This window comes from Enterobacter hormaechei subsp. hoffmannii (assembly GCF_001729745.1).
GTDB lineage: Bacteria > Pseudomonadota > Gammaproteobacteria > Enterobacterales > Enterobacteriaceae > Enterobacter > Enterobacter intestinihominis.
In genome coordinates, this window is record NZ_CP017186.1 from 3,670,146 (window position 1) to 3,727,816 (window position 57,671).

At 56.5% G+C, this 57,671-nt stretch carries 54 protein-coding genes, 1 tRNA gene, 1 other RNA gene and 2 pseudogenes (1 of these 58 only partly in view); 17 read left to right on the top strand and 41 right to left on the bottom strand.

The genetic code is table 11. The features are described from left to right. Positions 1–15: 15 nt before the first annotated feature. From BFV65_RS17225 to BFV65_RS17250, 4 genes and pseudogenes are all read right to left on the bottom strand, one after another. Positions 16–1,191 (bottom strand): OmpP1/FadL family transporter, encoded by a 1,176-nt coding sequence (locus BFV65_RS17225; RefSeq protein ID WP_048965625.1) that lies wholly within the window; start codon positions 1,189–1,191, stop codon positions 16–18. Positions 1,192–1,700: 509 nt separating this feature from the next. After that, a pseudogene (locus tag BFV65_RS17235) lies at positions 1,701–2,857 on the bottom strand (IS3 family transposase). A 77-nt stretch (positions 2,858–2,934) separates the two neighbouring features. Further along, positions 2,935–3,360, bottom strand: a complete 426-nt coding sequence (locus tag BFV65_RS17245) for a hypothetical protein (RefSeq protein ID WP_069596929.1) — start codon at positions 3,358–3,360, stop codon at positions 2,935–2,937. Between the two features lie 2 nt (positions 3,361–3,362). Next, positions 3,363–4,061, bottom strand: coding sequence for a hypothetical protein (locus tag BFV65_RS17250; RefSeq protein ID WP_046618721.1), 699 nt, complete (start codon positions 4,059–4,061; stop codon positions 3,363–3,365). Positions 4,062–4,181: 120 nt separating this feature from the next. Here BFV65_RS17250 and BFV65_RS23460 point away from each other — a divergent pair. Next, a pseudogene (locus BFV65_RS23460) lies at positions 4,182–4,420 on the top strand (integrase); the annotation flags it as partial. Positions 4,421–4,501: 81 nt separating this feature from the next. Beyond that, positions 4,502–4,660 (top strand): hypothetical protein, encoded by a 159-nt coding sequence (locus tag BFV65_RS23215; protein WP_154818291.1) that lies wholly within the window; start codon positions 4,502–4,504, stop codon positions 4,658–4,660. Positions 4,661–4,810: 150 nt separating this feature from the next. On the opposite strand, the gene BFV65_RS17255 is transcribed toward BFV65_RS23215, so the two are convergent. Beyond that, a complete protein-coding gene (locus BFV65_RS17255) occupies positions 4,811–5,227 on the bottom strand; it encodes a recombinase family protein (RefSeq protein WP_225303262.1) in 417 nt (138 codons plus the stop codon). Positions 5,228–5,467: 240 nt separating this feature from the next. Between BFV65_RS17255 and BFV65_RS17260 the strand changes: the two genes are divergently transcribed. Then, entirely contained in the window at positions 5,468–6,274 is an 807-nt protein-coding gene (locus tag BFV65_RS17260; protein ID WP_048965624.1) for a DUF4225 domain-containing protein, read from the top strand. Here BFV65_RS17260 and BFV65_RS17265 read toward each other — a convergent pair. The 3 genes from BFV65_RS17265 to actS all read right to left on the bottom strand — a co-directional run bounded on the left by BFV65_RS17265 (position 6,271) and on the right by actS (position 7,754). Then, the gene (locus BFV65_RS17265; protein WP_069596930.1) at positions 6,271–6,585 is read right to left on the bottom strand and encodes a hypothetical protein; all 315 of its coding nucleotides are present in this window, start codon (positions 6,583–6,585) and stop codon (positions 6,271–6,273) included. The two genes, BFV65_RS17260 and BFV65_RS17265, sit on opposite strands and share 4 nt — an antisense overlap. Positions 6,586–6,859: 274 nt before the next feature. After that, positions 6,860–6,933, bottom strand: a tRNA-Gly gene (locus BFV65_RS17270). A gap of 80 nt (positions 6,934–7,013) precedes the next feature. Next, on the bottom strand, positions 7,014–7,754 hold the full coding sequence (actS, locus tag BFV65_RS17275) for an amidase activator ActS (protein ID WP_063137624.1): 741 nt from the start codon (positions 7,752–7,754) through the stop codon (positions 7,014–7,016). Positions 7,755–7,917: 163 nt separating this feature from the next. On the opposite strand from actS, the gene idi reads away from it, so the two are divergent. Then, positions 7,918–8,460, top strand: coding sequence for an isopentenyl-diphosphate Delta-isomerase (gene idi, locus BFV65_RS17280; RefSeq protein ID WP_022649301.1), 543 nt, complete (start codon positions 7,918–7,920; stop codon positions 8,458–8,460). 48 nt (positions 8,461–8,508) lie between these two features. Here idi and lysS read toward each other — a convergent pair whose 3' ends face one another. From lysS to xerD, 5 genes are all read right to left on the bottom strand, one after another. After that, complete coding sequence (gene lysS, locus BFV65_RS17285) at positions 8,509–10,026, bottom strand: lysine--tRNA ligase (RefSeq protein ID WP_022649302.1); 1,518 nt, start codon at positions 10,024–10,026, stop codon at positions 8,509–8,511. Between the two features lie 9 nt (positions 10,027–10,035). Then, positions 10,036–11,134, bottom strand: a protein-coding gene (prfB, locus tag BFV65_RS17290; RefSeq protein WP_096147815.1) for a peptide chain release factor 2 whose coding sequence is annotated in 2 segments (ribosomal slippage) — positions 10,036–11,058 and positions 11,060–11,134 — 1,098 coding nt in all. Because the reading frame shifts where the segments join, the coding sequence is not laid out codon by codon here. 90 nt (positions 11,135–11,224) lie between these two features. Next, a complete protein-coding gene (recJ, locus tag BFV65_RS17295; RefSeq protein ID WP_022649303.1) occupies positions 11,225–12,958 on the bottom strand; it encodes a single-stranded-DNA-specific exonuclease RecJ in 1,734 nt (577 codons plus the stop codon). A gap of 5 nt (positions 12,959–12,963) precedes the next feature. Further along, complete coding sequence (gene dsbC / locus BFV65_RS17300; protein ID WP_022649304.1) at positions 12,964–13,677, bottom strand: bifunctional protein-disulfide isomerase/oxidoreductase DsbC; 714 nt, start codon at positions 13,675–13,677, stop codon at positions 12,964–12,966. 28 nt (positions 13,678–13,705) lie between these two features. After that, positions 13,706–14,602 (bottom strand): site-specific tyrosine recombinase XerD, encoded by an 897-nt coding sequence (xerD, locus tag BFV65_RS17305; RefSeq protein ID WP_048965619.1) that lies wholly within the window; start codon positions 14,600–14,602, stop codon positions 13,706–13,708. Positions 14,603–14,703: 101 nt separating this feature from the next. Here xerD and fldB point away from each other — a divergent pair, with 101 nt between their 5' ends. After that, positions 14,704–15,225: a flavodoxin FldB gene (fldB, locus tag BFV65_RS17310; RefSeq protein WP_015571793.1), complete on the top strand. Its 522-nt coding sequence runs from the start codon at positions 14,704–14,706 to the stop codon at positions 15,223–15,225. A 1-nt stretch (position 15,226) separates the two neighbouring features. Here the strand turns inward: fldB and BFV65_RS17315 are convergent, their stop codons facing one another. Beyond that, positions 15,227–15,637, bottom strand: a complete 411-nt coding sequence (locus tag BFV65_RS17315; RefSeq protein ID WP_022649305.1) for a protein YgfX — start codon at positions 15,635–15,637, stop codon at positions 15,227–15,229. Then, entirely contained in the window at positions 15,618–15,884 is a 267-nt protein-coding gene (gene sdhE / locus BFV65_RS17320) for an FAD assembly factor SdhE (protein ID WP_069596931.1), read from the bottom strand. Before sdhE ends, BFV65_RS17315 begins: the two co-directional genes overlap by 20 nt. Positions 15,885–16,178: 294 nt before the next feature. On the opposite strand from sdhE, the gene ygfZ reads away from it, so the two are divergent. After that, the gene (gene ygfZ / locus BFV65_RS17325) at positions 16,179–17,159 is read left to right on the top strand and encodes a tRNA-modifying protein YgfZ (RefSeq protein WP_032626101.1); all 981 of its coding nucleotides are present in this window, start codon (positions 16,179–16,181) and stop codon (positions 17,157–17,159) included. Between the two features lie 521 nt (positions 17,160–17,680). Here the strand turns inward: ygfZ and trhA are convergent. After that, positions 17,681–18,340, bottom strand: coding sequence for a PAQR family membrane homeostasis protein TrhA (trhA, locus tag BFV65_RS17330; protein WP_022649307.1), 660 nt, complete (start codon positions 18,338–18,340; stop codon positions 17,681–17,683). A gap of 266 nt (positions 18,341–18,606) precedes the next feature. On the opposite strand from trhA, the gene BFV65_RS17340 reads away from it, so the two are divergent. The 6 genes from BFV65_RS17340 (at position 18,607) to BFV65_RS17365 (ending at position 24,524) form a co-directional block, all read left to right on the top strand. Then, complete coding sequence (locus tag BFV65_RS17340; protein ID WP_022649308.1) at positions 18,607–19,338, top strand: MurR/RpiR family transcriptional regulator; 732 nt, start codon at positions 18,607–18,609, stop codon at positions 19,336–19,338. Positions 19,339–19,454: 116 nt separating this feature from the next. After that, on the top strand, positions 19,455–20,888 hold the full coding sequence (gene bglA / locus BFV65_RS17345; RefSeq protein ID WP_022649309.1) for a 6-phospho-beta-glucosidase BglA: 1,434 nt from the start codon (positions 19,455–19,457) through the stop codon (positions 20,886–20,888). A 124-nt stretch (positions 20,889–21,012) separates the two neighbouring features. Further along, entirely contained in the window at positions 21,013–21,372 is a 360-nt protein-coding gene (locus BFV65_RS17350; protein ID WP_022649310.1) for a hypothetical protein, read from the top strand. Positions 21,373–21,420: 48 nt separating this feature from the next. Continuing rightward, positions 21,421–23,430 carry a protein-disulfide reductase DsbD family protein gene (locus BFV65_RS17355; RefSeq protein ID WP_069596932.1) on the top strand — a complete coding sequence of 670 codons (2,010 nt, stop codon included), beginning with the start codon at positions 21,421–21,423 and terminating at the stop codon, positions 23,428–23,430. A gap of 1 nt (position 23,431) precedes the next feature. Further along, on the top strand, positions 23,432–24,034 hold the full coding sequence (locus tag BFV65_RS17360) for a DsbA family protein (protein ID WP_069596933.1): 603 nt from the start codon (positions 23,432–23,434) through the stop codon (positions 24,032–24,034). Then, positions 24,024–24,524: a protein disulfide oxidoreductase gene (locus tag BFV65_RS17365; RefSeq protein ID WP_032626112.1), complete on the top strand. Its 501-nt coding sequence runs from the start codon at positions 24,024–24,026 to the stop codon at positions 24,522–24,524. The genes BFV65_RS17360 and BFV65_RS17365 overlap by 11 nt, the downstream gene beginning before the upstream one ends. 2 nt (positions 24,525–24,526) lie before the next feature. On the opposite strand, the gene BFV65_RS17370 is transcribed toward BFV65_RS17365, so the two are convergent. The 8 genes from BFV65_RS17370 to BFV65_RS17405 form a co-directional block, all read right to left on the bottom strand. Further along, positions 24,527–25,270, bottom strand: a complete 744-nt coding sequence (locus tag BFV65_RS17370; protein ID WP_063146839.1) for an SDR family oxidoreductase — start codon at positions 25,268–25,270, stop codon at positions 24,527–24,529. 70 nt (positions 25,271–25,340) lie between these two features. Further along, on the bottom strand, positions 25,341–28,214 hold the full coding sequence (gene gcvP / locus BFV65_RS17375; RefSeq protein ID WP_045308801.1) for an aminomethyl-transferring glycine dehydrogenase: 2,874 nt from the start codon (positions 28,212–28,214) through the stop codon (positions 25,341–25,343). Positions 28,215–28,341: 127 nt separating this feature from the next. After that, positions 28,342–28,731, bottom strand: a complete 390-nt coding sequence (gcvH, locus tag BFV65_RS17380) for a glycine cleavage system protein GcvH (protein ID WP_058646291.1) — start codon at positions 28,729–28,731, stop codon at positions 28,342–28,344. Between the two features lie 23 nt (positions 28,732–28,754). Continuing rightward, entirely contained in the window at positions 28,755–29,849 is a 1,095-nt protein-coding gene (gene gcvT, locus BFV65_RS17385; RefSeq protein ID WP_023298548.1) for a glycine cleavage system aminomethyltransferase GcvT, read from the bottom strand. Positions 29,850–30,246: 397 nt separating this feature from the next. Further along, positions 30,247–31,449 (bottom strand): FAD-dependent 2-octaprenylphenol hydroxylase, encoded by a 1,203-nt coding sequence (gene ubiI, locus BFV65_RS17390; protein WP_022649317.1) that lies wholly within the window; start codon positions 31,447–31,449, stop codon positions 30,247–30,249. Positions 31,450–31,461: 12 nt separating this feature from the next. Continuing rightward, the gene (gene ubiH, locus BFV65_RS17395; RefSeq protein ID WP_022649318.1) at positions 31,462–32,640 is read right to left on the bottom strand and encodes a 2-octaprenyl-6-methoxyphenyl hydroxylase; all 1,179 of its coding nucleotides are present in this window, start codon (positions 32,638–32,640) and stop codon (positions 31,462–31,464) included. Then, on the bottom strand, positions 32,637–33,950 hold the full coding sequence (gene pepP, locus BFV65_RS17400) for a Xaa-Pro aminopeptidase (protein ID WP_157886703.1): 1,314 nt from the start codon (positions 33,948–33,950) through the stop codon (positions 32,637–32,639). The genes ubiH and pepP overlap by 4 nt, the downstream gene beginning before the upstream one ends. A gap of 31 nt (positions 33,951–33,981) precedes the next feature. Next, positions 33,982–34,560, bottom strand: a complete 579-nt coding sequence (locus tag BFV65_RS17405; protein ID WP_003860099.1) for a YecA/YgfB family protein — start codon at positions 34,558–34,560, stop codon at positions 33,982–33,984. A gap of 167 nt (positions 34,561–34,727) precedes the next feature. On the opposite strand from BFV65_RS17405, the gene zapA reads away from it, so the two are divergent. From zapA to BFV65_RS17420, 3 genes are all read left to right on the top strand, one after another. Continuing rightward, positions 34,728–35,057, top strand: coding sequence for a cell division protein ZapA (zapA, locus tag BFV65_RS17410; protein ID WP_003860096.1), 330 nt, complete (start codon positions 34,728–34,730; stop codon positions 35,055–35,057). Between the two features lie 41 nt (positions 35,058–35,098). After that, a non-coding RNA gene (gene ssrS, locus BFV65_RS17415) (6S RNA) lies at positions 35,099–35,282 on the top strand. Positions 35,283–35,306: 24 nt separating this feature from the next. After that, on the top strand, positions 35,307–35,903 hold the full coding sequence (locus BFV65_RS17420; protein WP_069596935.1) for a 5-formyltetrahydrofolate cyclo-ligase: 597 nt from the start codon (positions 35,307–35,309) through the stop codon (positions 35,901–35,903). Positions 35,904–36,517: 614 nt separating this feature from the next. On the opposite strand, the gene serA is transcribed toward BFV65_RS17420, so the two are convergent. Both serA and rpiA read right to left on the bottom strand, forming a co-directional pair. Beyond that, positions 36,518–37,750 carry a phosphoglycerate dehydrogenase gene (gene serA / locus BFV65_RS17425; protein ID WP_022649321.1) on the bottom strand — a complete coding sequence of 411 codons (1,233 nt, stop codon included), beginning with the start codon at positions 37,748–37,750 and terminating at the stop codon, positions 36,518–36,520. 265 nt (positions 37,751–38,015) lie between these two features. After that, a complete protein-coding gene (gene rpiA / locus BFV65_RS17430; protein WP_022649322.1) occupies positions 38,016–38,675 on the bottom strand; it encodes a ribose-5-phosphate isomerase RpiA in 660 nt (219 codons plus the stop codon). A gap of 127 nt (positions 38,676–38,802) precedes the next feature. Between rpiA and argP the strand changes: the two genes are divergently transcribed. Then, positions 38,803–39,696: a DNA-binding transcriptional regulator ArgP gene (argP, locus tag BFV65_RS17435; protein WP_003860089.1), complete on the top strand. Its 894-nt coding sequence runs from the start codon at positions 38,803–38,805 to the stop codon at positions 39,694–39,696. Between the two features lie 42 nt (positions 39,697–39,738). Here the strand turns inward: argP and BFV65_RS17440 are convergent, their stop codons facing one another. The 7 genes from BFV65_RS17440 to tkt form a co-directional block, all read right to left on the bottom strand. Next, positions 39,739–40,461, bottom strand: a complete 723-nt coding sequence (locus BFV65_RS17440) for an oxidative stress defense protein (protein ID WP_022649323.1) — start codon at positions 40,459–40,461, stop codon at positions 39,739–39,741. Positions 40,462–40,553: 92 nt separating this feature from the next. Further along, positions 40,554–41,189, bottom strand: a complete 636-nt coding sequence (gene argO / locus BFV65_RS17445; protein WP_003860085.1) for an arginine exporter ArgO — start codon at positions 41,187–41,189, stop codon at positions 40,554–40,556. A gap of 143 nt (positions 41,190–41,332) precedes the next feature. Further along, on the bottom strand, positions 41,333–42,187 hold the full coding sequence (locus BFV65_RS17450; protein ID WP_022649325.1) for a small-conductance mechanosensitive channel MscS: 855 nt from the start codon (positions 42,185–42,187) through the stop codon (positions 41,333–41,335). Positions 42,188–42,375: 188 nt separating this feature from the next. Then, complete coding sequence (fbaA, locus tag BFV65_RS17455; RefSeq protein WP_017692704.1) at positions 42,376–43,455, bottom strand: class II fructose-bisphosphate aldolase; 1,080 nt, start codon at positions 43,453–43,455, stop codon at positions 42,376–42,378. A 92-nt stretch (positions 43,456–43,547) separates the two neighbouring features. Further along, positions 43,548–44,711: a phosphoglycerate kinase gene (pgk, locus tag BFV65_RS17460; RefSeq protein ID WP_003860077.1), complete on the bottom strand. Its 1,164-nt coding sequence runs from the start codon at positions 44,709–44,711 to the stop codon at positions 43,548–43,550. A gap of 49 nt (positions 44,712–44,760) precedes the next feature. Beyond that, entirely contained in the window at positions 44,761–45,780 is a 1,020-nt protein-coding gene (gene epd / locus BFV65_RS17465) for an erythrose-4-phosphate dehydrogenase (protein WP_022649326.1), read from the bottom strand. Positions 45,781–46,136: 356 nt separating this feature from the next. Continuing rightward, on the bottom strand, positions 46,137–48,128 hold the full coding sequence (gene tkt / locus BFV65_RS17470; RefSeq protein ID WP_041908344.1) for a transketolase: 1,992 nt from the start codon (positions 48,126–48,128) through the stop codon (positions 46,137–46,139). A gap of 272 nt (positions 48,129–48,400) precedes the next feature. Here tkt and loiP point away from each other — a divergent pair, with 272 nt between their 5' ends. Beyond that, positions 48,401–49,159: a metalloprotease LoiP gene (gene loiP / locus BFV65_RS17475; protein ID WP_003860073.1), complete on the top strand. Its 759-nt coding sequence runs from the start codon at positions 48,401–48,403 to the stop codon at positions 49,157–49,159. Positions 49,160–49,204: 45 nt separating this feature from the next. On the opposite strand, the gene BFV65_RS17480 is transcribed toward loiP, so the two are convergent. The 8 genes in view from BFV65_RS17480 to BFV65_RS17515 are tightly spaced (at most 25 nt apart) and all read right to left on the bottom strand, a layout consistent with a single transcriptional unit that may run on beyond the window. After that, a complete protein-coding gene (locus BFV65_RS17480) occupies positions 49,205–50,845 on the bottom strand; it encodes a thiamine pyrophosphate-binding protein (RefSeq protein WP_069596936.1) in 1,641 nt (546 codons plus the stop codon). Between the two features lie 13 nt (positions 50,846–50,858). Next, positions 50,859–52,328 (bottom strand): aldehyde dehydrogenase, encoded by a 1,470-nt coding sequence (locus BFV65_RS17485; RefSeq protein WP_058646125.1) that lies wholly within the window; start codon positions 52,326–52,328, stop codon positions 50,859–50,861. 9 nt (positions 52,329–52,337) lie between these two features. Then, positions 52,338–53,108 (bottom strand): aspartate dehydrogenase, encoded by a 771-nt coding sequence (locus BFV65_RS17490; protein ID WP_069596937.1) that lies wholly within the window; start codon positions 53,106–53,108, stop codon positions 52,338–52,340. 9 nt (positions 53,109–53,117) lie between these two features. Beyond that, a complete protein-coding gene (locus tag BFV65_RS17495; RefSeq protein ID WP_063148693.1) occupies positions 53,118–53,912 on the bottom strand; it encodes an SDR family oxidoreductase in 795 nt (264 codons plus the stop codon). Continuing rightward, positions 53,896–54,666, bottom strand: coding sequence for an alpha/beta fold hydrolase (locus tag BFV65_RS17500; protein ID WP_069596938.1), 771 nt, complete (start codon positions 54,664–54,666; stop codon positions 53,896–53,898). The genes BFV65_RS17495 and BFV65_RS17500 overlap by 17 nt, the downstream gene beginning before the upstream one ends. A 9-nt stretch (positions 54,667–54,675) precedes the next feature. After that, positions 54,676–55,206, bottom strand: a complete 531-nt coding sequence (locus BFV65_RS17505) for a cupin domain-containing protein (RefSeq protein WP_022649339.1) — start codon at positions 55,204–55,206, stop codon at positions 54,676–54,678. Positions 55,207–55,216: 10 nt separating this feature from the next. Then, a complete protein-coding gene (locus BFV65_RS17510; protein WP_022649340.1) occupies positions 55,217–56,473 on the bottom strand; it encodes an MFS transporter in 1,257 nt (418 codons plus the stop codon). Positions 56,474–56,498: 25 nt separating this feature from the next. Beyond that, on the bottom strand, positions 56,499–57,671 hold the 3' portion of the coding sequence (locus BFV65_RS17515; protein ID WP_069596939.1) for an NAD(P)/FAD-dependent oxidoreductase. 15 nt of this gene lie beyond the right edge of the window; the window shows 1,173 of its 1,188 coding nt (coding positions 16–1,188); its start codon lies off the right edge, out of view; its stop codon occupies positions 56,499–56,501.

Consider the following 57,671-nt stretch of genomic DNA (forward strand, 5'->3'; position numbering starts at 1 on the left):
TAAGCGGTTAGCCGATCAAAACTGATAGCTGTAGTTGACGCTGGCAAACCAAAGATAAGGATGGTCGTAACTTCCGGCAAACGCCACCGGCGATTTCACATGCGACGACTGCATATGAAGATACGACACGGCAATACCAATATTGCTGGCCGGGGTGATCTGATACTGGGCTCCCGTACCAAATCGCCACTCATCGCCGGTAGGTAAGGTTAAGGCCACATCGCTCTGGCTTTCATACGGCGAGCTGTCGAACGCCACACCGGCATTCAGTCGCCATTGAGGCGTTGGACGATACTGCACGCCCACCGCACCGTGCCACGTGTCCTTCAGGCGGCTGACGTTGTTCAGCTGCTGGTCCCCGACGACGATTTGCGGCGCGCCGAACTGGCTCCAGTCCTGCCAGCCGAGATCGCCCATAACCGACCACTGCGGGTTAATGTCATGCACAAGGCTGAGCATAATTTGCTGCGGCGCGCTGATTTGTGCTGACACCGGCAGGTCGTAGGTGCCGTTCTGTAGACGCGCGTTGCCGTCAATATTGAAGCTGTAGTCCGTTTCGCTGTTCCAGGTAATACCGGCTCGGGTCTGGTCAGTTAGCTGCATCAGCAGCCCAAGCCGATAGCTCATGGCCAGGTCTTCATCGCGTCGCCGGTAGTCATCATCGTTAACGCTGCGAGTCAGCGAGAAGTAACCGTAGTTAACGTTGGCGGACGCGCCAATCGAAAGACGGTCGTTAAGCTTATAGGCCAGCGAGGGGCTGAGCGTCATGGCTACCATGGTACTCTTTTTAATCAGCCTGTCGCCCGCCCAGCTGCCGTAGTCGATCCCCAGGCCGTAATTACCGTAAAGCCCGACCCCGGCATAAAGATTATCGGTCACCTTCTGGCTATAAAAGGCGCTGGCATTCGGGATGGTTTTCATCACATCGCCGGGGCTTTGATGGGCATCGTTATCCAGCTGGTTGTCGATGGAGCCATCCATAACCTGTAACCCACCGGTGACCATATGATCCGGTAAGGACGTCATGCCAGCCGGGTTGGTCATAATTGTAGAGGCATCCTGCGCACGAGCCGCCTGCCCTGCTCCGGCAAGCGCGGTATCTTCGGTGCCAGCTTCATAAAAATAGAGGGCGCTGGCATGGGCACTGGAGGCAGCTAATAAGCCAGCGCACAGGAGGAGTCGTGTTTTCATCTGCGATCCGGGAAATAAAAAATTTGCCGACAGATATAACAGGGGCGATTGATTACGTAAAAAGAAAGAGGGTTTAATTTTAAATTATGCGCGCGCGTAATTATATTTATGACACTCCAGCGACAGCCGGAACAAAGGCACCGTGATTCTGCATGCACCGGGTGAGGAATTTCTTACAATGCCGTTTGGCTTAAGACAAGCGTTACTCACTACTGGGATCGCTCTTATCCTCTCGCATGGATTCGATAAACTCCCGTTGCTCCGGTGTGAGTTCAAGCTCATCCAGCAGGCGATCTAACTCTTCTTCAGGCGATTCCTTTTGATTCTTTCTCTTCCCGCTAGCCATACTCACCCTTGAGTTATTAGGATTAATCTCAGGGTATCCAGGGTACAGGAAATGTGCAACTTAACGTGTTACGTTGAAAACCAGAAGCAGCAGATAGCCGATGCTGGTTATAGCGTTATTCGCTGGTTCAGCGATGAAGCAGTGAGCGGTGCAGTTGTAGTGGTCAACAAAAACTGGCCACAGTGTTAGAGTTTTTCCAGTATCGGTTTTCCGATTCGTTTGGTGGTAACCCACCATTATATTCGTGCGGTCTGAGCACGAATATCCAACGATATAGTCCGTTATTGCGTGAGCTGTATCGCTGAAGCTTACGTAACCCGTCACCGACACCCATTCGTTCTTCAGACTCCTGAAGAAGCGCTCCATTGGACTGTTATCCCAGCAGTTTCCACACCGGCTCATACTCTGCTTAATCTGATATCGCCACAGTAACTGCCGGAACTGCCTGCTCGTATAATGACTACCCAGGTCACTGTGGAACCTCACCCCGACGGGCTTACCGCGCGTTTCCCATGCCATTTCCAGCGCTTTCATGGTGAGTCTGCTGTCCGGTGAGAACGACATTGCCCAGCCCATTGGTTTTCTTGCAAACATGTCGAGTACAACGGCGAGGTACGCCCAGCGTTTACCTGTCCAGATATAGGCCACATCACCGCACCACACCTGGTTGGGCTCCGTTACGGCGAACTGTCGCTCAAGATGATTCGGGATAGCAACGTGCTCATGACCGCCACGCTTATACTGGTGAGTCGGTTGCTGGCAACTGACCAGCCCCAGCTCTTTCATTAGCCTGCCAGCGCCCCATCTGGTAGCCTCTCTGGGTTGCCATTGTGGCGATGCTTCTTGTTCCGGCCGAACCACGGCTAATGCCATGCAGCTCAAGTACCTGACTTCGTAATACAGCTCGTCTGCCGTCAGGGCTTTTCAGGACGGTTTTTCCAGTATTTATAGCTGCTGCGATGAACCCCGAACACCTGGCAGAGAGTGACCACAGGATAACGCGTCCTGAGTATCCCGATTATCGAGAACTGTTCAGGGAGTTTGACATCAAGAGCGCGGTAGCCTTTTTAGAATTTCGTTTTCCATTTCAATACGTTGTAGCTTTTTCTCAAGCTCACGTATTTCGATTTATTCCGGCGTTATCGGGGAGGCTTTTGGCGTTTTGCCCTGATGCTCATCACGCAGTTGTTTGAACCATTTTGTCATCGTGGAAAGACCAACATCCATTGCCCTGGCAGCGTCAGAGATGGTGTAATTTTGGTCGACAACCAGCTGAGCGGATTCGCGTTTGAATTCAGGACTAAAATTTCTTCTTTTCATTAAAGCACCTGTGTTGTTCTGAGGTGAGCATATCACCTCAGTTCAGGTGGCCAAATTCAGTGTGCCACTACGGACATTCATTTATTCAGTTCCTTAGTTAGTTCTGCTTCGCCAGTAGCAGCATCAAAGTGCAGGTAAAAGAGAGCACTATTCATCTGCTCTGGCTTCGTCCATATTTCCGCCTCCCTCGAACCGCCTTTCTGTTTGGTATAGCCCAGCTTAGACAAATAAGCCCTCATCGGCTCGACGTTAGATACTCCCCTAAAAATGATTGTGTTTGAGGGGGCGTATCCATCTCCGGGATGTGATTCAAAGTAATAATTATTCGATATACGCGGAGCCTTCTCAATATCTTTATCAGTCAGGGAGTGATAATTGAAAAAATCATTTTCAGTGTATGTGGTAGCTTCATTGATACCGGATGCAACAAGATAGACAAATAGCCAGCATAGGATAACACCCGTAATTAATATCAGGATGCTCCATTTAAAGAATTTACGCATTATCACTTCACCCCTGTGTACCCAAGTGACGTCCCATTGTCTGTAATAACTTTGACATTACCAGAGCTGAAATCGTCCCACGGCTTCAGCCATGTCATAAAATGCGGGAGGTTCACCGTGTACGGCTGGTGACGCACACACGGATCTTCCGGGTCAGGGAACAGAATCGGACGGAAACCACGGTTTTTATGGGAACCAATAGCACCGTAATGATCCCAGCGACGAACGGCGGCATCATAACTGACAGGTTTAAGGCGGTATCCGTACCGTCCTGGCATGATAGCTCGATGGAATCCGAACAGATCAGAAACCAAGTCTTCACCACTAAAGCCACTATCAGTGTACCAAGAGAAAGCCCGCAGGCTTTGCAAGCCTTCAAATCGAGCTGCTGTGTTCATCATCATCGCCAGCATGATTCTGTTAATATCTTCGGTACTCCGGCCACGTTTAATCTCCCAGCGAGAGAACTTGCCTACACCGAATTGTGAGTTGAATTTCACAAAGTGCATGTCCTGCCGATACATCACCATGTAGGAAGGTTTGCCGCTAAGCTCCCCCGCGATAAACTGGCTTTTAAGCTCCATGATATCACTACCCCGAGCGTGCCCCATGTCAACCCAGCCAAGCACCTCAGTATAAACGACACCCCTTCGCAAAACGTCAAACTGCGCACCATCCTTTATCTCCGCTCTGGTGCTCATCCTTTCATCTCCTTGAAAGATTTATGTTGCCAATGTTATAGCCTATTTTTAAGCCAGTCCAGACTGGCAGACAATAGCGAACCTAATGCCCGATTGGTGATACAGCACCAATCGGAGCGGAGCGACATCATCAGGGTTATGTCAGACAAGCGAGGTCCGTGGTACAGCCAAAAGTTCACCCGGCTTCGTGGCGGCACATTGCCCACAGCTTACGGGGAATGTTCATCACCTGCTTAGACCGTGCAGGGGTGCCAGAACAACGTATCGGAGCCATTACCGGACACACCGAACAGAAAGCGAAAACTGAAGCATTCAGAACCTATAGCAAAGGCCCAGGGATGAAGGAGCTATCGGAGTAAGTGGAGTTAGTAAGTTACGGTAATTTAGAATGAAAACAAGGGACAAGCCCTGCCCCTTTCACTACAGGAGAGTGCAGGAACATGGATTTACAAGCATGGGATAACGTTATTTCTATCGCTTCCAATGCAGTCACAACGGTTAGTGTGGTTGGGGGCGTTCTTTTTGGTAGGAGAAAGGTTAATGAGTGGTTGTCTCAAAAAATAGGGACAGAGCACATGATGCAACAATGCAATATATAAATGCTCTTGATTGTTTCTTATCATCAGTAATACAACTTGCATATTATACTTTGAACTACCAAGAATTAAGCAGCGGAAATACAGCACCAGATCGAATTCAAAAAACCATCAAAGTACATGAAGAAGTCAATAACAAATTCTCAGAATTGTTCAGGCTTCGGCCTTAATGTTCATGACTGTTCTGGTGCTGACGTTGTGGCTTTCTGCGATTGCACGAATGGTTTTACCTGCTGCGAGTTCTGCTTTAATGGCTTCACGATCAATAGAGCGACCTTTGCCCCGTCCGGTGATCCTGCCTGCGGCTTTTGCTGCTTCGTAACCTTCACGCTGGCGCTCCAGCATCGTTTCACGTTCCATCTGTGCGACTGCTGCCAGTACGGTCAGCATCATATTACCTGCTGGAGAGTTCTTCCCGGTCTTAAAATCCTCTTTGTGGATCTGAACAACTACACCCCGTTCTGTTAACCGCTCAACCATTGCCAGCAAGTCAGCAGTGTTACGGCAAAGGCACAGGAAGACAGCGTTTCGCCTGTTGTAATAAAGCGAGGCAAATTGCAACGCAAGCAAAGTAGTGTAACGCAGTGATAACACCAGGATGTTTCATGCAGATCCAGTGAAATTATTAGGCGGCTAATCGATCCACTCAGCGGATCTATAATAGAGCCGGGGATATTTTAAGCAGGAGGATGTAAACTGGGAGGATAAAGAGACGGGACACCTACGGGGGCGGGTTGTGTAAGTATTTCCTGTTGTCTTCGACCTTATTGCACGTAAAATGACCAGACACATTTTGGAAAGGAGTCTTTAATGGATATTGCGTTGCTTAACAGGGGCTGGAACAGAACATGGTCAGATACCATGGTGAATCTGGAGGCCCGGAAACTCGTCGAAACAGCAAACCGGCTGTCAGCATTCTATTTGCAAGATGGTCTTACACGTATCAAGTTTGTCGAAGAGATAAAACAGGTTGTAGATAAAGAATTTGAAACTGCACGACGGGCCAAAACCGATGAAGAATGCATTGCATGCATCAAAAATCTGCGTGCTGAAACAGATAATCTACAAGAACAAGAACGCCTGTTAAGAACCAGAGCCGCACAGCTTTACGCGAAGGTCGAATTTGTTAAGGAAAATAATAAAATCGTCGGCTACATAATTTCAGCTATTCACATTGTGGTTTCTGGAATGGCAATTGCTGGCGGTGCGTTGATGGTCGCTACGATGACACCTTTAGGTATGCTGGCAGGGGCTATCCTTGTAACAGATGGCATTAACGGTTTGTCAAAAGAAATTATTCCTGGTATATATGGAAAACAATATAAAACAGAGGGGCTTGTGGCTGATGGCACTTTGGAAGCGGCCCAGTTTATGGGTTTCAAGCCTGAAACAGGACTTGCGATTTATAACGCTATTACGTTAACTGCAAGTGTATATAGCATCTTTGGATTAGCCAGAAGACCCGAGGCATGGAGGCTATTTAAATGGATGCCCCGTGATTTCTATCGCAGGGTCGATACGATGAGCCGTCCAAAATTAACAATGAAAATAGTAGGTTATGGACTTAAGGCCAAAGTAATATTTGACCTGCTTGCTACTGACACATCGAACCATTAGTCTCTGAATTTTCTCCAGAACCGCCAGGATTTATAAGAAAGGACTGGCGGCTGAATAAATGCAACGATGACTATTGCGATCAGAATTGATATCCCACCACCCACGACGGTTTCTTTCGCAGAAAACAATATTAAAATGATAAAAACCATCAGACATGCCGATGTTATCCATAAAACAACCCTGAATCGATTAGCCAGATCCTGAATCGCTTCCCCCAAGGTTCCGCCATAGCTTTCAACGTTGTTTTTTATCTTCTGCAAATCCGATGGTGTAAACCCTGAACGTAACAAAGCCTCGTCAGTCACTTTCATATCGTCTCGTCCCTAATCTTCCAGAAGTGTTTTCCCAATCGTTGATTGTGCAAGCAATCATACTGATGAACTTTACAGCAATCCACATGATGTTTAAGCAATGTATCAGATTTCAGACAATAGAAGCCATAAAGCCCCGTTGGTGATACAGCAACAAGTGGAGCCGTTAGGCGACAGGTACGGGTATAGAACAGTGGGTAGTTTTAGTTGTACCTGCTAAAGCAGAGCAACGTAACTAACTGATGAAATATAACTTCTTGATTTATGAGGAGACTGGAGCGGGCGAAGGGAATCGAACCCTCGTATAGAGCTTGGGAAGCTCTCGTTCTACCATTGAACTACGCCCGCTTTGAGGTGCGTAAGGCATTATAGACCTTACGCCTCTTCATACAAGCCTTTACCCCACTAAGTGGCGATTAAATAATCACTTAGCACTTCGGTTTACTGCCCTGCGCCGGAAGATAACGCTGCGGATCGATGGCCGTGGCCTTATAGCGAATCTGGAAATGCAGCTTCACCGTATCCGTCCCGGTACTGCCCATGGTCGCAATCTTCTGCCCCGCCTTCACGTTCTGGCCATTATTCACCAACATCGTGTCGTTATGCGCATATGCCGTAATGTAGTCCTCACCATGCTTAATCATGATCAGGTTACCGTATCCACGAAGCTGGTTACCGACATAGACCACCTTCCCGGCCCCTGAAGCGTAAACCGGCGTGCCGCGTGCGGCAGCGATATCAATACCTTTATTGCCCCCTTCCGAGAGCGAGTACGGCGCAACCACTTTTCCGCTTGCAGGCCAGATCCAGCAGCGCTGACCGACCGGCGGCCAGGATGATTTAGGCACCTGATAGGATGGCGTCACTTTGGCTGTTTTACGCGTTGAGGACTTATTCCCTGAGGAGGAACCGCCGTTAACCTTGAGCTTTTGCCCTATCTCAATGGTATAGGGTGGAGAAATATTATTCAGGCGCGCCAGCTCCTTCACGCTGGTCCCCGTGGCACGTGAGATGCGGTAGAGCGTGTCCCCGCGCTTAACGGTATAGACGGCACCGGAATAACTGCCCATATCCGAAGATTTACTCCCCGAGCATCCTGCTACAAGTAGCGTCAGCGTCAGGCAGAAAACGGCAATGATCGGGTTTCTCGTCAGGCTTCCTGCAAACAAAACAGCTCCTCGGTCAGCGTGAATGGCGCACTATGATAGCAGCCCAAACTGATGCGGGTCATGCCCTTTTCCGCTCTGTGGGCCAAACCGTTTGCTTAAGAATGCAGTATAATAATTCCGCTGATGGTGCTGAACCATTAAGCATTATGGCACTGGAGCATCAATGAGTATTCAAGAACACGTTATTTTGGTAAATGACCAGGGAAAGGTGATTGGCACTCAGGAGAAGTACGCCGCGCACACGTCACACACCCCGCTACACCTGGCCTTCTCTTCATGGCTGTTTAACGCTAACGGAGAATGTCTGATTACCCGGCGCGCCTTAAGTAAAAAAGCCTGGCCCGGTGTGTGGACCAACTCTGTTTGCGGACATCCACAGGCCGACGAAGCGACAGAGCAGGCGATTATCCGCCGCTGCCGCTTTGAAGTCGGGGCCGAAATCACCGACATCACCCCCGTTGCCCCGGCGTTCCGCTACCGTGAAGCCGACCCTTCAGGGATCGTTGAAAACGAAATCTGCCCGGTCTATGCCGCCCGCGTAACGAATACCCTCGCAATCAATAGCGACGAAGTGATGGAGTATCAATGGGTGGAGCTGGACGCGCTCTTCCGCGCGCTGGACGCCACACCGTGGGCATTTAGTCCGTGGATGGTGCAGGAAGCGAACACTGCGCGCGAAAAACTCAGCGCTTTTGCGGCGCAATAAAAAAGCCCCGGCGATAAACGCACGGGGCTTTTTTTACGTCTTAACGGCTTATTTCACCGGACGCATCGCCGGGAACAGGATCACGTCGCGGATGGTGTGGCTGTTGGTGAACAGCATCACCATACGGTCGATACCAATACCCAGGCCAGCCGTCGGCGGCAGGCCGTGTTCCAGCGCGGTTACGTAGTCTTCGTCGAAGAACATCGCTTCATCGTCGCCTGCCGCTTTCGCGTTAACCTGATCCTGGAAACGCTGCGCCTGATCTTCTGCATCGTTCAGCTCGCTAAAGCCGTTACCGATTTCGCGGCCACCGATGAAGAATTCGAAGCGGTCAGTGATTTCCGGGTTCTCGTCATTACGACGCGCCAGCGGAGACACTTCCGCCGGGTATTCGGTGATGAAGGTCGGCTGAATCAGGTGCGCTTCGGCCACTTCTTCGAAGATCTCGGTCACGATACGGCCCAGACCCCAGCTCTTCTCAACCTTAATACCGATGCTTTCAGCGATCGCTTTCGCAGAGTCGAAGTTATCCAGATCCGCCATATTGGTTTCCGGACGGTATTTCTTGATCGCTTCGCGCATGGTCAGTTTTTCGAACGGCTTGCCGAAGTCGAACACTTCTTCACCGTAAGGGACCTGCGTGGTGCCCAGAATATCCTGCGCCAGGGTACGGAACAGGGATTCGGTCAGCTCGATCAGATCTTTGTAATCCGCATACGCCATATAAAGTTCCATCATGGTGAACTCTGGGTTATGACGTACGGAGATGCCTTCGTTACGGAAGTTACGGTTGATCTCGAACACGCGGTCGAAACCACCTACCACCAGACGCTTCAGATACAGTTCCGGCGCGATACGCAGGTACATGTCCAGGTCCAGGGCGTTGTGATGGGTGATGAACGGACGGGCAGAGGCACCGCCTGGGATCACCTGCATCATCGGGGTTTCTACTTCCATAAAGTCGCGGTTAACCATGAACTGGCGAATACCGGCCATGATCTGGGAGCGAATTTTGAAGGTCTTACGGGATTCATCATTAGAGATGAGATCCAGGTAGCGCTGACGATAGCGCGCTTCCTGATCCTGCAAACCGTGGAACTTGTCCGGCAGCGGGCGCAGGGCTTTGGTCAGCAGACGCAGCTCGGTGCAGTGGATAGACAGTTCACCGGTCTTGGTTTTGAACAGTTTACCTTTAGCGCCCAGGATGTCGCCCAGGTCCCACTTCTTGAACTGCTCGTTATAGATGCCTTCCGGCAGGTCGTCACGAGAGACATACAGCTGAATGCGGCCGCCAACGTCCTGTAAGGTCACGAAGGAGGCTTTACCCATGATACGACGGGTCATCATGCGGCCCGCCACGGACACTTCAACGTTCAGCGCTTCAAGCTCTTCGTTCTCTTTACCGTCGAAGTCTGCGTGCAGTTGGTCTGAGGTGTGGTCACGACGAAAATCGTTCGGGAACGGCACGCCCTGCTCGCGCAGCGCTGCCAGCTTCTCGCGGCGGGTTTTCAGTTCGTTATTAAGATCGACTACCGCGTCAGCGCCCTGTGATTGTTGTTCAGACATGTTGGTTCCTCATAACCCTGCTTTCAAACTTGCTTCGATAAATTGATCCAGGCTGCCGTCCAGCACCGCCTGCGTGTTACGGGTTTCAACCCCAGTACGCAGGTCTTTGATGCGGGAGTCATCAAGGACGTAAGAACGGATCTGGCTGCCCCAGCCGATGTCGGACTTGTTGTCTTCCATCGCCTGCTTCTCAGCATTTTTCTTCTGCATCTCCAGCTCATAAAGCTTCGCTTTCATCTGCTTCATGGCCTGGTCTTTGTTCTTATGCTGGGAACGGTCGTTCTGGCACTGTGTTACCAGCCCGGTTGGAATGTGGGTAATACGCACCGCAGATTCCGTACGGTTAACGTGCTGACCGCCCGCGCCGGATGCGCGGTAAACGTCGATACGCAGGTCCGCCGGGTTGATGTCGATATCGATATCTTCATCCACTTCCGGGTAGACAAACGCGGAGCTGAAGGAGGTGTGGCGACGGCCACCGGAATCGAACGGGCTCTTACGCACCAGGCGGTGAACGCCGGTTTCAGTACGCAGCCAGCCGTAGGCGTAATCGCCAATAATCTTAATGGTGACGGACTTGATACCCGCCACTTCACCTTCGGACTCTTCGATAATCTCGGTTTTGAAACCGCGCGCTTCTGCCCAGCGCAGATACATACGCATCAGCATGCTGGCCCAGTCCTGCGCTTCGGTACCGCCAGAGCCTGCCTGAATATCGAGATAGCAGTCAGCGCTATCGTATTCGCCGGAGAACATGCGACGGAATTCCAGCTGCGCCAGCTTCTCTTCCAGCACGTCGAGCTCTGCCACGGCTTCGTTAAAGGTTTCTTCGTCGTCGGCTTCGACAGCCAGCTCCAGCAGCCCAGAAACATCTTCCAGACCCTGCGCCATTTGATCCAGCGTATCTACGATGGCTTCGAGGGAGGAACGTTCTTTACCCAGCGCCTGCGCGCGTTCAGGTTCGTTCCAGACGTCCGGCTGTTCCAGCTCGGCGTTTACTTCTTCGAGACGCTCTTTCTTGGCATCGTAGTCAAAGATACCCCCTAAGAACGTCAGAGCGCTCCGTGAGGTCCTGAATGCGGTTTTTTACCGGATTAATTTCAAACATGGTCTGTTTTCTTTTATGAGCTTGTCAAAATGCGGTGATAAGAGCGGGATTGTACCGAATCCACGCCCTTTTTTATAGAGATTACTGACGCTAAATTGGCCAGATATTGTCGATGATGATCTGAAGGGTGCGGTTACCGCGGAACTCGTTAATATCCAGCTTATAGGCCAGCTCAACCTCGCGCACGCCGTTGTCCGGCCAGATGGAGGTATCAACGTTAAAGGCGATGCCGTCGAGCAGCGGCCCGCCGCCGACCGGTTCCACCATCACTTTGAGATGGCGTTCGCCCACGATGCGCTGTTGCAGCAAACGAAAACGTCCGTCGAAAAGCGGCTCCGGGAACATCTGCCCCCATGGGCCAGCATCGCGCAGCATCTGCGCCACCTCCATGGTCATTTCAGCCGGAGAAAGCTCGCCGTCAGAAACCACTTCACCCTGCAACAGAGACGGATCGATCCACTCGGTGACCAGTTCGCCAAACAGACGCTGGAACTCGTCGAACTTCGCCTCTTCCAGCGACAGGCCTGCCGCCATCGCGTGGCCGCCGAACTTAATCATCAGGTTCGGATGAAGCGTGTCGAGACGCTCCAGCGCATCGCGCATATGCAGCCCCTGAATGGAACGACCGGAGCCTTTCAGCGTGCCGTCCCCGGCGGGGGCGAACGCGATCACCGGGCGGTGGAAACGCTCTTTAATGCGCGACGCCAGAATGCCCACCACGCCCTGGTGCCATTCGGGGTGATACATCGCCAGCCCACCCGGCAGGTTATCGCCGCTGCGCTCCAGTTTTTCGCACAGGGTCAGCGCTTCGGCCTGCATCCCCTGCTCAATCTCTTTACGGGTCTGGTTGAGTGCGTCCAGCTCACTGGCCAGCACGCGCGCTTCGCCGATGTTGTCGCACAGGAGCAGCGCAACGCCAACCGACATATCGTCCAGCCGCCCCGCCGCGTTCAGGCGCGGGCCGAGGGCAAAACCCAAATCGCTTGCCGCGAGCTTCAGCGGATCGCGGTTGGCAATTTCCAGCAGCGCCTTGATCCCCGGACGGCATTTGCCCGCCCGAATGCGGCTCAAGCCCTGCCAGGTGAGAATACGGTTATTGGTATCGAGCGGCACCACGTCCGCCACGGTTCCCAGCGCCACCAGATCGAGATACTCCGCGAGGTTCGGCACGGCAATCCCGCGCGATTCGAACCAGCCCTTATCACGCAGCAACGTGCGTAACGCCAGCATCAGATAAAACGCCACCCCTACTCCGGCCAGCGATTTCGACGGGAAATCGCAGTCGCGCAGGTTCGGGTTAATGATGGCTTCAGCGTCTGGCAGGGTTTCTCCTGGCAGGTGGTGATCGGTGACCAGTACCGGGATCCCCAGCGCATGGGCATGATCGACCCCCGCATGAGAAGAGATCCCGTTATCCACGGTCATGATCATCTGTGCACCACGGGCATGGGCCTGATCGACCACTTCCGGGCTGAGGCCGTAGCCGTCTTCAAACCGGTTCGGCACCAGGTAAGCCACGTTATCGCAGCCCAGCGCACGCAGGCTGAGTACGCTCAGCGCGGTACTGGTGGCGCCGTCGGCATCGAAATCGCCCACCACGACAATCCGCGTCCCGTCACGGAACGCGTCGTAGAGCATTTCAGTCGCTTTTTCGATGCCACTCAGCGCTTGCCAGGGCAGCATGCCTTTGACGCTGCGCTCAAGATCGCTTGCCGTACGCACGCCACGGCTGGCGTACAACCGCTTTAACAGCAGCGGAAGCGTATCTGGTAAATCCGCGGTTTCAACCGCATCGCGGCGGCGCAGTTTTATCGGGGCTTTCACGCGAATTATTTACCACCCGTCTGTTTCTGGTGTTCGTCGAGGAACGCTTTCATCTCTTTTGGCCCCTGGTAGCCCGGCACCACATAGCCGTTGCTCAGCACAATGGCTGGCGTACCGCTCACGCCAAACTGTACGCCCAGCGCGTAGTGGTTAGCGATGTCGATATCGCAGGAGGCGGGCTTCACGCCTTTACCGTTCATCGCATCATCAAAGGCCTTGTTGCGGTCTTTCGCACACCAGATCGCTTTCATATCCTGCTCAGGCTGACTCTGCACGCCAGCGCGTGGGAAGGCCAGGTAACGCACGGTAATGCCCAGCGCGTTGTAGTCTTTCATCTCTTCATGCAGCTTGTGGCAGTAGCCGCAGGTGATGTCGGTGAAGACGGTAATGACGTGCTTTTCCTGCGCCGCTTTGTAGACAATCATCTCTTTTTCGAGCGCATTCAGGTTTTTCATCAGTAGCTGGTTGGTGACGTTCACCGGCTGCGCACCGCTCACGTCGTACATTGGCCCCTGAATGATGTGCTTTCCGTCTTCGGTCACGTACAGCACGCCGCTGTTGGTCAGCACCGTTTTCATGCCAGCCACCGGCGCTGGCTGGATCTCGCTGCTGGCGACGCCGAGTTTCGTCAGAGACTGTTTAATGGCGGCATCATCCGCATGGGCAAAACCGGAAACCGAAGCTGCCAGCAGGGTGAACAGCGCTAAAGACTTTTTCATATATGATCCTGTAACAATTCGTCGGCACTCACGCGCGAGGGTGGTGCTGTTGGTGTAGCTGCCGCAGGCGTTCCGTCGCGACATGGGTGTATATTTGCGTCGTTGAAAGATCGCTGTGTCCAAGCAACATCTGCACCACGCGTAAATCCGCGCCGTGGTTTAACAGATGCGTCGCGAAGGCGTGACGCAAAACGTGCGGCGACAGCTTCTCACTGTCAATACCCGCCAGTGTGGCGTAATGTTTAATGCGATGCCAGAACGTTTGTCGCGTCATCTGCTGCGCGCGCTGGCTCGGGAATAATACATCTATGGAGACGCCGTTCAGCAGCCACGGACGCCCGTGTTCCAGATACGTCTCCAGCCAGTAGACCGCCTCTTCACCCAGCGGCACCAGCCGTTCTTTGTTCCCTTTACCGATAACGCGCACCACGCCCTGACGCAGGCTGATATCGCTCATCGTCAGGCCCACCAGCTCGGAAACGCGCAAGCCCGTGGCATACAATAGTTCAAGCATGGCTTTATCGCGTAACTCCAGCGGAAGGTCAACTGCGGGCGACTGTAATAATCTCTCAACTTGCGCTTCGCTGAGATCTTTTGGCAGCCGCTGAGGTAGTTTAGGCGATGCCAGCAGTGCGCTGGGATCATCCGCGCGGATCTTCTCGCGGTAAAGGTGCTGGAACAGGCGGCGCATGGCGCTCAGCAGACGTGCGGAGCTGGTGGCTTTGTACCCCCCTTCCATCCGCTCAGCCAGTAACCCTTGCAGGTCATCGCTTTGTGCGCTTTCAAGCGTCAGCCCCCGGTGCGCCAGCCACTCGACCAGCAGAGTGAGATCCCGACGATAGGCGCTGAGCGTATTGTCAGCGAGGTTTTTCTCCAGCCACAGCGCGTCGAGAAACTGTTCGATGAGTGCGAGATCCTTTTCCACATCAACCCCTATGGTTCTGCAATCTGGCCATTATGCCTGATTGCCATCGGTTTCTGGTACACTACGCGCAAAGTCATAGCAAGAATTGAGATAGTTACGCGATGAATATTGGTCTGTTCTATGGTTCCAGCACCTGCTACACCGAAATGGCGGCGGAGAAAATTCGCGACATTATTGGCCCGGAACTGGTGACGTTGCATAACCTGAAAGATGACGCGGTTGCCTTGATGGAGCAGTACGATGTGCTGATTCTGGGTATCCCTACCTGGGACTTTGGTGAGATTCAGGAAGACTGGGAAGCCATCTGGGATCAGCTCGATTCAGTCAATTTTGAAGGCAAAATCATTGCGATGTACGGCATGGGCGACCAGTTGGGCTACGGGGAGTGGTTCCTTGACGCACTCGGCATGCTGCACGACAAACTGGCGCCAAAGGGCGCGACCTTTATCGGCTACTGGCCTACGGAAGGCTATGAGTTCACCAGTCAAAAACCGATAATTGCCGACGGCCAGCTGTTTGTCGGGCTCGCGCTGGATGAAACCAACCAGTACGATCTTAGCGACGAGCGCCTCCAGAGTTGGTGCGAGCAGATTCTGGGTGAGATGGCCGAGCAGTTCAGCTGATTTACTCCTGCGTCGGCTGTTGCACGATCAACCGGCGCAGATCTCGCCACTCCGCAGGATCCATACTGTCTGCTGCCAGCCACAGGTGCTGGCGACGATTGTCCTCGACCCGACGCAGCCGTAGCATCATCCCGGTGTTGAGCATCCACGGCGTCCCTATCATTTCCCACTCTTTTCCCTGCCAGCGCAGGCGAGAATCCATCAGCAGCTTAATTTCCCCCTGACGGGCGTTGATTCGACGCTGGCTGCGCACGCTGTCAAACACTACAAACGACAGCAAAAGCAGCCACAGAGGGGTATAGCTTAGCGGCCACGGCACCAATAACACCATTGCCGCGACCAGACCGTGGAGCAGTAAGGACATCCACTGTGAGCGCCACGAGACGCGAAGATCAGATTGCCACAGGACCACGTTCCTGATTCCGTGTTTGAATTAATTGCACTATCCGTTGCAACTCGGTGTCGGCGGGCTTGCCGTGATTCATCAGCCAGTTGAATAAATCCGGATCGTCGGACTCAAGCAGACGGACAAACAGGCGCTTATCGTCATCGCTTAAGCTGTCGTACTCATACTCGAAGAAAGGCATGATGGAGATATCAAGTTCACGCATGCCGCGACGGCACGCCCAGTGAATACGGGCCTTGTTGTTAATGTCCATGTTCTGTTTCCTGCATTACGTTTGGCACAGTCGGTATCCCGTTCGGTATTCATTATTGCTCTTCGGGAACACCTGCTAGTGTAACGTGTTTTTGACCGTTTCTTTACTGGAATATTGCGAACCTCGAGCAGGCCTCCTGAATAATCCTTATAAAGACAGCGGATTACACTATTTTGCGTTGCGCCACGCATAACCGCGTAATGGCACGAATGGCCTGCTGAAAGCGCTTGCATTGAATACAGTCTCTTTTACCATTAGGTATTATCAAAGCGTTAAGCAATTCAGGACATCACTATGGCATTTACACCATTTTCTCCTCGCCAGCCCGCCGCCTCTGCGCGTCTGCCGCTGACGCTGATTACTCTTGATGACTGGGCACTGGCGACACTGACCGGTGCAGACAGCGAAAAATACCTGCAAGGCCAGGTCACGGCGGACGTGGCGCAGTTGACTGAGCACCAGCATCTGCTGGCCGCGCATTGCGATCCAAAAGGCAAAATGTGGAGCAACCTGCGTCTGTTCCGCCGTCAGGACGGATTCGCCTTCATTGAGCGTCGCAGCCTGCGTGACGCCCAGCTTAAAGAGCTGAAAAAATACGCGGTCTTTTCTAAAGTCACCATCGCCCCGGACGATGAACACGTTCTGCTGGGGGTAGCGGGTTTCCAGGCGCGTGCAGCGCTGAAAAACCTGTTTGCCGAGCTACCGGATGCCGGAAAACAGCTGATCAGCGAGGGAGAAACCTCCATTCTGTGGTTCGAACACCCTGCGGAGCGCTTCTTGCTGGTAACCGACGAAGCAACGGCGGAACGCGTCACTGACGCCCTGCGCGGTGAAGCACAGCTCAACAACAGCCAGCAGTGGCTGGCGCTGAACATCGAAGCGGGCCTGCCGGTTATTGACGCGGCAAACAGCGCGCAGTTTATCCCGCAGGCGACAAACATCCAGGCGCTGGGTGGTATCAGCTTTAAGAAGGGCTGCTACACCGGACAGGAAATGGTGGCGCGTGCGAAATTCCGCGGCGCGAACAAACGTGCCCTGTGGACGCTGGCTGGTCACGCCAGCCGTGTGCCGGAAGCGGGTGAAGATCTCGAGATGAAGATGGGCGAAAACTGGCGCCGTACCGGCACCGTGTTAGCCGCCGTCCAGCTCGATGATGGCCGCCTGCTGGTGCAGGTTGTCATGAATAATGATATGGAGCCCGACAGCGTGTTCCGCGTGCGGGACGATGCAAACACGCTCAGCATTGAGCCGCTGCCGTATTCACTGGAAGATTGATGCTGTATCGCCCGGTGTTGATATTCTCCCTCCCCCTGTGGGCTGAGGGTTCCCCACAAATTAATGCGAGCACTGAGCAATCCCCTCGCCCCTCCGGGGAGAGGGTTAGGGTGAGGGGAACATACGGCTGTGGTGGTCATTCCGTTCACTTTATGTTCCTTGCTACTCTGTAACGACATGACCGGTGAACGTGCCAGGGTGGCTCAGTCGCCACCACCCTGGCGACCCGGGCTCCCGGCGGTAAATCGCCGCTTCGCGGTGCCCTCGGCTTATTCCTTCCGGCTTATCGGGTACGGGCGGAGGCAACGTCCCTGTAAAGCCGCCCTCTCGGCGCATCCCTGCGCCTCGCCCCGGCCTGCAGGAAACGCCTCAGCGATTTACAGCCGGACCAGGGCATCGCTGACAGCCCTCAGTCATTTAGAAAGCAACTTTATTGCTTCTGCATAAAAAATTACTGGGGAACCCTCAGCCCTGTGGGATAGGGTCGGGGTGAGGGCATCAGACCGCACCTTACAAAAAAACTACACCTGACCAACATACAGATAAATTGCCAGAAAGTGGCACACGCTGCCGCCCAGCACAAAGCCGTGCCAGATGGCATGGTTGTACGGGATACGCTTGCAGACGTAGAAAATCACGCCCAGCGAGTAGATCACTCCGCCCACCGCCAGAAGCGTCACGCCCCCCACCGCCAGCTTAATGGCTAACTGATACACCACAATCAGCGACAGCCAGCCCATTGTCAGATAGGTGACCAGCGACAATACTTTGAACCGGTGCGCGATGGTCAGCTTGAACAGGATCCCCAGCAGCGCCAGGCTCCAGATTACAATCATCAGGCCACGCGACAGCGGTGAGTTGAGCCCCACCAGCAAAAATGGCGTGTAAGTGCCTGCAATGAGAAGATAGATTGCGCAGTGGTCAAATTTCTTGAGCCATATCTTCGCCCGTTGATGCGGAATAGCGTGATACAGCGTTGAGGCAAGGAAAAGCAGGATCATACTCCCGCCATACAGGCTGTAGCTGGTAATGGCCATCGCGCTGGCGTTGGTATCTACCGCCTGCACCAACAGCAATACTAAGCCGACAATCCCAAACACCAGGCCAATGCCATGGCTTATACTGTTGGCTACTTCCTCAGCCAGCGAATATCCCTGTGCGATTAATGGTCTGCTCACCATACTTAACTCCGGGAAAACAAAAGATGATTATTCATCGCCAGTCTATGCTAACTGAGAATGATTCCAGTGAACACCTGTTAGCTAAAATAAATCCGTAATCAATATTTATCCTTACAAATCAGTATAATGCAAAATAAATCCACCGCACAGATGTAAATAATTTCATTAACATCTGAGTAATCAAGGAGATAAATCCGTCTCTCACCCTTCGTCATCATGGTATGCTTCAGGGATAGTGTCCGACAGCGAGTTTAGCCATTGTGAGTATGTTCAGCCATTCCGCCATTGCCAGCCTCAACAATCTGGAAATGATGGTCTACAACTATGTCATTAAGAACCGTGACAAAGTGATGTACATGACCATCCGCGAGCTGGCGGATGCGGCGGGAGTCTCTACCACTACTATCCTGCGCTTCTGCCGAAAGCTCAACTGCGAAGGCTACTCGGAATTTCGGGTGCGCTTTAAACTCTATCTGGAGCAGAACGAGCCCCAGCAGGCGAATTTTGGTGCCAGTGAAATTATCAGCTTCTTTAAAAGCGTAAATAACGAAGAGTTCGATGCGTTATTAGATAAAGCCGTCGATATTATTTTATCATCTGAACGAATTATTTTTGTTGGCGCAGGCACGTCCGGATCGCTGGCAAAATATGGCGCACGTTTCTTTTCAAATATCGGGAAATTCAGCAACCATATCGACGATCCTTATTTCCCGGTCACTAACGATATGGCTAAAAATGCGCTGGCCATTGTACTTTCCGTCTCCGGAGAAACCGAGGAAATCCTGCGCTTCGCCAGCCAGTTCAGCCTGCATCGCTGCAAGGTGCTCTCTGTCACCAGCCACGAACATTCTCGTCTCGCGAAACTGGCGGACTTTAATCTCTCCTGGCATGTCCCCCAAACGCGCATAGGCGGCGTTTACGATATAACCACCCAAATTCCCGTCATCTATATTCTGGAATCATTAGGCCGGAAACTGGCGAAGAAATTAACAGAATAAAACATCCTGTTTTTTTGATGTGACAAATTACAATTTCCGCAAAATGTTATATCGTGACATTTATTTCCGCTTTGCTAGACTCGAAATCATTAAGTCCTGAATTGAGAATAGCAAAGATGAAAAAACTCACTTTACCGAAAGATTTTTTATGGGGCGGCGCGGTGGCGGCGCACCAGGTTGAAGGCGGCTGGAACAAAGGCGGCAAAGGGCCAAGCATTTGCGACGTGCTCACCGGCGGCGCACACGGCGTTCCGCGTGAAATCACGCAGGAAGTGATTGAAGGCAAATATTACCCGAACCACGAAGCCGTCGACTTTTACGGCCATTACAAAGAAGACATCAAGCTGTTTGCCGAGATGGGCTTCAAATGTTTCCGTACCTCTATCGCCTGGACGCGCATCTTCCCGAAAGGCGACGAAACTCAGCCAAACGAAGAGGGGCTGAAGTTTTACGACGACATGTTCGATGAACTGCTGAAGTACAACATCGAGCCGGTGATCACCCTCTCCCACTTTGAAATGCCGCTGCACCTTGTTCAGGAATACGGCGGATGGACCAACCGTAAAGTAGTCGATTTCTTTGTACGCTTCTCGGAAGTGGTATTTGAGCGCTACAAAAATAAGGTCAAATACTGGATGACCTTCAACGAAATCAACAACCAGCGCAACTGGCGTGCGCCACTGTTCGGCTACTGCTGCTCTGGCGTGGTCTATACCGAGCACGACAACCCGGAAGAGACCATGTACCAGGTGCTGCACCACCAGTTCGTGGCCAGCGCGCTGGCGGTGAAAGCCGCCCGCCGCATTAACCCGGAGATGAAAGTCGGCTGCATGCTGGCGATGGTGGCGCTCTATCCGTACTCCTGCAAGCCAGAAGATGTCATGTTTGCTCAGGAATCCATGCGCGAGCGCTACGTCTTTACCGACGTACAGCTGCGCGGCTACTACCCGTCTTACGTGCTGAACGAGTGGGAACGCCGTGGCTTCTCCATCAAAATGGAAGCAGGCGACGAGCAGATCCTGCGTGAAGGCACCTGCGATTACTTAGGTTTCAGCTACTACATGACCAACGCGGTCAAAGCGGAAGGCGGCACCGGTGACGCCATTTCCGGCTTCGAGGGCAGCGTGCCGAACCCACACGTCAAGGCGTCCGACTGGGGCTGGCAGATTGACCCTGTGGGCCTGCGTTATTCGCTGTGTGAACTGTACGAGCGCTACCAGAAGCCACTGTTTATCGTGGAAAATGGTTTCGGCGCCTACGACAAGGTGGAAGAGGACGGCAGCATCAACGATGACTACCGCATCGACTACCTGCGCGCCCATGTGGAAGAGATGATGAAGGCGGTGACCTGGGACGGTGTGGATCTGATGGGCTACACCCCGTGGGGCTGCATCGACTGCGTCTCCTTCACCACCGGCCAGTACAGCAAGCGCTACGGCTTTATCTACGTCAACAAGCACGACGACGGCACCGGTGACATGTCCCGCTCCCGTAAGAAGAGCTTTGAGTGGTATAAAACCGTCATTGCCAGCAACGGCGAAACGCTGTAATGGCTTGCCCTCTCTGCAAGCGGAGAGGGCAAACTGCTTATCTTCCAGACACTTCTTTACAGCTTTTGCGTTGCCAAAATATGTTCGCCCGATAATATAGGCATCCTGAATATTTGAGGCGAACATGATTAAGCGACAACGCAACGCTATCCTGCTTGTAGCCCTGGCCTGCCTGGTGGTACTGATATGTACCGCCCAGCGGATGGCCGGGATGCACGCGCTTGTCATGAACGTCACCGCCACGAGCCAGTCTGTTCAGCAGGGGCAGGAGAGTGCCGACGCACCGGTAACCCCGTGTGAGCTAAGCGCCAAGTCGCTGATGTCGGTCCCGCCTGTTTTGTTTGAAGGCGCCCTGATTGCCGTCACCCTGCTGCTTGCGTTGCTGGCAGCCAGTCCACCGCGCCGCGAACGGCAGTGGCCTCCCCGCGTTATCTCCCCGCCCCGGTTAAGGGTGCATCTGCGATTATGCGTCTTCCGTGAATGAGCCTTCGCCTGTTACTTCAGGTTAATTCATCATTTACGGAGAAAATTTATGTTTACTGTATTCAGGCGACTGCTGGTCTGCCTGCTTTGGCTATGGCTGCCCCTCAGCCAGGCTGCCGACAGCGGCTGGCTGCGCGCCGCCGATAATCAGCACGCCAGCGTCAGGCTGCGTGCGCAACCTGAAAGCACTGGCGAAACCCGCCTGCTGCTGGACGTCGCCCTGCAAAAAGGCTGGAAAACCTACTGGCGCTCGCCGGGCGAAGGCGGCGTCGCACCCGCGATTAAATGGCATCAGCCCGTCGAGGCGATCTGGCGCTGGCCTGTGCCGCAGCGTTTCGACGTCGCGGGCATCACCACGCAGGGCTATCACGGCGATGTCAGCTTTCCCCTCACTCTGCGGGGCGTCGTCCCGACGATCCTGAGCGGCGTGCTGACGCTCTCCACCTGTAGCAACGTCTGTATTCTTACCGACTACCCGTTTTCACTGAACATGACCGCATCCGCAGGTGCCGGTTTTGATTACGATTTCAGTCGGGCCATGGGCACCCTTCCGCTCAGCGGCGGGTTGACCTCAACGCTTAACGCCACCTATGCCCCCGGCAAGCTGACCGTAACGGCGCAGCGTGACGCAGGCTGGCAGGAGCCGTCGCTGTTTATCGACGGTATGGATGATGTTGATTTCGGCAAACCGGCCCTCACCATGCGCGGTGATTCGCTGGTCGCCACCGTGCCCGTGACGGACAGCTGGGGCGAGGCCGCGCCCAACCTCAGCGGCAAAACCCTGTCGCTGGTTCTGGCCGATAGCGGGCAGGCGCAGGAGTCCAGCCTGAGCATTCAGCCGGGGAACGCCGCGCCGACGCTCCCGTTAGGCTGGGTGCTGCTGATGGCGCTTGCTGGCGGTCTGATCCTTAACGTCATGCCCTGCGTACTGCCCGTGCTGGCCATGAAGCTGGGCACGCTGATGCAAACCGAACGGCAGGCGCGCGGTCAGGTGCGCAGGCAGTTTCTTGCATCGGTAGCCGGGATCGTGATCTCGTTCCTCGCACTGGCGCTGATGATGACGGTATTACGTTTAGGCAATCAGGCGCTCGGCTGGGGGATCCAGTTCCAGAACCCGTGGTTTATTGCCGCGATGGCGCTGGTAATGGTGCTCTTCAGCGCCAGCCTGCTGGGGTTGTTAGAAATCCGTCTCCCTTCCGGCGCCAGCACCTTCCTCGCCACGCGCGGCGGCAACGGGCTTGCGGGTCATTTCTGGCAAGGCGCGTTTGCCACGCTGCTGGCGACACCCTGCACCGCGCCGTTCCTGGGGACGGCGGTCTCGGTCGCGCTGGCGGCACCGCTTCCCCTGCTGTGGGGGATCTTCCTGGCGATGGGTATCGGCATGAGCCTGCCGTGGCTGCTGGTGGCGGCCTGGCCGGGGCTGGCCCAGCGGTTGCCGCGTCCGGGGCGCTGGATGAACGTTGTACGCGTAGTGCTGGGGATGATGATGCTCGGCTCATCGCTGTGGCTGCTGAGCCTGCTGACGGTGCACATTGGCAGCCTGCCGGTCATTACGCTGGGCGTGCTACTGATCCTTGCGCTGCTGCTGGTCACCGCCTGGCGCTACCGCTGGCAAACGGCACTGCGCGCCGGGGTATTAGCTGTACTGGTGGCCGGGGTAGTCGCGTTTGTTTCCGGCTCCGGCGGCGAGGGCTCCCGCCGCGATCGTATTCACTGGCAGCCGCTCAGCGAGCAGGCCATTGTCCGCGCGCTGGCGGAGAACAAACGGGTGTTCGTCGACGTGACCGCCGACTGGTGCGTGACCTGTAAAGCCAATAAATACAACGTTCTGCTGCGCGGCGACGTGCAGGTCGCGCTCTCCGCCCCGGACGTTGTCGCCCTGCGCGGCGACTGGAGCCGCCCCTCAGATACCATCAGCCAGTTTTTAACCACGCGCGGCAGCGCCGCCGTGCCGTTTAACCAGATCTACGGACCGGGATTACCGCAGGGCCACGTGCTGCCTGCGTTGTTAAGCCGCGAAGCGGTGCTGAGCACCCTGTCCGATGCAAAAGGAAAATAACATGAGAGCCTTTGTTGCCTTACTTCTGCTGTCGTTATCAACGTTCGGTTTCGCCGCACCGTCAGATGACGCTTCCAACGGCCAGCTGGCAAAACTGCTGTTTAACGACCCCAACAGCCCGCGAACCGGCGCGACATCGCCAAAGCTCACCATCGTCTCCTTCACGGACTACAACTGCCCGTATTGCAAGCAGTTCGACCCAATGCTGGAGAAAATCGTGCAGGAAAATCCCGACGTGCAGCTCATCATCAAACTGCTGCCGTTCAAGGGGCAAAGCTCGGTAAATGCCGCGAAAGCGGCGCTCTCAACGTGGCAGCAGGCGCCGGATCAATTCTGGGTACTACACCAGCGGCTGATGATGAAAAAGGGCTATCACGATGACGCCAGCATCGCCGCCGCGCAGGTGAAGACCGGGACGGACAGCATTAAAACCGATGATAAAACCATGGACAGCGTAAAGATGAACCTGATCCTGGCGCAGGTGCTGAATATTCAGGGCACCCCGGCGACCATCATCGGTGAACAGATGGTGGCGGGCGCAATCCCGTATGACGATCTGGAGGGGCTGGTCAAAGAACAGCTGGCAAACGCCCGTGGCAAGTAAGCTTCCGCGCCTGCTGCGCGAGCTGGCCGTGTGGCTGCTGATTGGCGTAGCCGTGAGCCTGGCGGTGGACTATTTCCGCCAGCCCGCGCTGCCGCAGAATTTCTCCGCGACGGCACTGCACACCCTCGACGGTCAGCCCGTCGATCTTATCGCCATGAGTAAGGAGCGACCGCTGCTGGTCTACGTCTGGGCGACATGGTGCGGCGTCTGCCGCTACACCACGCCGTCGGTGGCGGCGATTGCCGCGGACGGGGGTAACGTGATGTCGGTTGCGCTGCGCTCGGGCGATAACGCGACGCTCGAAACATGGATGAGAAAGAAGAAGGCGATGATGCCCACGGTCAACGACGCCAGCGGAGAACTGGCGCGTCAGTGGGACGTTCAGGTGACGCCAACGCTTGTGGTGATCTCTCACGGTGAAGTGAAGTCGATCACCACCGGCTGGACCAGCGGCTGGGGAATGCGCCTGCGGCTGTGGCTGGCGTCGTAACGTTACTTCCCGCCAGCCAGCTCCAGGAAGCTACCGGTGACATAGGAGGCTTTGTCGCTCAGCAGCCAGGAAATGGCCTGGGCGACCTCCTCCGGCTGACCGCCACGCTGCATCGGTAACATCGACTTCACCCGATCCACACGCCCCGGCTCGCCGCCGGAGGCGTGAATATCGGTATAAATCAGGCCTGGCCGCACGCAGTTAACGCGAATGCCCTGCGCCGCCACCTCCAGCGCGAGGCCGGTGGTGAGGGAATCCACCGCCCCTTTGGAGGCAGCATAATCCACATACTCCCCCGGTGCGCCCAGTCGTGAGGCCGCCGAGGAGACATTCACAATCGCGCCGCCCTTGCCGCCGTGTTTATGCGACATGCGCTTCACCGCCTCACGGCAGCAGAGAAAATAGCCAGTGACGTTGGTGGACAGCACGCGGTTAATACGTTCAGCTGAGAGGTTTTCGATGGAGGATTGTTCAAACAAAATCCCGGCGTTGTTCACCAGCGCGGCGAGCGGCTCACCTTCGCGATCGATGCTGTCGAACATCGCCATCACCTGCGATTCATCGCTGATATCCGCGCGCACGGCAAAGGCCTTACCACCCGCGTCCACGATCTGATTAATGACCTCTGTCGCGGCTTTGATGTTGTGATGAAAATTCACCGCAACGGTGTAGCCTTCGCTTGCCAGCTGTAGCGCGGTGGCTTTACCAATACCCCGGCTGGCGCCGGTGACCAATGCAATTGCCATTCTTTTCTCCCAATAAAAAAGCCGGGTGGCGGCTTCGCCTTACCCGGCCTACGTTACTACAGGAACAACGTTACTGGTATTCGCTCATCGGTACGCAGGAGCAGAACAGGTTACGGTCGCCGTAAACATCATCAAGACGTTTCACGGTTGGCCAATATTTGTTTGCCACACCTGCCGGGAAGACAGCCAGCTCGCGGGTATAACCGTGGTTCCACTCTGCCACCAGTTCGTTCTGGGTATGCGGGGCGTTGACCAGCGGGTTATCTTCCAGCGTCCATTCCCCGCCTTTCACGCGGTCGATTTCGCTGCGGATCGCCAGCATCGCGTCGATAAAGCGATCCAGCTCCACCTTGCTTTCAGACTCGGTCGGCTCAACCATCAGCGTTCCTGCAACCGGGAAGGACATGGTTGGCGCGTGGAAGCCATAGTCGATCAGGCGCTTGGCAATATCCAGCTCGCTGATGCCCGTCTCTTCTTTCAGAGGACGAATATCGAGGATGCATTCGTGCGCCACGCGACCATCGCGGCCGGTGTAGAGCACCGGATAGGCGTCTTTCAGACGTGTTGCGATGTAGTTGGCGTTGAGGATCGCCACCTGGCTGGCCTGCTTGAGCCCTTCCGCGCCCATCATGCGGATGTACATCCAGCTGATTGGCAGGATAGAGGCGCTGCCGAACGGTGCCGCGGAGACCGCGCCCTGACGGGTCAGCATGCCTTCAATCTGCACCACGCTATGGCCTGGCACAAACGGTGCCAGGTGCGCTTTGACGCCGATTGGGCCCATGCCCGGGCCGCCGCCGCCGTGCGGAATGCAGAACGTTTTATGCAGGTTGAGGTGCGACACGTCCGCGCCAATAAAGCCCGGAGAGGTAATGCCCACCTGGGCGTTCATGTTCGCACCGTCGAGGTAAACCTGGCCGCCGAACTGATGCACCACTTCACATACTTCACGGATCGTTTCTTCGTACACGCCGTGGGTGGACGGGTAGGTCACCATGATGCAGGAGAGTTTGTCGCCTGCCTGCTCGGCTTTCGCGCGCAGGTCGGCCAGATCGATGTTGCCGTTTTTGTCGCACGCCACAACCACCACTTCCATTCCTGCCATCTGGGCAGAAGCCGGGTTGGTACCGTGGGCAGAGCTTGGGATCAGACAGATATCGCGGTGGCCTTCGTTGCGGCTTTCGTGATAGTGACGGATCGCCAGCAGACCGGCGTATTCACCCTGCGCACCGGAGTTCGGCTGCATGCAGAGCGCGTCGTACCCGGTCAGCTTCACCAGCCAGTCGGAGAGCTGGTTGATCATCATGTGATAACCTTCCGCCTGCTCAGCCGGGCAGAACGGGTGCAGCTCGGAGAATTCAGGCCAGGTGATTGGGATCATCTCAGCCGCGGCGTTCAGCTTCATGGTGCAGGAGCCCAGCGGGATCATCGCCTGGTTCAGCGCCAGATCTTTACGTTCCAGAGAGTGCATGTAACGCATCATCTCGGTTTCGCTGTGATAGCGGTTGAACACCGGGTGAGTCAGGATCGCGTCGTCGCGCAGCATGCTTTCCTGAATGGAGCGGCTGTCGAGCGCAACCTCTTTGTCGAGCGTATCAACGTCCAGACCCTGTGCGTCACCCAGCAATACGTTGAACAGGGTCAGGATATCGTCACGGGTGGTGCTTTCGTCCAGCGTAATACCGACCGCATTGTGAATGTCGCTGCGCAGGTTGATTTGTGCTGCCTCGGCGCGCGCCAGCACGGCCGCTTTGTCTGCCACCTCGACGCACAGGGTGTCGAAGTAGTGCTCATGACGCAGCCTGAGACCTTTCTGTTGCAGACCGCAGGCCAGGATATCGGCCAGACGGTGGATGCGGCTGGCAATGCGTTTCAGGCCAGCCGGACCGTGGAACACCGCGTATAAGCTGGCAATGTTAGCCAGCAGCACCTGCGAGGTACAGATGTTGGAGTTCGCTTTCTCGCGGCGGATATGCTGCTCGCGGGTCTGCATCGCCATGCGCAGCGCGGTGTTACCGGCGGCATCTTTCGATACGCCGATAATACGGCCTGGCATGGAACGTTTAAATTCATCTTTCGCGCCAAAGAACGCCGCGTGCGGGCCGCCGTAGCCCATCGGCACGCCGAAGCGTTGCGCTGAGCCGAAGACAATATCCGCGCCCTGTTTACCTGGCGCCGTCAGCAGCACCAGCGCCATAAAATCAGCGGCGACGCTAACAATAACCTTACGCGATTTGAGCTCGGCGATCAGCGCGCTGTAATCATGCACTTCCCCGGTGGTGCCCACCTGCTGTAACAGCACGCCGAAGACGTCCTGGTGATCCAGCACTTTGTCAGCGTCGTCGACAATCACCTCAAAGCCGAAGGTTTCCGCACGGGTGCGCACCACGTCCAGCGTCTGGGGATGCACGTCCGCCGCGACGAAAAAGCGGTTGGCGTTTTTCAGCTTGCTCACGCGCTTCGCCATCGCCATCGCTTCAGCGGCGGCAGTGGCTTCATCCAGCAGAGAGGCAGAGGCGATATCCATACCGGTCAGATCCAGCGTCACCTGCTGGAAGTTCAGCAGCGCTTCCAGACGGCCCTGGGAGACTTCTGGCTGATACGGGGTGTAAGCGGTGTACCAGCCCGGGTTTTCCAGCATGTTACGCAGGATCACCGGCGGTAACTGCACGTTGGTGTAGCCCATGCCGATGTAAGACTTATAGCGCTTGTTAAGGCCGGCGATGGCCTTCAGCTCCGCCAGCGCGGCGAACTCCGTCGTGGACTCGCCTACCTGCGGCGGTGTGGCAAGCTGGATGTCTTTTGGCACGATCTGGCCGATCAGTGCGTTTAATGAATCCGCGCCAACTGTCTTCAGCATCTCCTGCTGTTGCTGAGCATCCGGCCCAATGTGACGTTCAATGAAGGCGCCACGGTTTTCAAGCTGGCTTAAAGTCTGTGTCATGAGCGATGGTTCCTGAAACGTGCAGTGAATCGTAATTATCTGTAACGCTGTTGCCCGGTGGCGCTAACGCTTACCGGGCCTACGTAGATCTGTAGGCCGGATAAGCGCAGCGCCATCCGGCACAACGTTATTCGTCTTCCAGTAGTGCTTCGTACGCGGTCGCATCCAGCAGCGCGGCAACCTGCGCTTCGTCGCTGGCTTTGATCTTAAAGATCCAGCCGCTTTCATAAGGCTCGCTGTTCACCAGCTCCGGGGAGTCGCTCAGCGCGTCGTTCACGGCAACAATTTCACCGCTCACCGGAGCGTAGATGTCAGAGGCCGCTTTAACGGATTCCGCCACCGCACAGTCGTCGCCTGCGCTCACGGTTGCGCCCACTTCCGGCAGGTCAACAAACACCATGTCGCCCAGCAGTTCCTGCGCGTGCTCGGTGATCCCAACGGTGTAAGTGCCGTCCGCCTCTTTGCGCAGCCACTCGTGTTCTTTGCTGTATTTCAGTTCTGCTGGCACATTGCTCATTGAAGTTCTCCTGATAAAAATAGTTAGGCGACCGGCTTACCGGCGCGAACAAAAATCGGTTTGGTCACGTTGACCGGCATTTCGCGGTTGCGGATCTGCACCACCGCCGTTTCGCCAATCCCCGCTGGCACGCGTGCCAGTGCAATACTGTAGCCGAGCGTCGGGGAGAACGTTCCGCTGGTGATCACGCCTTCGCGATGATTGCCATCGGCATCGGTGAAGCGCACCGGCAGCTCGCCGCGCAGAACGCCTTTTTCTTTCATCACCAGGCCAACCAGCTGTTCAGTGCCCTTCTCGCGCTGCATCTCCAGCGCTTCACGGCCAATAAAATCACGGTCAGCCGGTTCCCACGCGATGGTCCAGCCCATGTTGGCCGCCAGCGGTGAGACGCCTTCGTCCATCTCCTGACCGTAGAGGTTCATCCCCGCTTCCAGACGCAGCGTATCGCGCGCGCCCAGGCCCGCAGGCTTCACACCCGCCTCCACCAGCGCACGCCAGAAATCGGCGGCCTTTTCGTTTGGCATTGCAATTTCGTAGCCCGCTTCACCGGTGTAGCCGGTGGTGGCGATAAACAGATCCCCCGCCTGCACGCCGAAGAACGGCTTCATGCCTTCGGTTGCTTTGCGCTGCTCGTCGCTGAACAGAGACGCGGATTTCGCCTGGGCGTTTGGCCCCTGCACCGCAATCAGCGACAGATCGTCACGAACGGTGATGTCGATGGCGTAAGGTTCAGCGTGTTGGGAAATCCAGGAGAGGTCTTTTTCGCGGGTGGCGGAGTTTACAACGAGGCGGAAGAAATCTTCGGTGAAGTAGTAGACGATAAGGTCGTCAATCACGCCGCCAGAGGCATTGAGCATGCCGGTATAGAGCGCTTTGCCCGGCGTTTTTAGTTTGGCGACGTCGTTTGCCAGCAGATAACGCAAAAACTCCCGGGTGCGGCTTCCGCGCAGGTCGACAATCGTCATATGAGACACGTCGAACATACCGGCATCGGTGCGCACCGCGTGGTGCTCATCAATCTGCGAGCCGTAGTGCAGCGGCATCATCCAGCCGTGGAAGTCCACCATGCGGGCGCCGCATAACACGTGCTGTTCGTACAAAGGAGTCTGTTGAGCCATCTTTTCCTCGTTGAAAAATTCACCGTGAAACCCGGTGTCGACCTCGCGATCGAGGGCCGACGCAAACGTTCTCTTTTACCTGAACTTACCACCGAAACCGGCGGTTAACCATAAGGTAAAACGGGTCATCACATTAGCTTATGACCAAAAATCGCTGAAAAGCCTACAGAGTTATTCACTGGTAAAATGCGATTAAACCCGCATAAAATTAACATCGAGCTAACAGGATTTAGCAGATGGTGATATTTCGTGCGGAAAAACGGGCCGAATTTCCGTAACATAAAAAGAGTAAGATTAGATTTTCTAATGCGAAAAATGACGTGAAATTAGATTATTTCAAACGAGGAGATTTCCCCGGCGCGAAGGCCGGGAAAATAAAGTGTGACGGGGATCGAGATTAACGTAACCAGTCGGGAAGATCGTTAAGGCCCATTGCCTGACGAAGAAGCTGCGGTTTGACGCCGGGAAGGGTGTCGGCCAGTTTGAGGCCGATATCGCGCAGCAGTTTTTTCGCCGGGTTCGCTCCGGCAAATAGCTCGCGGAAGCCCTGCATACCCGCCAGCATCATCGCCGCACTGTGTTTGCGGCTGCGCTCGTAGCGACGCAGATACAGATGCTGACCAATATCTTTGCCTTCACGATGCAGACGACGCAGCTCTTCAACCAGCTCGGCCGCGTCCATAAAGCCGAGGTTCACCCCCTGCCCGGCCAGCGGATGAATCGTATGCGCCGCATCCCCCACCAACGCCAGACGGTGCGCCGCAAACTGACGCGCGTAGCGACCGGTTAACGGAAACGCCTGGCGTTCGCTTTCAAGCGTGCACAGGCCCAGACGGTTATCAAACGCCACGCATAGCGCCTGATTAAAGGCGTCCGGCGTCGCCTCCTGCATCTGCTGCGCTTTCTCCGGCTCTAAAGACCAGACGATGGAGCAGAGATGCGGATCGGCAAGCGGCAGGAAGGCCAGAATGCCATCATTGTGGAAAATCTGGCGCGCCACGCCGCCATGCGGCTCTTCGGTGCGGATTGTGGCAACCAGGGCGTGATGACGGTAATCCCAGAAGGTCAGCGGAATATCCGCTTTGTTACGCAGCCAGGAATTGGCGCCGTCGGCACCCACTACCAGCCGCGCGGTCAGCATGTCGCCGCTTTCAAGAGTGATAAACGCGTCGTTTTCGCCCCACGCCACCTGCTGAAGTTTCGCCGGTGCGATCAGCGTGACGTCGCTGCACTGCTGCGCTTTTTGCCACAGCGCGTGGTGGATCACCGCGTTTTCAACGATGTGCCCAAGGTGGCTGTAGCCCATGCTTTCATCGTCAAACGCGATATGGCCGAAGCTGTCTTTATCCCACACTTCCATGCCATGGTAACAGCTGGCACGCAGCGCCACGATTTCAGACCAGACGCCAAGGTGCGTCAGTAGCTTTTCGCTGGCGGCATTGATCGCCGAGACGCGCAGCTCCGGCGGTGCATCCTGCGCCACAGGCTGCGGCGCGTTTTGCTCAAGCACCGCCACGCGCAGGCCGCTGCCCTGTAAACCACAGGCCAGCGCCAGTCCTACCATTCCGCCGCCGACAATGGCGACATCAACATTTTGCACGGTGATTACTCCTTAACGCGCGACCCAACCCAGGGTCCGCTGCGCCAGCACGTCACGTGCCGGAATGAACAGTTCCATCGCCATCAGCCCAAGGTTGCGACCCGCAACCAGCGGTGCCCAGCGATTGGCAAACAGGTGGACTAAACCGTCGGTAACGCCAATGGTCGCCGCTTTGTCCGCCTGACGTCGTTTCTGGTAATGGCTAAGCACTGAGTATGCGCCACAATCCTGTTGTTCGCTCCACGTCTGCGCCAGTAGCTCAGCCAGGCTCATCACGTCGCGCAGGCCAAGGTTAAAGCCTTGCCCGGCGATGGGGTGCAGCGTCTGCGCGGCGTTGCCGACCAGAGCGACGCGATGGGAGACAGTCTGCGATGCGGTCGTCAGCGCGAGCGGATAGGCCACGCGTTTTCCGGCCTGGGTGATACGCCCAAGCCGCCAGCCGAAGGCTTTTTGCAGCTCGGAACTAAAACGTTCGTCGGACCAGGAGAGAACCTCATCGGCCCGGTCCTGCGCATGGCACCACACCAGCGAGCAGCGCCCGTTCGACATCGGCAGCATGGCCAGCGGGCCGTGCTCAGTGAAGCGCTCAAATGCCCTGCCGTTATGCGCGCCAGCCGTAGAGACGTTAGCGATGACCGCCACCTGCCCATAGGGTTCAGAGCGCAATTCGACGCCGCACTGCGTGGCGATCGCGGAGCGTGAACCATCCGCCGCCACCAGCAGTTCCCCCTCCAGCGTGGTGCCGTTGTCCAGCGTCACGCTGACGGCTTCGTCACGGCGGTTAAAGCTGGCGACGCGCGCCGGACAGTGCAGCGTGACGCCAGGCGCGTCCTGTAACAGACGGAACAGCCGCAGCCCTACGTCATGCAGCTCGACAACCTGCCCCAGCGCCTCGATCCGGTAATCGTGGGCATCCAGCGTCACAAACCCGGCGTGCCCGCGATCGCTGACGTGAACGGTGCCGATCGCCGTTGCGCAATCCGCTATCGCCTGCCAGATCCCAATACGCGCAAGCTGCTGACAGGTTCCCTGCGCCAGCGCGATAGCGCGGGCGTCGAAACCGGGATGATCGGTCGCCTGCGGCGCGACCGCCTCAACCAGATGCACCGGAAGCTGGCCCTGGGTTAACTGCGAAATAGCCAACGCCAGAGTAGCGCCGGTCATGCCTCCGCCAACAATGATTACGCTCATCCGCGTGCCGCCGCCATCAGCGCCTCGATGTCGTCGGCTTTTTTCACCACGGTCGCGGTCAGGTTTTCGTTACCGGTTTCGGTGATGACGATGTCATCTTCAATACGAATGCCGATCCCGCGGTACTGTTCCGGCACGTCGGCATCCGGCGCGATGTACAGCCCCGGCTCAACGGTCAGCACCATGCCAGGCTCCAGCACGCGCGAACGTTCCGGACCGTATGCCCCCACGTCATGCACATCCAGCCCCAGCCAGTGGCTCAGGCCGTGCATAAAGTACGGGCGATGGGCGTTTTCGGTTATAAGGGTGTCCACATCGCCTTTCAGAATACCAAGCTTCACCAGCCCGGTAATCATGATGCGCACCACCTCGCCCGTAACCTCCTGAATGGAGGTGCCAGGGCGGAACAGCGTCAGCGCGGTCTCCAGAGACTCAAGCACGATGTCATAGATTTCACGCTGCGCTGGGGTGAATTTACCGTTCACCGGGAAGGTACGGGTGATGTCGCCCACGTAACCCTGATATTCACAGCCGGCGTCAATCAGCACCAGATCGCCGTCGCGCAGTTCACTTTCGTTTTCGGTGTAGTGCAGAATGCAGCCGTTTTCACCGCCGCCTACGATGGTGTTATAGGACGGGAAGCGCGCGCCGTGACGGTAAAATTCATGGTGAATTTCCCCTTCAAGCTGGTACTCGAACATACCGGGACGGCACTTTTCCATGGCGCGGGTATGCGCCAGGGCGCTGATTTCGCCCGCGCGGCGCATCACATTCAGCTCTTCTTCAGACTTAAACAGGCGCATCTCATGCACCACCGGTCGCCAGTCTGTCAGGGTTGCGGGTGCAGACAAATTCTGACGTGAGCCTTTACGCAGCTTATCCAGCGCAGTGAAAACAATCTCATCCGCATACGCGTATTCACCCTGCGCGTGATAGAGCACGTCCAGGCCGTTGAGCAGTTGATAGAGCTGCTGGTTGATTTCGCTGTAGGCCAGCGCGCGGTCCACGCCCAGTTTTTCCGGCGCCGCCTCCTGCCCTAAGCGGCGACCAAACCAGATTTCCGCAGTCAGATCGCGAACGCGGTTGAAAATCACGCTGTGGTTGTGGGTGTCATTGCTTTTAATCAGCACCAGTACCGCTTCCGGCTCGTTAAACCCGGTGAAGTACCAGAAATCACTGCTCTGGCGATAGGGGTATTCGCTGTCGGCGCTGCGCGTCACTTCCGGCGCGGCGAAAATCAGGGCAGCGCTTCCCGGCTGCATTTTTGCCAGCAGCGCCTGACGACGGCGAGAATACTCTTGACTGGAGATAACCATGACACCCTCCTGTGCGTTATTTTTCTTAGTGTAATGTTGGCTTGCGAACTTCCGGCGCGGTCGGCTGCGAGCGCGTAAAGTTGTCGTGGCACAGCAGAGACGCCACGCGCACGTACTCGATGATCTCTTCGAGAGACATCTCCAGCTCTTCCTGGTCTTCGTCTTCATCGTAGCCGAGCTGGGCGATGTTACGCAGATCGTCGATCGCTTCACCCGCTTCGCCGGTCACTTTATCTAGTTTAGGCTGGGTTACGCCCAGGCCAAGCAGATAGTGGTTTACCCAACCCGCGAGCGCATCAGCGCGATCGAAGACGCTGACATCGTCGCCTTCAGGCAGATAAAGCTGAAAAAGAAAGCCATCGTCTTCCAGGGAATCGCTGGTTGCGGCGTGCATTTTACGTAGCGCTTCCGCCAGTTCGTGGCCAAACGCCAGCCCTTCGTTGGTGAGGTCGTGGATCAGCGGCTGCCATGAGCTGTCGCTGTTTCCGCCGCACAGTATGCCGCTGATCAGACCGTGCATTTCGGCAGGGGTTAGACCGACTCCCTGCTGGTTCAGTAACTGGTTTAAATCCTTGTAACCAGGCATTTCGTTCTGTATAGACATACGCATTCGTCATCAAAGGGAGGATATTCATGATATGCTACCACTTTGGACCCTGGTGATACCAGAAAAGGGCTTGTATCTTCACATCAGGGTAGCTATAGTGTCGCCCCTTCGCAGCCCCCGGGGCAGTAAGCGAAGGCAGCGCAGTCAATCAGCAGGAAGGTGGCATGTCTGCACAACCCGTCGATCTCCAGATTTTTGGCCGTTCACTGCGAGTGAATTGTCCGCCTGAACAAAGGGATGCTTTGAATCAGGCTGCGGACGATTTGAATCAGCGGTTGCAAGATCTAAAAGAACGCACTAGAGTCACAAATACTGAGCAGCTGGTTTTCATCGCCGCGTTGAACATCAGCTATGAACTGACTCAGGAAAAAGCGAAGACCCGCGATTACGCGGCAAGCATGGAGCAGCGCATTAAAATGCTCCAGCAGACCATTGAACAGGCATTGCTTGATCAAGGTCGCAGTCCTGAAAGACCGGGACCAAAGTTTGAATAACACTTCTCAGTTGACTATGGTAGAGTAACTGTGAAGACAAAATTTCTCTGAGATGTTTGCAAGCGGGCCAGTCCCCTGAGCCGATATTTCATACCACAAGAATGTGGCGCTCCATGGTTGGTGAGCATGCTCGGTCCGTCCGAGAAGCCTTAAAACTATGACGACACATTCACCTTGAACCAAGGGTTCAAGGGTTACAGCCTGCGGCGGCATCTCGGAGATTCCCTCTCTCTTCTTCTACCAACAACCATGACTCAATTCCCTGAAGTTTCTGCTTCACGCCAGGATATCCGTCAGCTCATTCGCCAGCGTCGTCGTGCCTTAAGCGCCGAACAACAGGCACAGTTTGCCCAGCAGGCTGCCGCCCGTATGATGGCCTATCCGCCTGTGGTGATGGCAAACACCGTCGCCCTGTTTCTTTCGTTTGATGGTGAGCTGGATACCCAACCGCTTATCGACCAGCTCTGGCGCGCCGGGAAAAAAGTTTATCTGCCGGTGCTGCATCCCTTTAGCCGGGGCAATCTGCTGTTTCTGCACTACCATCCGCACAGCGAACTGGTGGTGAATCGTCTGAAAATCACCGAACCCAAACTCGACGTGCGCGATGTGCTGCCGCTATCTGAACTGGATGTGCTGATTACGCCGCTGGTGGCATTTGACGAGCAGGGACAGCGATTAGGTATGGGCGGTGGTTTTTACGACAGAACGCTACACAACTGGCAGCAGTACGGGTTGCAGCCGGTGGGCTATGCGCATGATTGTCAGGGCGTGGAGGCATTACCCGTGGAGAAATGGGATGTGCCGTTGCCGGCGGTGGTGACGCCCAGTAAAACCTGGACCTGGTAGAACAAAGCCGGGTGGCGGCTACGCCTTACCCGGCCTACATAAATCCTCGAACATTGTAGGTCGGGTAAGCGTGAGCGCCACCCGACACACAGACCGCACGAACATTGTAGGTCGGGTAAGTGTAAGCGCCACCCGACACACAGACCGCACGAACATTGTAGGTCGGGTAAGCGTAAGCGCCACCCGACACACAGACCGCACGACCGTTGTAGGTCGGGTAAGCGTGAGCGCCACCCGACACCACAGACCGCACGAACATTGTAGGTCGGGTAAGCGTGAGCGCCACCCGACACACAGACCGCACGAACATTGTAGGTCGGGTAAGTGTAAGCGCCACCCGACACACAGACCGCACGAACATTGTAGGTCGGGTAAGCGTAAGCGCCACCCGACACACAGACCGCACGACCGTTGTAGGTCGGGTAAGCGTGAGCGCCACCCGACACCACAGACCGCACGAACATTGTAGGTCGGGTAAGCGTGAGCGCCACCCGACACACAGACCGCACGACCGTTGTAGGTCGGGTAAGCGTAAGCGCCACCCGACACACAGACCGCACAAACATTGTAGGTCGGGTAAGCGTAATCGCCACCCGACACCACAGACCGCACTATCAGTACAGCAGACGCGCGCGAATCGTCCCCGGAATGGCCTTCATGCTCTGCAATGCTTTCTCGGCAATGTCTTCATCCGCTTCAATATCAATCACCACATAACCCATCTGCGCGTTCGTTTGCAGATACTGCGCGGCAATGTTGACGCCCTGTTCGGCAAAGATCTGGTTGATAGCAGTCAGCACGCCCGGACGGTTTTCGTGAATGTGCAGCAGACGACGCCCGCCGTGTAGCGGCAGAGACACTTCCGGGAAGTTCACCGCAGAGAGCGTTGAACCGTTGTCGGAATATTTGCTCAGCTTGCCCGCCACTTCCAGGCCGATATTCTCCTGCGCTTCCTGAGTAGAACCGCCGATGTGCGGCGTCAGGATCACGTTATCGAACTCGCACAGTGGAGAGGTGAACGGATCGCTGTTGGTGGCCGGTTCCGTCGGGAACACGTCAATCGCCGCACCCGCCAGATGCTTACGCTTCAGCGCATCGCACAGCGCAGGAATATCGACTACTGTACCGCGCGCGGCGTTGATCAGCAGTGAGCCCGGCTTCATCAGCGCCAGCTCTTCCGCTCCCATCATGTTTTTGGTGGACGCATTTTCCGGCACGTGCAGGCTGACCACGTCACTCATGTTCAGCAGGTCAGAAAGATGCTGCACCTGCGTCGCGTTACCCAGCGGCAGTTTGTTTTCGATATCGTAGAAAAACACGTGCATGCCAAGGGATTCCGCCAGAATACCGAGCTGCGTACCGATGTGGCCGTAACCAATAATCCCGAGTTTTTTACCACGCGCTTCGTAGGAGCCCGCGGCCAGTTTATTCCACACGCCGCGGTGCGCTTTGGCGTTAGCTTCCGGAATACCGCGAAGGAGCAGCAGCAGCTCGCCAATCACCAGCTCCGCCACGGAACGGGTGTTGGAGAACGGGGCGTTAAAAACCGGGATACCGCGTTTTGCGGCGGCATTCAGATCAACCTGATTGGTACCGATACAGAAACAGCCAATCGCCACCAGCTTTTCCGCCGCAGCAATAACGTCTTCAGTCAGTTGGGTACGGGATCGCAGGCCAATGAAATGGGCATCACGGATGGACGCTTTCAGCTCTTCAGTATCCAGCGCGCCTTTGTGAAATTCGATGTTGGTGTAACCTGCAGCGCGAAGGCTATCGAGCGCTTTCTGGTGCACGCCTTCAACCAGCAGGAATTTAATCTTGTCTTTCTCCAGTGATACCTTTGCCATTTACCCGACCCTGTTTTTATCTGAACTGATGTTGTGCTGGATATAAATCCCGTGCAGCCAACATATCAAAAAAAACTATTGCAGCAATATGAACGTTTGCGTCGGCACTCTGAAGAAAAGTCATACAGAGCAAAATGACAGAGGAAAATGCTATGGAAATTTACAAACGCGGAAGGATCGGCAAAAGAGGCGGAAAAACGTGACACAAGTCACCGAATTTAGCTTTTCAAAATTTTTTAGCGGGGGGAGCGCTCCCCCCGTCAGATCATTTTACGATGGTTTTTACACCGTCAGCCGTGCCGATCAGCGCCACGTCCGCGCCACGGTTGGCAAATAACCCTACGGTAACGACGCCCGGAATGCCGTTAATCGCATTTTCCAGCGCAATGGCATCGAGGATCTCAAGGCCGTGAACGTCGAGGATCACGTTGCCGTTGTCGGTCACCACACCCTGACGGTATTCCGGACGACCACCCAGCTTCACCAGTTGACGTGCCACGGCACTGCGTGCCATCGGGATCACTTCGACCGGCAGCGGGAAACTCCCCAGAATGTCGACCTGCTTGGAGGCGTCCGCGATGCAGATGAACTTATCCGCCACGGAGGCAATGATTTTTTCGCGGGTCAGCGCCGCGCCACCGCCTTTGATCATCTGCATGTGGCCGTTGATTTCATCCGCGCCATCAACGTAAATGCCCAGACGGTCCACTTCGTTGAGGTCGAAAACAGTGATGCCGAGGCTTTTCAGCTTTTCCGTGGAAGCATCGGAGCTCGAAACCGCGCCCTCGATTTGCCCCTTCATCGTGCCCAGCGCATCGATAAAGTGTGCCGCCGTCGATCCCGTACCAACACCGACAATGGTACCCGGCTGTACGTACTGGAGAGCCGCCCATCCTACTGCTTTTTTCAGTTCATCCTGCGTCATGATCGTTTTGCCTGTGGTGTGAAAACTCAGGGCGCATTATAGAACACGTCGAATGGATTTCGTCTGCCACGAAGGGAAAATTGTGTCATAGTGCAGATTAAGCAAAATTAAGGAGTCAGCCAGAGCAATGAAACGTCCGGACTACAGAACACTACAGGCACTTGATGCAGTTATTCGTGAACGCGGTTTTGAGCGCGCGGCGCAAAAGCTGTGCATCACCCAGTCCGCCGTATCACAGCGTATCAAACAACTTGAAAACATGTTCGGGCAGCCGCTGCTGGTGCGTACCGTACCGCCGCGTCCAACGGAGCAAGGACAAAAGCTCCTCGCCCTGCTACGTCAGGTTGAACTGCTGGAAGATGAGTGGCTGGGCGATGAACAGACCGGCTCCACGCCGCTGCTGCTGTCGCTGGCGGTGAACGCCGACAGTCTGGCAACCTGGCTGCTGCCGGCCCTTGCGCCGGTGCTGGCCGACTCCCCTATCCGCCTGAATCTCCAGGTTGAAGATGAAACCCGCACCCAGGAACGTCTGCGTCGCGGCGAAGTGGTTGGTGCCGTCAGTATTCAGCCTCAGGCGCTGCCAAGCTGTCTGGTGGATCAGTTGGGCGCGCTGGATTACCTCTTCGTCGGTTCAAAAGCCTTTGCCGAGCGCTATTTCCCGAACGGTGTGACCCGCGCCGCGCTGCTAAAAGCCCCTGCCGTCGCGTTCGACCATCTGGACGATATGCATCAGGCCTTCCTGCAACAAAACTTCGATTTGCCGCCGGGCAGCGTGCCGTGTCATATCGTTAACTCGTCCGAAGCCTTTGTGCAGCTTGCACGTCAGGGAACCACCTGCTGCATGATCCCGCATCTGCAGATTGAGAAAGAGTTGAAAAGCGGTGAGCTGATTGATTTAACTCCGGGGCTGTATCAGCGCCGGATGCTGTACTGGCACCGTTTTGCGCCGGAAAGCCGCATGATGCGCAACGTCACCGACGCGCTGCTGGCGTTTGGGCATAAGGTGTTAAGACAGGATTGAAAAACAAGCCGGGTGGCGGCTTCGCCTTACCCGGCCTACGGGTTACTGAGCTGGCTTTTCAGTCGGCTCCAGCTGGAACACCACATCAACCTGATCGTCGAACTGAATGGTTGGCTGCTCGTAGGTTTCCTGAGCAGAAACCGGCGCGGCGTCCGCTTTCATCATCCGCACCATCGGGCTTGGCTGGTAGTTTGAGACGTGGTAACGCACGCTGTAAACCGGACCGAGCTTGCTCTTGAAGCCGGATGCCAGCTGCTGTGCCTGATGAATGGCATCATCAATCGCCGCTTTACGCGCTTCGTCTTTATACTTCTCCGGTTGCGCAACGCCCAGCGAGACGGAACGAATTTCGTTCAGCCCTGCCTTCAGCGCACCATCCAGCAATCCGTTGAGCTTATCAAGCTGGCGCACGGTCACTTCTACAGTACGCACGGCGCGATAGCCTTTCAGGATGCTTTTGCCGTTCTGGTAATCGTAATCCGGTTGAGTACGCAGGTTCGCAGAGCTGATGTCTTTTTTCGCGACACCGTTCTGTTCCAGGAAAGAGAGGTATTGCGCAACACGATCGTCTGCCTGTTTCTTGGCGGAAGCAGCATCTTTCGCCGCCACGTTCACTTCAATTGCCAGGGTTGCAACATCCGGTACCGCATCCACGCTTGCCGTACCTGAAGTGACAATGTGCGGGCCGTTTGGCAGTTCATTCGCCTGCACCGACACCGCACCTAAACTTACTAATGCCGCCAGGGCCATCACCTTAAACTTCACTGTCATTCCTCCATGTTGCGAAGAGTGCCCTGTTAACAGGGCTCATGCCAGCAAGCTTAGCGGGTCTTGTTCAGATGTCCATAAGACAACGCTTAGTTGAACAATCCCTGTACGTGATGAATGCCCTCTTTCGCCAGCTGGAAGGCAATAAACCACATCACCAGCCCCACCAGGGTATTGATAATGCGCTGCGCTTTGGCGGTACGCAGTCGTGGCGCCAGCCACGCCGCCAGGATCGCAAGACCAAAGAACCAGAGGAAGGAGGCGCTGACCGTACCGAGCGCAAACCAGCGTTTCGGCTCAACGTCCAGCTGTCCACCCAGGCTGCCGAGCACCACGAACGTATCAAGATAAACGTGCGGGTTAAGCCATGTCACGGCGAGCATGGTGACGATAATCTTCCAGCGCCCTTGCTTCATCACTTCGGCGCTCGCCAGCTCAAGATTGCTGCTCATGGCCGTTTTCAGGGCGCCAAACCCGTACCACAGCAGAAACGCTACGCCGCCCCAGGTAACCAGCGCCAGCAGCCACGGCGACTGCATCAACAGGGCGCTGCCGCCAAAGATCCCGGCGCAAATCAGCAGCAGATCGCTCACCGCGCACAGCAGGGCAATCATCAGATGGTACTGACGGCGGATGCCCTGATTCATCACGAACGCATTTTGTGGACCAAGGGGAAGGATCATGGCCGCACCTAACGCAAGCCCTTGAAAATAGTAAGATAACATAACGTAATTCTCGCAGAGTTGTCCTGGGGCAGACTATACTGCGGGAACGACATTAGAGGAAATGGATAATATTAATTGGGGATTAGCGAGGCTAATAAAAGAAAAGCCCGGTGTCGCTGACGCTTACCGGGCCTACGGAGACGTTACTCTGCTTCTTTGACTTTTTTGACGTTTACGTCCATCTGCGGGTACGGGAAGCTGATGCCGTTAGCATCGAAGTCACGCTTAATGCGCTCCAGCACATCCCAGTATACGTTTTGCAGATCGCTGCTTTTGCTCCAGATGCGCACCACAAAATTAATGGATGATGCGCCCAGTTCATTCAGACGAACGGTCTGCTCGCGGTCCTTCAGAATACGGTCATCTGAAGCAATGATGTTGGTAATCAGAGACTTCACCTGATCGATATCGGAATCGTACGCCACGCTGATGATCAGCTCGTTACGACGCACCGGCTCGCGGGAGAAGTTAATGATATTGCCGGCAATGATTTTCCCGTTCGGTACCACCACAATACGACCGTCGACAGTACGCAGAGTGGTAGAGAAAATCTGTACCTGCAACACGGTACCCGCGATCCCGCCTAAATCCACGTATTCACCGGAACGGAACGGACGGAAGGTTACCAGCAGTACGCCCGCCGCCAGGTTCGACAGCGAACCCTGTAATGCCAGACCAATGGCCAGACCGGCAGCACCGAGCACAGCGATGACGGATGCCGTCTGCACGCCGACACGCCCCAGCGCCGCAATCAGCGTAAAGGCGATGATGCCGTAACGCACAAGCGCGGAGAGGAAATCGGCGACCGTGGCGTCAATGTGACGTGCAACCATCACTCGATTGACCGCGTTCGATACGATACGCGCCACGATCATCCCGACAATGATGATGGCAATAGCGGCAACAATATTCACAGCGTAGCTCAGCAGTAGCGCCTGGTTGCGCACCAGCCAGTTACCCGCGTGATTGATGCTGTCTACAACATCAAGTTGTTCCATTTATTCTTCCTTTTGCTAAACCAAAACACAAAATCTATCCCTTAAGGGGACAGGCAGGTCAGTAAAGGGTAAACAAAAAGAGCGGGTAATGCCAAACAGATCACAAAATCAGGTATTGCAGGATATTGAAAAAGCATAAAAAAAGGCCCGCATTTGCGGGCCTTCTGATGTGCTGTCAGCAGTACAAATTACAGAACGTCAACCGCGTTCAGTTCTTTGAATGCCTGCTCCAGACGAGTAATCATAGAAGTCTGGGCAGCGCGCAGCCATACGCGTGGATCGTAGTATTTCTTGTTCGGCTGGTCTTCGCCTTTCGGGTTGCCCAGCTGACCTTGCAGGTAAGCTTCGTTGGTTTTGTAGTATTGCAGGATACCGTCCCAGGTTGCCCACTGGGTGTCGGTATCGATGTTCATTTTCACTACGCCGTAGCTTACGGAATCTTTGATTTCCTGAGCAGAAGAACCGGAACCGCCGTGGAAGACGAAGTTCAGGCTGTTGTGCGGCAGGTTGTGTTTCTTAGACACATATTCCTGAGAATCACGCAGGATGGTCGGGGTCAGAACCACGTTACCTGGCTTGTACACGCCGTGCACGTTTCCGAAGGATGCTGCGATGGTGAAGCGTGGGCTGATTTTGCTCAGCTCGGTGTAAGCGTAATCAACGTCTTCTGGCTGAGTGTACAGAGCAGAAGCGTCCATGTGGCTGTTGTCCACACCGTCTTCTTCACCGCCGGTGCAACCCAGTTCGATTTCCAGGGTCATGCCCATTTTGGACATACGCGCCAGGTACTTAGAGCAGATCTCGATGTTTTCTTCCAGAGACTCTTCGGACAGGTCGATCATGTGAGAAGAGAACAGTGGCTTACCGGTTGCTGCGAAGTGTTTTTCACCTGCGTCCAGCAGACCGTCGATCCATGGCAGCAGTTTTTTCGCGCAGTGGTCAGTGTGCAGGATAACCGGAACACCGTAGTGCTCAGCCATCTGGTGAACATGATGTGCGCCAGAGATAGCACCCAGGATAGCAGCGCCCTGAGGAACGTCAGTTTTCACGCCTTTACCTGCGATGAACGCAGCGCCGCCGTTAGAGAACTGAACGATAACCGGTGCTTTAACTTTTGCAGCGGTTTCCAGTACGGCGTTGATGGAGTCGGTACCTACGCAGTTAACTGCTGGCAGAGCGAAGTTGTTTTCTTTAGCTACCTGGAACACTTTCTGTACGTCATCACCAGTGATAACGCCAGGTTTTACGAAATCAAAAATTTTAGACATGTTGCTTAGTCCTGTATCTTCGGCCGTTAGAAAAGGTGCGAGCTCTGATAAGCGCGCTGAAAATTGGGCAGGTTTCCCTGCCCCTGAATGGCTTACTTCTTAGCGCGCTCTTCGAGCATTGCTACTGCTGGCAGGACTTTGCCTTCCACGAATTCGAGGAATGCGCCGCCACCAGTGGAGATGTAGGAGATCTTGTCAGCGATACCGAACAGGTCGATAGCTGCCAGGGTGTCACCACCGCCTGCGATAGAGAACGCTTCGCTGTCTGCGATAGCGTTAGCCACGATTTCAGTCCCTTTGCGGAAGTTCGGGAATTCGAACACGCCGACAGGACCGTTCCACAGGATAGTTTTTGCGTTTTTCAGGATTTCAGCCAGTTTCTGTGCAGAAACGTCGCCCAGGTCCAGAATCTGCTCTTCATCTTTGATGTCGTTAACAGATTTCAGGGTTGCAGTAGCAGTTTCGGAGAACTCGGTTGCCACGCGAACGTCAGTTGGAACCGGGATATCACAGGTACCCAGCAGACGTTTGGCTTCGTCAACCAGATCCGCTTCGTAGAGGGATTTACCCACGTTGTGGCCTTGCGCAGCAACGAAGGTGTTCGCGATACCACCGCCAACGATCAGCTGGTCAGCGATTTTGGACAGGGAATCCAGAACGGTCAGTTTGGTAGAAACTTTAGAACCACCAACGATAGCGACCATAGGACGAGCAGGTTCTTTCAGTGCTTTACCCAGCGCTTCCAGTTCATCAGCCAGCAGTGGACCTGCACAGGCGACGTCTGCGAATTTACCGATACCGTGGGTAGAAGCCTGCGCACGGTGAGCCGTACCGAATGCATCCATCACGAATACGTCGCACAGCGCAGCGTATTTTTTGGACAGGGTTTCGTCGTCTTTCTTTTCGCCTTTGTTGAAGCGAACGTTTTCCAGAACAACCAGCTCACCTTCAGCAACTTCTACGCCGTCCAGATAATCTTTCACCAGGCGAACCGGGCTGGACAGTTTGTCTTTCAGGTAATTAACAACCGGCAGCAGAGAGAACTCTTCGTTGTACTCGCCTTCAGTTGGACGGCCCAGGTGGGAGGTGACCATCACTTTAGCGCCCTGCTTCAGAGCCAGTTCAATGGTTGGCAGAGATGCACGGATACGCGCGTCGCTGGTCACTTTGCCATCTTTAACCGGTACGTTCAGATCGGCACGGATGAAAACGCGTTTACCTGCCAGATCCAGATCGGTCATCTTAATTACAGACATGGTGAATCCTCTCGTTGATTCTTAAAGTTTTGCAAGCGCAAGGTGCGCTCTACCTGAAACCTTTTGCGGCCATAGCTAACGTGGTGTCGAGCATTCGGTTAGCAAAGCCCCATTCGTTATCACACCAGACCAGCGTCTTGATGAGGTGCGCACCACTGACTCGCGTCTGCGTGCCATCCACGATGGCGCTGTGCGGGTCGTGGTTAAAATCTACTGAGACCAACGGTAATTCCGTATAGTCAACTATACCATGAAATGCTCCCTGTGCCGCTTTTTGCAGCAACAGGTTGACTTCACAGGCTTTTACCGGTTTTTTCACCGTCACGCTAAGATCGATTGCGGTGACGTTTATCGTCGGGACGCGCACGGCAATCGCTTCGAAACGGTCGTTAAACTGCGGGAAAATACGCGTGATCCCGGCAGCCAGTTTCGTATCCACCGGAATGATGGACTGGCTCGCCGCGCGAGTGCGTCGTAAATCCGGATGGTAGGCGTCGATAACCTGCTGATCGTGCATGGCGGAGTGAATCGTGGTCACGGTACCGGATTCAATGCCATACGCATCGTCTAACAGTTTAATGACCGGAATAATGCAGTTGGTGGTACAGGAGGCGTTGGAGACAATGCGGTGTTCAGCCTGCAGCTCGTGCTGGTTGACACCAAACACGACGGTGGCGTCGAGGTCGTGACTGCCGGGATGGGAGAACAGCACTTTTTTCGCTCCAGCATTCAGATGCGCTTCGCCATGTTCACGGTTACCGTACACGCCGGTACAGTCCAGCACCACATCCACACCCAATTCGCGCCAGGGCAGCTCTTCAATACTGTTCTCATGCAGCACGCGGATGGCATCGTCACCGACGAACAGCTGTTCCCTTTCCTGGCGAACGTCCCAGGCAAAGCGACCGTGGCTGGTGTCATATTTCAACAAATGCGCCATGCCCGCAGCATCCGCCAGTTCATTGATTGCCACCACGGTGATTTCCGCACGACGCCCGGATTCATATAAAGCACGAACCACGTTGCGCCCGATGCGACCGAAGCCATTAATCGCTACGCGTACGGTCATAGATCTCCTGCAAAGCTATCCCTGAGTTTGAGGTGGCTGAAAGAGTAATCCAGCGACGCCCGAAGGGGAATCCTTGCTGTCACAAACTGCGATTGATTGGTCAATTGTCGAACATTTAATCGACTGAAACGCTTCAGCAAGAATAAGCGAATCGGGGAATAAAAGGAATCTCTGTCCAGATGAATAAGCGAGCTATATGACTTGCATCACATTTTCGGTGGAATAATTTACAGAGCAGTTACATGTCTGAGGAATCGTGCATACAAAAAAGCCGGGTGGCGCTAACGCTTACCCGGCCTACATTTTATGCCATTTGTAGGCCCGGTAAGCGTTAGCGCCACCGGGCAAAACGGCAATTACAGCAGTTCTTTCGCCTTAGCGACAACGTTCTCAACGGTGAAGCCAAACTCTTCAAACAGCTGTTCAGCCGGCGCAGACTCACCAAACGTGGTCATACCGACGATAGCGCCGTTCAGGCCAACGTATTTGAACCAGTAGTCAGCGATACCCGCTTCCACTGCCACGCGAGCGGAGACCGCTTTAGGCAGTACAGATTCGCGGTACGCGGCATCCTGCTTGTCGAACGCATCGGTAGACGGCATGGAAACCACGCGCGCTTTCACGCCTTCAGCAGTCAGTTTTTCCCATGCGGCAACAGCCAGTTCAACTTCAGAACCGGTCGCGATAAAGATCAGCTCAGGCTGGCCCGCGCAATCTTTCAGCACGTAACCACCGCGGGCGATGTTTGCCAGCTGCTCTGGGGTACGTTCCTGCTGCGCCAGGTTCTGACGGGAGAGGATCAGCGCGGTCGGGCCGTCCTGACGCTCAACGCCGTATTTCCACGCCACCGCAGATTCAACCTGGTCACATGGACGCCATGTGCTCATGTTCGGGGTCACGCGCAGGGAAGCCACCTGCTCTACCGGCTGGTGAGTTGGACCATCTTCGCCCAGACCGATGGAGTCGTGGGTGTAGACCATCACCTGACGCTGTTTCATCAGCGCAGCCATACGCACGGCGTTACGTGCATATTCTACGAACATCAGGAAGGTAGAGGTGTACGGCAGGAAACCACCGTGCAGAGCGATACCGTTGGCAATCGCAGTCATACCGAATTCACGTACACCATAATGGATGTAGTTACCGGCAGTGTCTTCGTTGATTGGCTTAGAGCCAGACCACAGGGTCAGGTTAGATGGCGCCAGGTCAGCGGAGCCGCCTAGGAATTCTGGAAGCAGAGGACCAAACGCTTCGATCGCATTCTGAGACGCTTTACGGCTGGCGATTTTAGACGGGTTCGCCTGCAACTTCGCAATGAACTCGTTCGCTTTCGCGTCGAAGTCAGACGGCATGTCACCTTTCATACGACGGGTGAATTCAGCCGCTTCCTGTGGGAAGGCTTTCGCGTAAGCCGCGAACTTCTCGTTCCAGGCTGCTTCTTTCGCCTGGCCCACTTCTTTCGCATCCCACTGCGCGTAGATTTCAGATGGGATTTCGAAGGCAGGGTGTTTCCAGCCAAGCGCTTCACGGGTCAGTGCGATTTCCGCGTCGCCCAGTGGTGCGCCGTGGGAGTCGTGAGTGCCCGCTTTGTTCGGAGAACCGAAGCCGATGATGGTTTTGCACATCAGCAGGGACGGTTTGTCGGTCACGGCGCGCGCTTCTTCTACGGCACGTTTAATCGAGTCAGCATCGTGGCCATCAACGCCGCGCACAACGTGCCAGCCGTAGGCTTCGAAACGTGCGGCGGTGTCGTCAGTGAACCAGCCTTCAACGTGACCGTCGATGGAGATGCCGTTGTCGTCGTAGAACGCAACCAGTTTACCCAGCTTCAGGGTGCCTGCCAGGGAGCACACTTCGTGAGAAATGCCTTCCATCATGCAGCCGTCGCCCAGGAACGCATAGGTGAAGTGGTCAACGATGTCGTGGCCAGGACGGTTGAACTGTGCCGCCAGGGTCTTCTCAGCAATCGCCATACCCACGGCATTCGCAATGCCCTGACCCAGCGGACCGGTAGTGGTTTCAACGCCAGCGGTGTAGCCCACTTCCGGGTGACCTGGAGTTTTGGAGTGCAGCTGACGGAAGTTTTTCAGCTCTTCGATTGGCAGATCGTAGCCAGTGAGGTGCAGCAGGCTGTAGATCAGCATAGAGCCATGGCCGTTAGACAGCACGAAACGGTCGCGGTCTGCCCATGCCGGGTTCTGCGGGTTGTGGTTAAGGAAATCACGCCACAGGACTTCGGCGATGTCAGCCATGCCCATAGGGGCGCCCGGGTGGCCGGATTTGGCTTTCTGTACTGCGTCCATGCTCAGCGCACGAATAGCATTAGCAAGCTCTTTACGTGAGGACATTTTAACTCCAGATCGGACTGTTAAAGGCCATGCCCTTGACGACAGCGCGTTTTGGGCTACGCCGGAAAAAAGTGCCAACAATGTAACCCAAGCCGCAGGGCATGTACATGGACCATTCTTTTGCAGCTTAAGAAATCTCTGGATCATGCTCGCATGTTGCGCAATCTACTCGCCCGCCCCTGTAGATATTCCTTATACTTAGCCCGACACCGGCTTCGTTGACGGTGCATTTTTCGGAATTAATTCAGATTAACGAGTACGGAAGCAACATCATGAAAATGCGTGCAATTGGGCTGGCTGTGGGAACAACGCTCCTGCTAAGCGGCTGTCAGAATATGGATTCTAACGGCCTGATGACCTCAGGCGCAGAAGCTTTTCAGGCCTACTCATTGAGCGATGCGCAGGTGAAAGCGCTGAGCGACGAGGCCTGTAAGGATATGGATGGAAAAGCTACGCTTGCCCCGGCAAACAGCACCTACACGCAGCGTCTGAACAAGATTGCTTCCGCGCTGGGCGACAACATTAACGGTCAGCCGGTTAACTACAAGGTGTATATGGCGAAAGACGTCAACGCCTTCGCGATGGCTAACGGCTGTATCCGCGTTTACAGCGGCCTGATGGACATGATGACCGACAACGAAGTGGAAGCGGTGATCGGCCATGAAATGGGTCACGTTGCTCTCGGTCACGTGAAGAAAGGGATGCAGGTTGCGCTGGGCACCAATGCCGTGCGTGCTGCGGCGGCCTCTGCGGGCGGCATTGTCGGCAGCCTGTCCCAGTCGCAGCTGGGCGACGTGGGTGAGAAACTGGTTAACTCCCAGTTCTCCCAGCGTCAGGAGTCGGAAGCGGATGACTACTCTTACGATCTGTTGCGCAAACGCGGCATCAATCCATCGGGTTTAGCCACCAGCTTCGAAAAACTGGCGAAACTGGAGGAAGGCCGTCAAAGCTCCATGTTTGACGATCACCCGGCCTCCGTTGAACGCGCGCAGCATATCCGTGACCGCATGGCGGCAGACGGAATTAAATAAAACTTCGGCCCGGTGCGCGCCGCGCTACCGGGCAACAAGGCTCAATCAGTACAGCGTTTTCTGTGGCGGCCCGGCAAACTTCAGGGCGCCAATCTGCCCCATCCGCACTTCCACCACCGACGGCCCCGGCATCGCCAGCGCTTCCGTCATCACCGCATCAAAGTCCTCAGCCCGCTCAACGCTCCAGGCCTGTAGGCCAATCGCCTGCGCCAGCAGGGTAAAGTCCGGTGTATGCAGTTCGTTATAATACTGACGCCCGCCAAAATATTTATCCTGAATACCGCGCATTACGCCGTAGCCCCCGTCGTTCATGATGAGCAGCGTCACGTTGGCTTTCTCCTGCGCCAGCGTCGCCAGCTCGCCTAAATTGAGGCTCAGGCCGCCGTCGCCCACCAGTCCCACCACCCTGCGCTGCGGGTTGGCAATCGCGGTGCCGATGGCCATCGGCAGTCCCATACCAATCGCCCCGGCGAGAGAGTGAATGTTCAGCAGCGGACCGTTAGCCCTGAACAGACGGCTACCCCACAGGCTGCCGGACACGGTGATATCGCGCACCAGCAGGCCGTCTTTCGGCAGGGCTTTTTCTATGGCGTCGTTAAGCTGCGCATAGGCGCCGCACTGCTCGCGCAGCCCCTGCTCAGCTTGCCCGACCGCCTGCTGCACCTGCATATCCCACTGGGCGTTGCCCCACTCGCGGCCCTGCACTTTTTCAGCCAGCGCGCCAAGCACCGCGGAACAATCGGCTATCAACGTGCTATCCATCAGGTAGTTACGGCTGGCTGCCGCCGGGTCGATATCAATCTGCACGCACGGGGACGGCAGCTCAAGCGTCCAGGAGCGGGTTTCGTTGCTGCGCAGACGTGAACCGGCGACCAGCGTAAAATCACACTGCGCAATCAGCGCCTCCACCGACGGCGAGTTGTGGAACGCCCGCAGGCTGGCGCGGTGGTCGTCCGGCAGCACGCCGCGCGCGTGGGTGCTGGAAATCACGGTGATGCCCGCATCCGCCAGTTTTTTCACCGCCTCAGCGCTTCCCAGCGCCCCGCCGCCCAGCCACAGCAGCGGCTGTTTCGCCTGTTTGAGCTGCGCCCACAGCGCGTCAACCATCCCGGTATCCACGGCTGGAACCGATGCCGGTTTGACCGGGGCGGTAACCAGCGACAGCGGAATTTTGGCGCCCTGAATATCAATCGGGATTTCCACCGAAACCGGTCCGCACGGCGGGGTCTGCGCGTCCTGGATGGCTTTATGCAGAATGGCTATCGCCTGATTCGCATTGCTGATACGGTACGCCCGCTTTGAGCTGGCCTTCAGGAAGGTCAGCTGATCGCGGGTTTCATGGATAAACCCGGTGTCGGCGTCCAGCCAGGCTTTCTCTACCTGCCCGGTTAAATGCAGCAGCGGCGTGCAGGCATTCATCGCTTCCACCAGCGCGCCTACCGCGTTCCCGGCCCCCGCGCCGGTGCTGGTCAGCGCCACGCCGAGGCCGGAAAAGCGCCCGTGAGCATCGGCCATGGTGACGGAACCGGCTTCACCGCGCGCGGGCACAAAGCGGATATTGCCCCGCTGCCCAACCGCATCCGCTATCGGCAGGTTGTGAATGGAGATGACGCCGTAGATGGCCTCAACCTGATACTGCTCCAGCGTTCTGGCGATGGCGTCGCCGACGGTTATCATTTCGCTCATTGCTCACCCTTTCTCAGTCGCACCAATGGTTGACGCTGTTACCCGTCGCCAGATAAATGCTCTTTTGTTGCATCCAGGCTTTCAGCCCCTGGATACCCTTCTCGCGGCCCAGACCGCTCTCTTTAAAGCCCCCGAACGGGGTCGAAATCGCAAAAACTTTGTAGGTGTTGATCCACACCGTACCGGCCTCCAGCTGCTCGCTGAGGCGCAGCGCCCGCCCGGTGTCGCGGGTCCAGATCCCTGCCGCCAGGCCGTAGACCGAGTCGTTCGCCTCGCGAATAAGCGCCGCTTCATCGCGAAACGGCATCGCCACCAGCACCGGGCCGAAGATCTCTTCCTGACATGCGCGGGCGCTGTTGTGTAGCCCTTCGATAATGGTTGGCTGGAAGAAGCTGCCGTTTGCCAGAGCGGGATCGGCGGGGATCTCGCCGCCGCACAGCACGCGGCCCCCTTCCCGCTTCGCAAGTTCGACGTACTCGATCACGCTCTGGCGATGTTTCTCGCCGATCAGCGGTCCTACATGCACGCCGTCGGTAAACGGATGCCCGACGCGCAGCCCGCGAGTTAATTCCAGCAGCCTCGCCATCAGCGGGGCGTAAATACTCTCGTGGATAAACAGCCGCGATCCGGCGATGCACGCCTGCCCCGCCGAGCTGAAAATGCCGTAGCAGATCCCACGCGCCGCCTGTTCGATATCGGCATCCTCGAGCACGATAGTCGGCGATTTGCCGCCCAGCTCCAGCGAGGCCGGGATCAGTTTTTCCGCCGCCACGTGCGCCAGATGACGGCCCGTAGTGGTTCCGCCGGTAAAGGAAATTTTGCGCACGCGAGGATGACGCGCCAGCGCATCACCAATCACCGAGCCTTTGCCCGGCAGCACGCTCAGCAGCCCGGCGGGCAGCCCGGCCTGTTCAAAAATCCGCGCCAACTCCAGCGCCATCAGCGGCGTGGCTTCGGCGGGCTTGAGGATCACCGCGTTCCCGGCGGCAATCGCCGGTGCGACCTTCTGCATTTCGCTGGCAATCGGCGAGTTCCACGGCGTGATGGCCGCCACCACGCCAAGGGGCTCGTAGCGGCTCAGCGTCAGCAGATCCGGCTGGCGCGGTGTCGGAAGTTCACCCTCCAGCAGCTCGCAGGCGGCGGCAAAGTAGCGCGCCGTTCCCGCCGCGCTCATCACCAGCCCGCACGCTTCCGCCAGCGGCTTGCCGTTATCCCGGCTCTGCATCTGCGCCAGTTCATCCACACGGGATTCAATAAGATCCGCCACCTTGTGCAGGATCTTCGCCCGCACGTGCGGCAGGCTGTTACGCCAGGCGGGATCGCGCCAGGCGCGCTCTCCGGCGTCTACCGCCTCCTCCAGGTCATCCAGACTGGCGGCGTTCAGCGTTGCGTTGATCGACCCGTCTGCCGGGAAGTGGCTCTGCATCGGGTTACCTCCGCCGTGTCGCCACTGTCCGCCGATAAAAATCTTCAGATCGTCCATCGTCACTCCTCAGCTCAGGGCCAGCTCGCGGCAGGCGCGCACCGCGCTCAGTGCCGCCAGGGTGGAGGTTTTAGGGTTAGACGCCAGCGGCAGCCCGCTCAGCTCCAGATGGAATTCGCCAAACAGCCCTTCGACGTGCAGCGTGTGGGTGTTACGTTTCGTTGCCGGGTCAACCATCAGCTGCACGCGGGTGTCATCCATCCCGACGCCGCCGAGCGCCACGGTCGCCGCTACGTTGGCGTTCGCCGGGAACAGCCGCGCCGCCTCGCGGGCGCTGCCTTCAAAAAAGACCTTTGCCTCTGACACCGCATTCAGATCGATAAGCTGCTCGGCATAGCTGCCGCGCCAGCTGGCCGGGCTTTTACGGGACTGATAAGTGACGCGTTCAAGCCCACCCTCTTTCGCTGCCGCCAGCCCGTCGATACCGGCCACTGCACCGGAAAGCAGAGTCAGTTTTCCGCCCGCCGCGAGCAGGCGCTGCTCCAGCGCGCTGTCCGCCAGCGCGCCGGTGGAAATGACGGCCAGATGCCAGCCGCGATGCAGGATCTCTTCCCCGTACTGGGCCACCGCCTGCTGGCTGGCGCATTCCAGCACCAGATCCGGCGTTTGCGCGCACGCCATTGGCGACGTCAGCGCCTCGACCGCATCGCCAAACTGGTCGTGAATGGCGGCATGGTGAGATGCGCGCGCCACGATCCAGCCGATAGCCACACCGGCGGGCAGGCGCTCAATCACCGCCTGCGCCATGGCACCAAAACCAATCAACATTACCTTTTTCATGATGCGTCCTTACAGATGGCGACAGAAGCCGCCGGAAACGTCCAGTGCGGCGCCGGTGGTAAACGAGGCCAGCGGCGAGGCGAGGAACAGCAGCGCCTGCGCGGGCTCCTGCGGCTTGCCGAGGCGCGCCATTGGAATGCCGCGCTTGCGCGCGATATCCGCCGTCCACTCCGGCCAGCTCTGGCTTTTGTCCGCCCGGTTTTCAAAGCGGCGCTGCCACTGGCCGGACTCCACCATGCCGAGCAAAATGGAATTGACGCGAATGCCTTTACCCACCAGCTCTTTCGAGAGCGTCAGCGTCATGTTCAGCAGCGCGGCACGAGCAGCGGAGGTAGCGATCATGTGCTCCTCCGGCTGTAGCGCCAGCAGGGAGTTGACGCAGGTAACAGAGGCAATGTCTGACTGCTCCAGCAGCGGCTGAAACGCCTGCACCGGATTGATGACGCCAAACAGCTTCAGCTCTGCCTCGTGCAGCCACGCCTCGCGCGGGGTGTCATGGAAGTGCGCCACGTAGCCCTGCCCGGCGTTGTTGATCAGCAGATCAGCCGCGCCAAAGCGCGCCTGCACCGCATCCGCAAAGGCCTGAACCTCGTCGGCATTCAGCACGTCGCAGCGGTAAGAAAAAATCTCCCCGTGGGGGAATTCGTTTTGCAGCGTCGCATGGGCGCTGGCGAGCCGATCCGGGTCACGGCCGCAGAAGGCGACTTTCGCCCCTTCACCCAGCAGCAGGCGCAGCGTTTCAAAGCCAATGCCAGAAGAACCGCCGGTGACTACCGCTACGCGCCCGTCAATTTGTGCATTCATCGCGCACCTCTTCGTTAATGCGTAAAAGCTGTTGGTTGAAAAACACGTCGTTATCGAGATAGCTGGCGTGCCCGGCCTGCGGAATGGTGGTAAACGGCATGCCGTAGCGCAGCGCCAGCCCCTGCACCAGTTCGGGCTGCGTTATCGCGTCCTGCTCGCCACACCAGACTTCAAACGTGCCGGCGTATCGTTTAAGCCAGCCGTGAATGTCGTCATGCGCCAGCATCCACGCGGCTGCAAGGTAGCCTTCCGGGCGCAGCGTGCGCATGCCCGCCGCGACGGTGGCGATATCTTCCGCGCGCGCGCCGGGGCGCAACAGCTTCGCGGCGCGGGTCTGGGCGAGGATTTCGCCGCCCAACGCCATCTGCTGCTCGCGGTTGCGCCAGACCTGCTCCCGCTGCTCCGGCGCGGCATTGCCGTAGCCCTGCGCAGCGTCGGCCAGTACAAGATGAATGACGCGATCCGGGAACTTCGCCGCAAAGGCACTTGCGACCAGTGCCCCCAGGGAATGGCCCACCAGCACCGCCTGCCAGACACCGGCGCGATCCAGCATCGCCGCCAGCACGTCGGCGTAATCCCCCGCGTTTGCCCGCGCGACGGCCAGCATCGGGCTTTCGCCATAACCGGGCATGTCCCACGCCAGCACGCGAAAACCGTTCAGTGCCATCTGCTTGTGCCAGGACGCAGCGCCAGAGCTGATCCCGTGTAGCAGCATCAGCGGAATGCCGCTTCCCTGTTCACGAAAACCCGTCATGGCGCCCCCTTAGTTCCGCTTCACTTTCGAGAGCGGATGGTCGGACGGATAGGTCGGGATTTCCGGCTTGTTGGTCCCCAGCATGACGCACATCAGCGCCTCTTCTTCCCCGTGGTTAAACAGGCCGCGATAGATGCCCGGCGGGACGGAGATCAGGTCACGCTCGCGCAGCACGGTTTCGGTGTAGTTGTCGCCGTCCTGGATCATCAGCGTGATCTGCCCCTTGAGCATGAAGAACACCTCTTCCACGTCGTCGTGCAGGTGCAGCGGCCCTTCGCACTTCGACGGCAGTACCATGGTCGAGAAGGTAAAATGGTCCGCCTGCACGGTGTTGGTGTCGTTCGCTACGCCGGTTGCGCCGGTGCCGATGTAGCGCATCTGCGCCCGGCGGTATTTCGGGTCAAAATCGGCCTGGAACTTCAGCGCGTTCCAGTCGTATTTACGGCCTTCGAAGCGCGCGATGCGCGACTCGACCCACTCCTCCATCGTCAGATGGTCAGGTTTGATGCCCGTTTTGTGGGTTACGGTTGAATCAGTCATGACACTCTCCTCAGTAACGTCTCAGCAGCGGCAGTAACAGGACGCAGCCCACCGCCGCCATCACCGCCAGAAAAATCAGCCCGGAATCCATGCTGTGGGTGAAGGCGATAAGCGCGCCCATCACCGCCGGCGACAGCGCGCCTGCAAAGTTTCCCAGCCCGTTGAAAATGCCGCCCGCCGTGGCGCTCACCCGGGGATGGGTGGCCTTCGCCAGCAGGGCGAAAATGTTGGGCGCGCCGGTGCCCCACATAAAGGTGCTGAAGCTCATCGCCGCGATGACGGCGAGCGGGGTATCGAGGTGCATCACAGCCGCCAGCCCCACCGCCGCCCCCGCCATCGAGATAAAGCAGGCCGCCGCGCGCTTATCGACCCTGTCCGAGAGCCACGCGCCAATCACTTCCCCCGCCAGCATGGCGATGAACGGCATCGACGACAGCCAGCCTGCATGCTCAAGGTGAATGCCTTTGCCTTTGATCAGGTAGCCCGGCAGCCAGCCGTTGATGCCCCACAGGTAGGTCAGGAACGCGATGTTAAAGATGCAGATGATCCAGAAGTGCGGGCTGACGAACAGCTCGCGCCGCGCGGCACGCCGCTCGTCCTGTGACGCCTGCGAAGTGCCGGGTTTAGCCTCCAGACGGATCCCGCGCAGGCCGATGCGTACAAAGATAAGCACCGGCACGGTAAGCATGGCCATGACAAAGAAGGTGCTCTGCCAGCCGAAGGTGTTCAGCAGCCAGAGGGAGAGCGGGAAGCCAATTGCCGCCCCTACCGGTGTGCCCAGCAGCCACAGCATGGTGGCGCGCGCCTGCAGATGCTGCGGGAAGTTGTGGCGCACGATGGCGAAAGCCAGCGGGAACAGCGGCCCTTCCGCCACGCCCAGCAGGATGCGCAGGACGATCATCAGCGTGTAGTTATGGGTAAAGCCCATCGCCACCATCAGCACGCACCACACAGCCATCATCCCGGTGAGCAGGCGCAGCGGCGCGATTTTGTCGCCTAAACCGCTCAAAAATACCGACGAAAAGCCGTAGCTCAGCAGGAAGGCGCTCATCAATATGCCGAGGCGCGTGGTGTCGAAATCAATGCCCATCGCCTGCTGGAAATGGGTATCCGAAAAGAGCGCCGCGATGCTGATTTTGTCGAAAAACGCCAGCAGCACGCAGGCCAGCAGCGACAACGGGATGGCCCAGCGCACCGCTTTTTCGGGCGTGCGGGTCCCCTCACCGCTCGCCTCAACCGGCGCGGTGTTCGTCTCTAGTGTGGTCATCTCTCCCCCTACGGGTGCGGGTTAGCTATCGCAGTGACATCAGTGAAAATGTCGGGTCGGCAAGCGGTACGTTCGACAGATCCCGCCCCGCCGCCATCCAGCGCTTCGCCAGCTTGACGGTGCGCGCATCGTTGAACGCTACCAGCTGCGTCAGCCGCCCGTTTTCATCCAGCGAGAAGAACAGCGCATCTTCACGCACTATCGTTTTACTCTCCGGCTGCGGAATACCGAGGATCTGAATATTGTGCTGATATTGATCCGACCACAGCCACGGCGCGTCGTCATAACCTGGCGCATCGGGGTTGAGCATCGCTTTCGCCGTCGCCACCGCCTGATTCTGGGCGAAGGCCCAGGACTGGATGCACAGGCCGTAGTGATGGTGCTGGGCCACATCGCCAGCGGCAAAGATGAATGGATCCGAGGTGCGTCCATGGGCATCCACCACGATCCCGCGCCCGGTTTTCAGCCCCGCATCAAGCGCCAGCTCCAGATTGAGATCGACGCCGATCCCGACCACGACCGTATCAAAGGTTTCACGGTTGCCGTCGCAGTGGATGACCGGCAGGCCATTATCGTCCTCCAGCTCCAGCACGCCGCAGCCGGTACGGATCTCCACCCCCTGCTCGCGGTGGATGGCCTCCAGGCGCTGCGACACCTCGCCGCTCACCGAGCGCATGCACAGCGCAGGCTGCTGCTCGAATAGCGCGACCGCTACGCCGCTTTTCCGCGCGGAAGCGGCAATCTCAAGGCCAATCCAGCCGCCGCCGATAATCGCCAGTTTGTGACTTTCCGACAGGCGACTTTTCAGGCGCTGCGCGTCCTGCCAGTGGCGCAGGGTGTAGACCTGCGGATGGCTGGCCCACGCCTGCGAAGGCAGGCGCGCCCGCCCGCCGGTAGCGATTAAAAGGATGTTGTAACTAAGACGTTCGCCGTTGCTTAAACGCACGATTTTCTCTTCACGATCGACTGATTCAGCACGCAGCGGGCGGTACCAGATCAGGTTCAGTGCCTGCTGCGCTTCTTCGCTAAACAGCCGCGGAAGCGCGGAGTCCGGCTCCAGCAGAGACGCTTTTGACAGCGGCGGCCGCTCGTAGAAATCCCATTCCTCTTCCGCCACCACGCAAATCTCGCCGTCGAAGCCCTCGTCACGCAGGGTTTTCGCCGCCCAGCCGCCCGCCTGGCCGCCGCCGATAATGAC

Bases quoted from the DNA above. Each gene is read 5' to 3' on its own strand.
- BFV65_RS17225 (WP_048965625.1), bottom strand. From the start codon at position 1,191: ATGAAAACACGACTCCTCCTGTGCGCTGGCTTATTAGCTGCCTCCAGT.
- BFV65_RS17245 (WP_069596929.1), bottom strand. From the start codon at position 3,360: ATGCGTAAATTCTTTAAATGGAGCATCCTGATATTAATTACGGGTGTT.
- BFV65_RS17250 (WP_046618721.1), bottom strand. From the start codon at position 4,061: ATGAGCACCAGAGCGGAGATAAAGGATGGTGCGCAGTTTGACGTTTTG.
- BFV65_RS23215 (WP_154818291.1), top strand. From the start codon at position 4,502: ATGGATTTACAAGCATGGGATAACGTTATTTCTATCGCTTCCAATGCA.
- BFV65_RS17260 (WP_048965624.1), top strand. From the start codon at position 5,468: ATGGATATTGCGTTGCTTAACAGGGGCTGGAACAGAACATGGTCAGAT.
- BFV65_RS17265 (WP_069596930.1), bottom strand. From the start codon at position 6,585: ATGAAAGTGACTGACGAGGCTTTGTTACGTTCAGGGTTTACACCATCG.
- idi (WP_022649301.1), top strand. From the start codon at position 7,918: ATGAGTATTCAAGAACACGTTATTTTGGTAAATGACCAGGGAAAGGTG.
- lysS (WP_022649302.1), bottom strand. From the start codon at position 10,026: ATGTCTGAACAACAATCACAGGGCGCTGACGCGGTAGTCGATCTTAAT.
- dsbC (WP_022649304.1), bottom strand. From the start codon at position 13,677: ATGAAAAAGTCTTTAGCGCTGTTCACCCTGCTGGCAGCTTCGGTTTCC.
- fldB (WP_015571793.1), top strand. From the start codon at position 14,704: ATGAATATTGGTCTGTTCTATGGTTCCAGCACCTGCTACACCGAAATG.
- sdhE (WP_069596931.1), bottom strand. From the start codon at position 15,884: ATGGACATTAACAACAAGGCCCGTATTCACTGGGCGTGCCGTCGCGGC.
- ygfZ (WP_032626101.1), top strand. From the start codon at position 16,179: ATGGCATTTACACCATTTTCTCCTCGCCAGCCCGCCGCCTCTGCGCGT.
- trhA (WP_022649307.1), bottom strand. From the start codon at position 18,340: ATGGTGAGCAGACCATTAATCGCACAGGGATATTCGCTGGCTGAGGAA.
- BFV65_RS17340 (WP_022649308.1), top strand. From the start codon at position 18,607: ATGTTCAGCCATTCCGCCATTGCCAGCCTCAACAATCTGGAAATGATG.
- bglA (WP_022649309.1), top strand. From the start codon at position 19,455: ATGAAAAAACTCACTTTACCGAAAGATTTTTTATGGGGCGGCGCGGTG.
- BFV65_RS17350 (WP_022649310.1), top strand. From the start codon at position 21,013: ATGATTAAGCGACAACGCAACGCTATCCTGCTTGTAGCCCTGGCCTGC.
- BFV65_RS17355 (WP_069596932.1), top strand. From the start codon at position 21,421: ATGTTTACTGTATTCAGGCGACTGCTGGTCTGCCTGCTTTGGCTATGG.
- BFV65_RS17360 (WP_069596933.1), top strand. From the start codon at position 23,432: ATGAGAGCCTTTGTTGCCTTACTTCTGCTGTCGTTATCAACGTTCGGT.
- BFV65_RS17370 (WP_063146839.1), bottom strand. From the start codon at position 25,270: ATGGCAATTGCATTGGTCACCGGCGCCAGCCGGGGTATTGGTAAAGCC.
- gcvP (WP_045308801.1), bottom strand. From the start codon at position 28,214: ATGACACAGACTTTAAGCCAGCTTGAAAACCGTGGCGCCTTCATTGAA.
- gcvH (WP_058646291.1), bottom strand. From the start codon at position 28,731: ATGAGCAATGTGCCAGCAGAACTGAAATACAGCAAAGAACACGAGTGG.
- gcvT (WP_023298548.1), bottom strand. From the start codon at position 29,849: ATGGCTCAACAGACTCCTTTGTACGAACAGCACGTGTTATGCGGCGCC.
- ubiH (WP_022649318.1), bottom strand. From the start codon at position 32,640: ATGAGCGTAATCATTGTTGGCGGAGGCATGACCGGCGCTACTCTGGCG.
- BFV65_RS17405 (WP_003860099.1), bottom strand. From the start codon at position 34,560: ATGTCTATACAGAACGAAATGCCTGGTTACAAGGATTTAAACCAGTTA.
- zapA (WP_003860096.1), top strand. From the start codon at position 34,728: ATGTCTGCACAACCCGTCGATCTCCAGATTTTTGGCCGTTCACTGCGA.
- BFV65_RS17420 (WP_069596935.1), top strand. From the start codon at position 35,307: ATGACTCAATTCCCTGAAGTTTCTGCTTCACGCCAGGATATCCGTCAG.
- serA (WP_022649321.1), bottom strand. From the start codon at position 37,750: ATGGCAAAGGTATCACTGGAGAAAGACAAGATTAAATTCCTGCTGGTT.
- rpiA (WP_022649322.1), bottom strand. From the start codon at position 38,675: ATGACGCAGGATGAACTGAAAAAAGCAGTAGGATGGGCGGCTCTCCAG.
- argP (WP_003860089.1), top strand. From the start codon at position 38,803: ATGAAACGTCCGGACTACAGAACACTACAGGCACTTGATGCAGTTATT.
- argO (WP_003860085.1), bottom strand. From the start codon at position 41,189: ATGTTATCTTACTATTTTCAAGGGCTTGCGTTAGGTGCGGCCATGATC.
- BFV65_RS17450 (WP_022649325.1), bottom strand. From the start codon at position 42,187: ATGGAACAACTTGATGTTGTAGACAGCATCAATCACGCGGGTAACTGG.
- fbaA (WP_017692704.1), bottom strand. From the start codon at position 43,455: ATGTCTAAAATTTTTGATTTCGTAAAACCTGGCGTTATCACTGGTGAT.
- pgk (WP_003860077.1), bottom strand. From the start codon at position 44,711: ATGTCTGTAATTAAGATGACCGATCTGGATCTGGCAGGTAAACGCGTT.
- epd (WP_022649326.1), bottom strand. From the start codon at position 45,780: ATGACCGTACGCGTAGCGATTAATGGCTTCGGTCGCATCGGGCGCAAC.
- tkt (WP_041908344.1), bottom strand. From the start codon at position 48,128: ATGTCCTCACGTAAAGAGCTTGCTAATGCTATTCGTGCGCTGAGCATG.
- loiP (WP_003860073.1), top strand. From the start codon at position 48,401: ATGAAAATGCGTGCAATTGGGCTGGCTGTGGGAACAACGCTCCTGCTA.
- BFV65_RS17480 (WP_069596936.1), bottom strand. From the start codon at position 50,845: ATGAGCGAAATGATAACCGTCGGCGACGCCATCGCCAGAACGCTGGAG.
- BFV65_RS17485 (WP_058646125.1), bottom strand. From the start codon at position 52,328: ATGGACGATCTGAAGATTTTTATCGGCGGACAGTGGCGACACGGCGGA.
- BFV65_RS17490 (WP_069596937.1), bottom strand. From the start codon at position 53,108: ATGAAAAAGGTAATGTTGATTGGTTTTGGTGCCATGGCGCAGGCGGTG.
- BFV65_RS17495 (WP_063148693.1), bottom strand. From the start codon at position 53,912: ATGAATGCACAAATTGACGGGCGCGTAGCGGTAGTCACCGGCGGTTCT.
- BFV65_RS17500 (WP_069596938.1), bottom strand. From the start codon at position 54,666: ATGACGGGTTTTCGTGAACAGGGAAGCGGCATTCCGCTGATGCTGCTA.
- BFV65_RS17505 (WP_022649339.1), bottom strand. From the start codon at position 55,206: ATGACTGATTCAACCGTAACCCACAAAACGGGCATCAAACCTGACCAT.
- BFV65_RS17510 (WP_022649340.1), bottom strand. From the start codon at position 56,473: ATGACCACACTAGAGACGAACACCGCGCCGGTTGAGGCGAGCGGTGAG.